This is a genomic window from Promicromonospora sp. NPDC023987 (genome assembly GCF_040639055.1).
Classification (GTDB): Bacteria; Actinomycetota; Actinomycetes; order Actinomycetales; family Cellulomonadaceae; genus Promicromonospora.
Genome location: NZ_JBEZZF010000042.1, coordinates 1 through 52,098 on the forward strand (window position 1 = coordinate 1; position 52,098 = coordinate 52,098).

Here is a 52,098-nt window from a genome sequence, read left to right on the forward strand (position 1 = left end):
AACTATTCCCCCCCCCCCCCATGTACCTATCACCCCCCTTTGTGGGGGGACCGGGGCGGGGGCCCCCCGTGGGTGCCCGCGCTCGTCGAGACCGGTCTCGACAAGCTCGGCCACCGCAGGCGGACCGCCGTCGGGCGTCGTGCTGCAGCCCTCTCGGGCCGGGAGTGCGTCAGGCCTTCGCGGGCTCCGACGACTCCGGTGCGGAGCCCTCGGCGTCCTCGGTCGCCTCGGCGTCCTCCGCGTCAGCGACCTCCTGAGCCTGCGCCATGGCGTCGTTCAGCGCAGCCTGGGCGTCGTCGGCCTCTTCCGAGCCGATGAACTCGCTCAGGTCGACGACGTTGCCGTCGGAGTCCTTGACCTCGATCTGGCGCAGCGCGACCGCCAGCGCCTTCGAGCGTGCGACCTCACCGACCATCGCGGGGATCTGGCCACCCTGCTCGAGGGTCTGGATGAACTCGCTCGGCTCCATGCCGTACTGCTGCGACGCGCTCACCAGGTACTCGACCAGCTCACCCTGGCTCACCTGCACCTTGAGCTTCTCGGCGAGGGTGTCGAGCAGGATCTGGTTCTTGATCGCCTTGGTGGCGTCCTCGGTGACCTCTGCGCGGTGCTCGTCGTCCTCCAGGCGGCTCTCGGACTCGAGGTGACGGTGCACCTCGGCCTGGACCACACCGGCCGGCACGGGGACCTCGACGGTCTCGAGCAGCTTCTCCATGAGCGCGTCACGGGCGGTGACGGCCTGGTTGGAGGTCTTGATGCCGGCGACCTGCGTGGTGAGGTCGGCCTTGAGCTCCTCGATCGTGTCGAACTCCGAGGCGAGCTGGGCGAAGTCGTCGTCCACCTCGGGCAGGTCACGCTGCTTGACCGAGGTGGCGGTGACGGTCACGTCCGCCTCCTTGCCCTCGTGGTCGCCGCCGGCCAGCGGCGCCTTGAACGTGGTGGTCTCGCCTGCGGACAGGCCGGTCAGTGCCTCGTCCAGGCCCTCGAGCATGTTGCCCGAGCCGATCTGGTACGAGACGCCGGACACGGAGTCGACCTCCTCGTCGCCGATGAGGGCCTTGAGGTCGATGACGATGTAGTCGCCCTCGACGGCGGGGCGGTCCACGCCCACCAGGGTGCCGAAGCGCTCCCGCAGAGCGTCCATGCGCTCCGCGACGTCATCGTCGGTGACCTCGGTGGAGTCGACGGTCAGGTCGACGTCGGACAGCTCGGGCAGCTCGATCTCCGGCCGCACCTCGACCTCGGCCGTGAACTTCAGCTGGCCCTCGCCGGCCTTGGCCGGGACGTCGGTGACGTCGATCTCGGGCTGGGCGAGCGGACGCAGGTCGGTCTCGCCGAGCGCGTCACGGTAGAAACCGGAGAGGCCGTCGTTCACGGCGTGCTCGATCACGGCGCCCCAGCCGACCCGCTGGTCGATGATGCGCGGGGGCACCTTGCCCTTGCGGAACCCGGGGATGTTCACCTGCTCCGCGATGTGCTCGTAGGCGTGATCGATGCTCGGCTTGAGCTCGTCGTAGTCCACCTCGACGGTCAGCTTGACCTTGGTGGGCTCCAAGGTCTCGACGGCGCTCTTCACTTCGATGGTCTCCAGAATGTCGGGGGTGCGCGCACGCCGGCGTACTGCGTCCCGGGGTGGCGCGGGGATGCTCAACTCTGTTGCGGCTGCTCGCGCGAGGCGATGTGCGCCAGGCGCACGGGCAACCCGTCAATGGTACGCCCCACGACCACAGGCTCCGAATGCAAGCCGGTGGCGTGCCGCACACGCACCAGCCTCCCATGCCCGGCCGTGTCGCACCTGGCGTCAGCGGCCCATCCCGGCGGTGAGACCTGCCACGATCTGCCGGGTCGCGACCAGGAAGAGCAGCACCAGCGGCAGCGTGGCGATGACCAGGCCGGCGAACAGCGTGGACCAGGACGTCTGGTACTCCCCGAAGAACGTCGTCAGGCCGACCGGCAGCGTGTACAGGTCGCGGTCCCGAACGAGGATCAGCGGGTAGAAGAAGTCGTTCCAGATGGGCACGAAGCGGAAGACCACCACCGTGGCGACCGCCGGGCGCACGAGCGGCAGCAGGACCGACCAGAAGGTGCGCAGCGGTCCGGCGCCGTCGATCCGGGCGGCGTCCTCCAGCTCGACCGGGAGCTGGCGCAGGAACGTGGCCAGCACGAACACCGAGAACGGGATCGACACCGCCGAGTAGACCAGGATCAGGCCCGTGCGGGTCGAGGCCAGCCCGATCGTGTCCAGCAGGTAGAAGATCGGCACGATCATGAGGAACACGGGCATCATCAGGCCCGACACGAAGACCTGCTCGATCACGCCCATGAGCCGCGAGCGGGACCGCGCGAGCGCGTACGCCGCCAGGAGCGACACCGCGGTGGACAGGGCGACCGACGCCGTGGTGACGAGCACCGAGTTGAGGAAGTACGTGGAGAACGACGCCTCGACCCACGCCTCACGGTAGGCCTCGAACGACGGGCTCTGCGGCAGCCCGAGCGGCTCGGCCACCAGCTCCTGGTCCGACCGGAACGAGTTCCACACCATGATCAGCAGCGGCACCAGCGCGACCACGGCGTAGCCCCACAGCACGACGTTCACGCCCGCCCGTCTCACGTCAGCCTCCGCTCGACGCCGCGGAACCACCGGGTGAAGAGCACCGACACCCCGACGATCACGACGAACAGCACGATCGCCACGGCGGACGAGACGCCGATCGCGTTGGAGGCCCCCGAGCTGAAGGCCGTGCGGTAGAAGAGGAGCGACATGACGTCGGTCGCGCCGGCCGGGCTGCCGTTGGACCCGCCCAGGGCGTACGGGATCGGGAACGCCTCCATGGAGAAGATGAACGTCAGCACGCTCACCGTGCCGATCACCGGCAGCAGCATGGGCAGGGTGACGTGCCAGAACCGCTGGCGGGAGGTGGCACCGTCGAGCATCGCGGCCTCCTCCATCGTGGGGTCCAGCGACCCGAGCGCGGCGCCGTAGATCAGGAGCGGGAACCCGACCCACTGCCACGCGGTCACCAGGACCACCACCCACAGGGCGGTGTCGGGGTCGCCCAGCCAGGGCTGGGCCATGGACTCCAGGCCGACGGCGCGCAGCACCGCGTTCACCGGACCGAACAGGGGCGACAGGAGCAGCGACCACAGGTAGCCGACGACGAGCGGCGAGACCAGGTACGGCATCGTGTACAGCACCTGGAACAGGCGGCGCAGCCGGTCCCGCTTGTGCAGCGCGTACGCCAGCAGCAGGCCCACCGAGTTCTGCACGACCATCGCGCCGGCGAACAGGAGCGCGTTGTGCGCGAACGCCCGCGGCAGCTGGCTGCGGTACGGCTCGGTGGCGAACAGGGTGACGAAGTTGTCCAGCCCCACGAACGCGTCCTGCGCGGTCCCGCGCCAGGAGAACAACGAGTAGGTCAGCGCCGTCGCCATCGGGTAGAGCACGAAGACGGCGAACAGCGCGGCGGCGGGCAGCAGGAAGAGCAGTGCGACGGGCGTGGGCAGCGCCGCCGTACGACGGCGGGTCACTCGCCCGGCGTCCACCAGGCCGACAGGCCGTCCTGGATGATCTGTGCCGCGCCCTCAGCGTCGGTGTCGCCGAGGAACAGCTTCTGCCCCGCCTCGCCCATGAGGTCGGTGCCGACGGGGTCGCCGTAGCGGTAGTCCACGAGCAGCAGGTAGGGCGCGGGGCTCTCCTGGTACATGTCCCACATCTCCTGCTGGAGCGGGTCGGAGAACTCGACGCCGGGGATCGGCGAGAACTGCTTGAGCTCGTCGGCGACCAGCTGCCCGAACTCCGGCGTGGCCAGCCAGTTCAGCAGCGTCTCCGCCTGCTCGGGGTGCTCGGTGGTGGCCGAGAGGCCCCAGCTGCCGTCGGCGTACCCGGCGGTGACGGGGTGGTCGAGCGCCGAACCCGGCGGCGGGGGCACCTGGAACACCCCGAGGTCGAGGTCCGGGTTCGCCTCCTGGAAGAACGCCTGCTCGTACGAGCCGCCTGCGAACATCGCCGCCTGCTCGGAGGTGAACAGCACCTGCGCGTCCGTGTACGCCACGCCGGTCACGTCGTCGGGCATGTACTTCTGCAGGTCCTTGAGCGTCTGGAGGGAGTCGACGTACACGGGATCGGTGAAGTCGGTCTCGCCGTCGCGCAGGGCCTGCTGGAAGTCGGCGCCGCCGTACTGGGCGGCGGTCAGGGCGTCGTGCACGGTGGGCACGAACCACCCGTCGCGCGCACCGACGGCCAGCGGCGTCATGTCCGCCTCCAGGAGCGTGTCGTTCAGCGCGATGAAGTCGTCCCAGGTCTCGGGCTCCTCCAGGCCGTGCTCCTCGAAGATCGCCGTGTTGTAGTAGACCTGGATCGTCTGGGAGGCCAGCGGCACGCCGTAGACCGCCCCGTCCTCGCGGCCGCGAGCGCCGTCGAGCAGGGCGTCGTCGAAGTCGCCCAGCGCGGGGACGAGGTCCTCCAGCGGTTCCAGGTTGCCGCCCTCGACGAGCGGCTGGAGCAGGCCGTAGGACCGCACCTGGGCGATGTCGGGCCCGTCCGAGCCGGTCAGGCCGGTGCGCAGGATCTGGTCGTACTCGGTGTTGAGGTGGGCCTGGAAGGTCACCGTGATGCACGGGTTGGCCTCCTCGAACACGTCGAAGATCTGCTCGTACGTCTTGACGTCCTCGGTGCGCCAGGACCACACGTCGAGGCCGACCGCCTCGCCGTCGCACCCCTCCCCCGCTGCCGCACCGGGCTCCGGGCTGCCCGAGGACGGCGCACAGGCCGCGAGCGTCAGCGTCACGAGGGCTGCGGTGACTCCTGCGAGGGTCGTTCGGCGGTTCATGCGCCGGACGTTTCCTCGCCGCAGTCGGGGTGTCAAGCATTTGCGCTGAATCGATATGTCGTGTCCTCGCGGCAAAGGGGTGTCATCGTGGTCAGGTCCGTGCCAGAATTCCCCCGCTACCGGCTTGTTCGGCCATCTCTTCCTCTGCATTGACGACGTCGTCAAACCCCTGGAGATCTGCATGTCGCACCGTGCTCGCGTGTTTCTCGCCGCCACCGCCGTGACCGTCACGCTCGCCGCCTGTTCCTCGGGGGGCGGCGGCGACAGCGACGGCAGCCTCGTCGGTGAGGGCACCGGCGCCGACTGCACGATCGGGTCGCCCGTGCCGGTGGGCGCGGCGCTCAGCCTGACGGGCGCCGCCGCCAGCTACGGGGAGTCGCAGCAGAAGGGCCTCGAGCTGGCCGCCGAGCAGCTGAACGCGCAGGGCGGCGTCGAGTACGAGCTGACGGTCGAGGACGACCAGACGGACCCGCGGCAGGGCATCGCCGTGTTCGAGCAGCTCACGGCGGACGACGGTGTGAGCGTGATCATCGGCCCCACCCTCTCCAACGGAGGCTTCCAGGCGCAGCCGATCGCGCAGGAGGAGGGTGTTCCGGTGCTCGCGATCTCGAACACCGCCGACGGGATCACCGAGCAGGGCGACTACATCTTCCGTGACTCGCTGACCGAGGCCCAGGTGATCCCCCAGACGGTCGCGAAGGCCAAGGAGGTCTACGGGGCGGAGAGCGCCGTGGTGATGTACAGCAACGACGACGCCTTCACCGAGGCCGGGTACGAGGTGTTCGCGCAGGCGCTGGACGCCGAGGGCATCGAGGTCGCCGAGACTCTCGAGTTCTCCACGGCCGACACCGACTTCCGTGCCCTGCTCACCGAGGCGAAGGCCGCCGACGCGGACCTGCTGGTGGTCTCCGCTCTCATCGAGGCGGCGATCCCCCTGGTCACGCAGGCACGCGAGCTCGGCATCGACGTGCCGATCGTCGGCGGCAACGGGTTCAACAACCCTCAGCTGATGGCCGACGCCGGGGACGCCGCCGAGGGTGTGGTCGTCGGGGCCGCGTGGAACTCGGCGTCCGACAACCCGGAGAACACGGCGTTCCTCGCCGACTTCGAGGAGAAGTACGGGTCGCAGCCGGACCAGTTCGCTGCCCAGGCCTTCGCGGGGCTCATGCTGATCGACACCGCGGTGCGGTCCTCGTGCTCGGGTGAGCGGGACGCGATCAAGGAGGGTCTCGGCACGATCGACGGCGTACCGTCGGTGCTGGGCGAGCTGACGATCAACGAGGCGCGGGACGCCGAGCACGAGGCAGTCGTGCAGATCGTCGAAGACGGCACGTTCACCGTGCTCGACTGAGCGCACCACCATGCAACAGCTGCTCAACGGGCTCTTCATCGGCTCGATCTACGCGCTCTTCGCTGTCGGGTTCGCGCTCGTGTTCGGCATCCTCGACCGCCTCAACCTGGCTCATCCGGCGGTGTTCGCGGCGTCGGCCTTCATCGGCATCGAGCTCGTCACCGTGGGCGGGCTGCCGTTCTGGGCGGCCCTGCCCGCCGTCGCCGTGGTGGGCGCCCTCCTGGGGCTGATCGTGGAACGGGTCGCGTTCCGGCCGCTCAAGGGCCGGGCCGACGCGCACTTCGCCGGCCTGATCTCCTCCATCGCCGTGGCGGGCATGCTGATCGCGCTGCTGCAGTGGCGGTACGGCGCCGAGACCCGCCGCTTTCCCGTCGACACGTTCCCGGCCACCCGGTTCGACGTGCTCGGCGCCCAGGTCACGCTGCTGCAGGTCGTCATCGTCGGTATCTGTCTCACGCTCGTGGTGGGGCTGACCTGGCTGGTCGCGCGCAGCAGGCTCGGCCGGGGCATGCGCGCCGTCGCGGAGAACCCGACGGCGGCGCGCGTGCTCGGCGTGAACGTGGACCGGGTCACCGCGACGACGTTCGCGATCTCGGCGGCGCTGGGGGCCGTAGCTGGTGCCCTGTTCGCGATGAACGTGAACTCGGCGCAGCTCGGCATGGGGTCCGCGATCGAGCTCAAGGGGCTCGCGGTCATCGTGGTGGGCGGCATGGGCTCGCTGCCCGGCGCCCTCGTCGGCGGGATCCTGCTCGGCGTGGCCGAGGTGTTCGCCGTGCAGTACCTGGGCTCCGCGTGGCGCGACCTGATCGCGTTCGCGCTGCTGTTCGGGATCCTGCTGCTGCGGCCGCAGGGCCTGTTCGGCGGACGTCGGGCTCGGCAGGTCTGATGCTCACCGAGTCGACGGTCACGTTCATCGCGCTCGGCGCGATCTTCGCCTTCTCCTTCTACGCCGTGCTGAACGCCGGCCAGCTCAGCCTGGGCCAGGCCGGCTTCGCGTCGGTCGCCGCGTACACCTCGGTGCTCCTGGCACCGGACCCCGACGTCGTGGGCGAGCTGGCTGCCCTGCTGATCGCCCTGGTCATCGGCATGACGGCGGGCACGGTGGCCGCCGTCGTGCTGGGGCTGCCGACCATGCACCTGCGGGGCGTGTTCCTCGCCATCGCCACGCTCGGGTTCGCCGAGGCGGTGCGCATCTTCCTGCTCAACGCGGAATGGACGGGCGGCGCGCAGGGCCTGTCCGTGCCCAAGATCGTCACGCCCGCGATCGCGTGGGTCGTGCTGGCCGTGGTCGCCTACTGGTTCTGGCGGTCGGGTCCCACCCGGTACGGACGGGCGCTGGAGGCCATCCGCGAGGACGAGCTCGCGGCGGGCGCCATGGGGATCGACGTCGGCAGGCACCGCCTCGGGGCGTTCGCGACGGCCGGTGCCGTGGCCGGGCTCTACGGCGTGCTGTGGGCGTACACCGTGCGCCTGGTCGCGCCGGCCGACTTCGGGTTCGCCGCCGCAATCGACGGTCTGGTCACCGCGATGGTGGGCGGCACGACGATGTTCGTCGGGCCCGTGGTGGGTAGCGCGTTCCTCACCGTCATCCCCGAGGTCCAGCGCGCCCTGGGCGTCGAGGCCGGCTGGATCCGGCCGTTCGTCGCCGGCCTGCTGCTGCTCGTCGTCATCCTGTTCCTGCCCGGCGGGCTCGCCGGCTGGATCCCGCGGCGGATCCGGGTGCCCGGCCTCGGCGCCGCCGACGACGCCGCCGACGACGCAGGCAGCGGCGACGACGTCGACAGCGCTGACGACGGAGGCGGCGCCGACCTGCGTACGCGCGAGCACGCACCGCGTGGCGACGTCGTGGCGCGGTTGACCGGGCTGAGCAAGGACTACGGCGGCGTGCACGCGGTGCGCGGCGTCGACCTCGAGCTCCGCAGCGGCGAGCTGCTCGGGCTGATCGGCCCCAACGGCGCGGGCAAGACGACCCTCGTGAACATGCTCAGCGGGCTCGTGCAGCCGTCGTCGGGCGAGGCGAGCGTGCTGGGCGTGGCCGCGGGACGCGCTCCGGTGCACCGCGTGGCCGCCGCCGGCGTGAGCCGCACGTTCCAGCACTCCAAGCTCTTCGACCGGCTCACCGCGCTGGAGAACGTGCTGGTCGGCGGGCACCTCGTGACGAGGCCGACGCTGCTGCGGCGGATGCTCTGGCTGCCGTCCGCACGGCGCGACGAACGGGCAGCGCTCGCCCATGCCGCCCGGTGCCTGCGCCGGGTCGGCATGCTGGAGGCTGCCGCCACCCGTGCCGGCGCGCTCTCGTACGGGGACCAGCGACGGCTCGAGATCGCCCGGGCGCTCGCCGCCGACCCGAGCCTGCTCATCCTGGACGAGCCGGCCGCCGGCATGAACCAGGTCGAGGCGGCTGAGCTCGCCCACCTCATCCGCTCGCTGGCCGACGACGGCCTCGCCGTGCTGCTCATCGAGCACAACGTCGGCCTGGTGCGGCAGATCTGCGACCGCGTGGTGGTGCTCGACTTCGGCGAGATCATCGCGTCGGGTGCTCCTTCGGTCGTCGCGGCCGATCCCCGGGTGGTCGAGGCATATCTCGGGACGGAGGCCTGACATGACCGAACCCGTGCTCGAGGTCGAGCACCTCTCCGTGCGGTACGGGCGCGTCGAGGCGGTGCGCGACGTGTCGTTCACCGTGCCGGAGGGGTCGCTGATCGCGCTCGTCGGCGCGAACGGCGCCGGCAAGTCGACGATCATCAACGCGGTGTCCGGCATCGTGCGCCCGCACGGCGGCCGGGTCCGCTTCCGCGGGGTCGACATCACCCGCGCGCCCGCCCACCGGCTCGTGGCGCGCGGCCTGGTCCAGGTGCCAGAGGGGCGGCAGATCCTCGCCACCCTGACCGTGGCCGAGAACCTCGCGATGGGCGGTTGGCACCGGGGCAGGGCCGCGGCTGGCACGATCGACGAGATGTACCAGCGGTTCGGGGTGCTGGCCGAGCGCCGGGACCTGCCCGCCGGCACGCTCTCCGGCGGCGAGCAGCAGATGCTCGCCATCGCGCGCGCCCTCGTGGCCGAGCCGCGCCTGCTGCTCCTGGACGAGCCCTCGATGGGCCTGGCGCCGCTCGTGGTGAACGAGGTGTTCGACGTCGTGGCGCAGATCCGGGAGACCGGAACCACCGTGGTGCTCGTGGAGCAGAACGCCCGCCGCGCCCTGCGCGCCGCCGATCACGGCTACGTGCTGCGCACGGGCGAGGTGGTCCGCTCGGGTCCGGCGGCCGAGCTCCTGGCCGACGACGACGTGGTGCGCGCGTACCTTGGCACTACCGGGTGATGCTTCGCGCCTTCAGTCCAGCGGTGGGCCGAACAGCACCTCGTGCTCCCGGAACGCCAGCTCGCCGTCGCTCGTCTCGATGACCGCCGCGAGCAGATCCGTGGTTGCCGTCGTCGCGTGGGTCTCGTCCGGTTGCCAGATCGCGGCCTGGCCCGGCTGGATCTCCCATCGCTCGTCGGCGTCCCCGGCCACTCCCTTCGAGGTGACCAGCCCCTCACCAGCGAGGACGGCGAACACCTGGAGCGACGTCGCCGGATGCTCTCCCAGCACACCGCCCGCCACGATCCGGGCGATGTGCACCGTGGTACGCCCGGCGTCGAGCACCTGCGGCAGGAAGTCCATGTCGACGCCGTCGCTGCCGAACTGCGAGATCTCCCGGGCTGGGAGCTGGATGATGCGCATCGGACGATCATCCTGCAGCCCCTGGGGCATGGGGTACTTATTCGGTGGGTGCCGGGTGGGCTGATTTTCGTTCGCCTCAGCCTCGAACTTATCGCCTCAGCTGAACTGTTCAGCTGAGGAGAACTGAAATCCTCAGCTGAGGTGAATCAGGCAGGGCCAGGGTGAACGAAGATCAGCCCGCCCGGCACCCACCCGCCCGGTCCACCTTGCCGACCGGTCACACCCCGTAGCCCCGCGCCCCCGCACCTAGCCAGTTGGACGGACGACGCCGAGCCGCAAGTTCTCTGTCTCAAGGGCCAACCCGTGGCGCCGAACCGCACGCTACGAGTCACCGACCGCGCCGAGCCGCAAGGAACACGTGCGCCGGACCGGGTCCGGACTCATAACCTTCGGCTGGCCCCCGCGAGGACACACAGGTTGCGGTTCGGCACCTTCGGACGCCCCCGAGCACCCACAGGTTGCGGTTCGGCACCCCCGGACGCCCGCGAGGACCCACAGGTTGCGGTTCGGCACGCGAACCGCAACCTTGAGCACGGCCCGAGCAAGCTCCCTCCGCGTCACATCTAGAAGTCGTCGGGCGTCCGGATCCGGTCCCGGATCCACGTCCCGGCCTCCTTGAGCCGGTCCGTCCCGAACGAGCCGCTCGAGCAGGTCCCCTCCGTGAACACCGCGCCGGACCGATGGTCGTCCGAGAAGTTCCAGTTCACCCAGCTGATCTTCTTCGACTCCGCCAGGTCGAGGTACCGCTGCGACATGGCGAAGTCGTTCGCACCCTCACCGGCGTAGTCCTGGGTGCCGAACTCCGTGATGAACATGGGTATCTGGTCCGCGGCGCGAGAGAGCGCGTCCAGGTACAGCTCCCTGTGCGACGCGGCATAGAAGTGGAACGTGTACATCACGTTCGAGGCGTCGACCGGGTTGTTCACGATCTCGGACTCGTCCGACTCGTCCGAGACACCCAGCGAGGACCATCCGGGCGTACCCAGCAGGACGACGGCGTCCGGGTCCTGCGCCCGGACGACCGGGAGGATCTGCTCGTGGTAGCTCTTGATCTCCGGCCACGGCACCGAACCGGGAATCTCGCCGCTGTTGGGCTCGTTCGCGACCTCGTAGATGATGTTGTTCTTGCCGCTGTTCCGCTCGGCGATGTCGGTGAAGAACGTCTTGGCGCGCTCCAGGTTGTAGTTGGGGTCGCCCGGGTCGAGCATGTGCCAGTCGACGATGGCGTACATGCCGCGCGCCGTGAGCATGTCGATGTACTCGTTCACCAGGGCCGTGAACCGCGCCGGGTCGGTCTCGTAGCCGCCCTCCTGCACGTAGGTGGAGATGCGCATGACGTCCGCGTTCCAGTCGTACGCGAGGGTGTCGAGCGAGGCGTCGGTGATGCACTGGGAGTACCATTGGGTACCGTGCGTGCTCATCCCGCGCAGCTGGATCTGGTTGCCGTGCTCGTTGCACAGGTTGACGCCACAGACGCTGAGCTGACCGTTGGCCGCGACCGGCGTGCCCGCTTCCGGCTCCGGCTCCGGCTCCGGCTCCGGGTCCGGGTCAGGTGTCGGCCCGCCGTCGCACGTGCCGTCGTGCGTCCAGAGCGTGGGCGTCGACGCCGGGTTCCAGCCCGCACCAGGGTGCGCGGTGTGCGCCATGGTCGCGGTGTAGCCGCTTCCCTCGTAGGTCACCTGGTCACCGGCTCGGTAGCTCGTGCCCTCGGCCCAGGCAGGTGCGGAACAGGCGGCGGTGACGGCGGTGGCCGTCCAGATCGGGACGAGCGCCGTTCCTATCGCCAGCATCGCGGCCGTGAGAAGGGCGACGATGATCGGTGCGCGGCGTAGGACCATGATGAGACCACCTCTGTTCGCGGACGGAGCCGTGGCAGGCTGTGGCGGTTTCACCCACCTGCCGGCCGCATGGACGCTAGCAAGGCGGGTGGTCCGGCGGCATCGGGGATTCCCACACCGTGCCGGTACACCCATCGCGGGGGCGCACCGATCAGCCCGAGGAAGGGTGCCGCGGAATGACATAGTGTCGGCCCGTCCCCTCCGGACCATCCAGATCCGGTTCCCGCACCCGAGGTGGGCCCATGACTGTTCCTCTCACCCTGCGCACGCCCTCGCGTGGCGCCGACCAGCCGCAGGCCCCGGACCGTCCGGTCCTGGACGCGGCCCTCGACCGGCTGGAGGACGCCGGCGGCAGCACCCCCGACCGGGCCGACGCCGAGGTGCTCCTGCACGCGCGCGGCGCGGACCTGGACCGGCTCCTCGCGGTCGCCGGTGCGATGCGCGACACGGGGCTGACGGCGGCCGGCCGGCCGGGCGTCATCACGTACTCGCGCAAGGTGTTCGTGCCGCTGACGCACCTGTGCCAGGACCGGTGCCACTACTGCATCTTCGTGCAGTCGCCCGGCAAGCTCGCCAAGGCGGGCATCTCGCCGTACATGGAGGCCGACGCCGTCCTGGAGGTCGCCCGGCAGGGCGCCGAGCTGGGCTGCAAGGAGGCTCTGCTCACCCTCGGCGACCGCCCGGAGAACCGCTGGCCGGTGGCCCGGCAGTGGCTCGACGACCACGGCTACGCCTCGACCCTCGACTACGTCGGCCACATGGCCCGCCTGATCCTGGACGAGACGGGCCTGCTGCCGCACCTCAACCCCGGCGTCATGTCGTGGGCCGAGCTGCAACGGCTCAAGCCGGTCGGCCCCTCGATGGGGATGATGCTGGAGACCACGTCGTCCCGGCTGTGGACGGAGAAGGGGCAGGCGCACTTCGGCTCCCCCGACAAGGACCCGGCCCTGCGGCTGCGCGTGATCGAGGACGCCGGCCGCTCCCGCATCCCGTTCACCACGGGCATCCTGCTCGGCATCGGCGAGAACTACGCCGAGCGCGTGGACTCGGTCCTGGCGCTGCGGGACGCGCACGCCCGGCACGGCCACGTGCAGGAGGTCATCGTGCAGAACTTCCGCGCGAAGTCCGCCACGGCCATGATGGGCGCCGTCGACCTGGACACCCAGGAGTACGCGGCCGCCGTCGCCGTCACGCGCGTGCTGCTCGGCCCGGGGATGCGGGTGCAGGCACCGCCCAACCTGACCGACGCCGCCGAGCTCCAGCTCCTGGTCCGCGCCGGCATCGACGACTGGGGCGGCGTCAGCCCGCTCACCCCCGACCACGTCAACCCCGAGCGGCCCTGGCCGCAGATCGAGGACCTGGCGCGGCTCACCGGCGAGGGCGGGTACACGCTGCGCGAGCGTCTCACCGCGCACCCGCACTACCTCCGCGAGGCCCGGGACGGCGCGGACTGGCTCGACGACCGCCTCCGCGCCCGCGTCCTCTCCCTCGCGGACGACTACGGTCTGGCCCGCCACGACGCCCTCCCCGCCAGCTCGTTGAGTGCTGGGTATTTGCGCCTTTCGAGCCCGGAAGAGCGCAAATACCCAGCACTCAACGGGGCGGGGCGGGGGCTGGCACGGCTGGTCGGGGACGTCGCTGCCGATCCTGCGGGGGCGGACGACAGTGCCTGGGTCGAACTGCTCGGGGCCGACGGCGCCGACCTCGAAGAGCTCACAGCCCTCGCGGACCAGGTGCGCCGCGAGCGGGTCGGCGACACCGTCACGTACGCGGTGAACCGGAACATCGACGCGTCACTGGGTCTCCCGCCCGAGCGGGTCGCGGAGCTCGCGGCGGAGGCCGTGTCGCTCGGCGCCACGGAGGTGTGCGCGCAGGGGATGCCGCCGGCGGCGTCGGGCGCGGACGGCTACCTCGGCTTGGTCCGGGCCGTACGACGGGGCGGCCCCGGCCTGCACCTGCACGCCTTCCGCCCGGCCGAGCTGGCCGACGGCGCCGCCCGCGCCGGCCTGCCCCTGGCCGGCTGGCTCGCGGAGCTGCGCGAGGCCGGCCTCGACACCGTGCCGGGCACGGGCGCGCGCATCCTGGACGACCGGGTCCGCGCCCTGCTCACTGGCGGGACCGACATCCCGGCCGAGCAGTGGGTCGAGCTCGTCACCGCCGCCCACACGGCAGGTCTGCGGTCCACCGCGACGATCGTGTACGGGCACGTCGAGTCGGCGCGCGACCAGGTACGGCACCTCCGCACCCTGGCCGGCGTGCAGGACGCGACCGGCGGGTTCACGGAGCTCATCCCGATGCCGTGGCTGCCGACGGAGTCGCCGGTCACGGTCCCCGGCGCCCGCGTCGCGACCCTGCGCGAGAGCCGCGCCCTGCACGCGGTGGCGCGGCTGCTGCTCGCCGGGCGGATCGACCACGTCCAGGCGGCGTGGACGAAGCTCGGCATGCGCGGCGCGCAGCTCGTGCTCGCGGGCGGCGCGGACGACCTGGGCGGCGTGCTGCTCGACGGCGTTCTGGACCCGGATGCCGGACCCGAGCAGGGCCGGGAGCTCACGGTCGCGGACGTGACGCGGCTCGCCGCCGAGCTGGGCCGGCCCGTGCGGCAGCGCACGACCACGTACGAGCAGGTGGGGTGACGGGCACGGACCAGCGGACGGGCACGGCCGCGCCCACGGACGTGGACGTCGCGGTCGTGGGCGCCGGGCTCGCCGGGGTCGGCCTCGGTGCCCGGCTCCGGCGCGCCGGGCGCACCGGCTTCGCGGTCCTGGAGCGGGCCGACGACGTCGGCGGGACCTGGCGCGACAACGTGTACCCGGGCGTCGCGTGCGACATCCCGAGCGCCCTGTACTCCTACTCCTTCCTGCCCCAGCCGGCCTGGTCGCGGGTGTTCGCGCCGGGCGCCGAGATCCACCGGTACGTCCAGGACGTCGCACGGAGCGAGGGGCTGGCCCCGCACCTGCGCCTCGGCACCGCACTCACGGGCGCTCGCTGGCACGACGACGAGGCGGCGTGGCACCTGACGACGTCCCGTGGCCCGCTGACCGCCCGGGCGCTGGTGACAGCCGTCGGCCGGCTCAGCGAGCCGCGCGTTCCCGACCTCCCGGGCCTCGGCACCTTCCCTGGCCGCGTGTTCCACTCCGCCCGGTGGGACCGGGACCTGCCCGCCGGGCTGCGGGTCGGCGTGGTCGGCACGGGCGCCAGCGCCGTACAGCTCGTGCCGGAGCTCGCGCGCCGGGCGGCCTCCGTCGTCGTGCTGCAGCGCACGCCGCCCTGGGTGCTGCCGCGCGGTGACCGGGCGTACGCGCCCGGCGAGCCCCGGCCGGACCGGGCGGCGCTCGCGGCGGAGGCCGACCAGCTGTTCGCCGCGCGCCTGGCCGGCTCCGCGGCGGAGGCCGAGCTGCGCGAGCGCGCGGAGACGCACCTGCGCGCCCAGGTGCCCGACCCGGCGCTGCGCGCGGTGCTCACGCCGGACTACGCGGTGGGCTGCAAGCGGGCGCTGTTCAGCGACGACTGGTACCCGGCCCTGCAGCAGCCGCACGTCACGCTGGAGCCGAGCGCGCCGGTCGCGGTCGAGGGCTCCACGCTGGTCGCGGCGTCCGGGGCGCGGCACGAGGTGGACGTGCTGGTGCTGGCCACGGGGTTCGAGACCACGCGGCCGCCGTTCGCGCACCTGGTGGCGGGCCGCGACGGGCAGACGCTCGCCGAGCACTGGGCCGACGGCATGACCAGCCATGCCTCGACGGTCGTGCACGGGTTCCCGAACCTGTTCGTGCTGGACGGCCCCAACGCCGGCCTCGGCCACCACTCGGCCCTCGAGGTGATCGAGGCGCAGATCGGCTACGTGCTCGGCGCGCTCGACCACCTGGACCAGGTCGGTGGCCCGTTGGAGGTCTCGGCGGCGGCCGAGGCCGCGTACACGCGGGAGATCGACCGGCGGGCCGCCGACACCGTGTGGCTGCGCGGCGGGTGCCGCAGCTGGTACGTCGACGAGCGCTCGGGGCGGCTCACCCTGCTCTGGCCGGCCCGCGCGGCGGAATTCCGCGACCGCTTCGCCCGGTTCGACCCGACCCCGTTCGCCCGCGCTGCGGGGCTGGTTCGGGTGGTCGGTAAAAGGTCAGGTGATCGGCAGCCCGAGTTGCCGATCACCTGACGTTCTGCCGACCACCCGCCCCCACGGCCTGTCAGCCCGGGGCCAGGCCGTTCTGGTACGCCCAGACGACCGTCTGGAGGCGGTCGCGCGTGCCCACCTTGGCCATCGCCCGGCCGAGGTGGGACTTCACGGTGCTCGTCTCGACGACGAGCTCCTCCGCGATCTCCGCGTTCGACAGCCCGCGGGCGAGCTGCCGCACGATCTCGGCCTCGCGCGCCGTGAGCTCCGCCGCCGCGTCGACGGCAGGGGCGGGCGGAGCCTTGCGCCGGGCGAACTCGGTGATCACCCGGTGGGTCACCGCCTGGTCGATGAGGCCGTGCCCGTCGGCGAGCCGCCGGACAGCGTCGATCAGCTCCTCCGGCTCGCAGTCCTTGAGGATGAACCCGCCGGCCCCGGCCTCCAGCGCACCGAAGACGTACTCGTCGAGGTCGAACGTGGTCACGACCAGCACGGCGGGCGTCGTCGTGCCCGCTCCAGCGCCGCCGGCCACGATCTCGCGCGTCGCGGCCAGGCCGTCCCCGCCGGGCATGCGCACGTCCATGCAGACGACGTCGGGGCCGTGCCGGCGGGCGAGCTCGACCGCCGTCGGACCGTTCGAGGCCTCCGCGACCACCTCGATGTCGTCGGCCTGCTCCAGGAGGAACCGGAAGCCAGCCCGGACCACCGCCTGGTCGTCGACGAGCATGACCCTGATCATCCCTGTCCCCCTTCGGCGAGCACGGACGTGCCCGCAGTACCCTGCGACACCGTACTCGCGGGCTCGTGGTGGAGCGGCAGCGTCAGCAGGACCCGCCAGCCGCCGGACGGCGCGGCACCGGTCGTGAGCGTCGCGCCGACCAGCTGCGCCCGCTCCCCCATCCCGACCAGCCCCATACCCCGGCGCGCCGAGTCCGTCGGGGTCCCACCGGCGGCGTGCGCGTTGACCACCTCGAGCGAGACCATGCGCTCCCCGAAGCGCACCGTGATCCGCACGGCGGCGCCGGGAGCGTGCTGGCGGGCGTTGGACAGCGACTCCTGGGCCACGCGGTAGAACGCGGCGTCCGCGATCGGTGCGAGGTCGCGCCGCGTGCCCTCCCGGGCCAGGTCGACGGTGGTGCCGAGCGCACGCGCCGTCCGGACGAGCCCGTCGAGCGCGCCGAGGCCCGGTGGCGGGGCATCGTGCGCGTCGCCGTGCCCCTCGGGGTCCTGGCGCTCGCGGAGCACCCCGACGATCAGGCGGAGGCTGTCGAGCGTCTCCTTGCCCTGACCCCGGATCCACGCGGTGCCCTTCTTGGCGGCCGCCGGGTCGCTGTCGATCTGCCGTTCGACAGCGGCCGCCTGCACGACCAGGCCGGACAGGTGGTGCGCTGCGACGTCGTGCAGCTCACGGGCCATCCGGGACCGTTCCGCGACGATGGCCGCCTCGGTGGTCGCCCGCTGGGTCCGGATCAGGTCGGCGGCTCGCAGCCGGAGCAGGTCGACGTAGCTACGGCGGGTCGCCACCGCGCCTCCGACGAGTGCCCCGACGACGTACGCCAGCATGCCCTGGAGGAGGTTGAGGGTGACGGGTAGCAGAGGGCTGACCCCCGCCGCCGCGCTGACCAGGAGCGCCGTGAACACTCCTACCGACACCGCCGCGCCGGTGATCGCGACGGCGCGGCGGGGCGGGAGGAGCGTGCCGACGGTGTAGGCGGCGATGAACTGCGGTATCCCGCCGTTCGACATGTCGGGCGGCGCCGCCGCGATGATGACGACCTGGCACGCGACGACGAGACCCAGACAGAGGACCGGCCGGACCCGGCGCAGGACGAGCGGCAGCGCCTGGGCGCACGAGGCGATCGTGAGCACGACACCCTGCACCGAGCCGATCTCGACGCCCTCCATCCTGAGCACGAGCTCGAAGAGCACTGCCATCATGCCGGCCGTCACGAGCATGACCAGAGCGGCCAGCAGGCCGTCCTGCGCGATCCGCCCGGTCACGCCGAGCCGGGCGAGCATCGAGCTGAGCCGGCTCGTGCGCGGCGGGATGGGTACGTCGTCGAACACCGTGGGGCCGTCCGTCGTGGGCATCGTCAGTACGATACAGACGGCGCGAGCAGGCGGAACTCGAACGCGAACCAGGCGATTCCGGCCAGGGCGAGCACCACGAGCACCAGACCGAGCACCCGGCGCCAGCCGTGCTTGTGCCGGACGGCGCCGACGAGCTGCAGCACCGCGGGGACCAGTCCGAGCACACCGATCCCCTGCAGCACCTGGAGCTGGCGCAGCGAGAACTCGGAGACGTCCTCCAGGCTCATCACGGTCATGACGGTGACGGCCCAGCCGGCCAGGGCCAGCACCGCGGAGACCACACCGACCTTCGCGAGGATCCGGGTCACGCGCCCGGTGCCCTCGGGGCGAGACCGGTGCCGTACGCGCCGGACGATCGCACCGACCGGCCAGGCGATGGCCGTCACGAGCAGGATCAGGGCCGACATCCCGAGCACCGGGACCACCACGGAGGGAACTCGCTCGGGCTGGGACGGGAGCAGGGCGAAGGCACCCTCGTACCCGATGGCCTCGACCTCGCCGTCGGCGACGCGCATGGCGATGGTGCGCTGGCCGCCGACCTCACGCCAGACCCAGGGCTCCACCTCCTCGTACAGGGCGGGCGACGCGCTGGCGGGTCCGGGGGTGAGCAGCAGGCGGCCGTCGTCCCGCGCGGTGACCTGAGTGGTGCTGAAGGCGTCGAGCGCCGCGAGGAACGTGCTGTGCATGCTGCGCGAGGCGACGTAGCTGCCCGCGGCGATCGCCGCGTGCTCCTTGGTCGTCGCTTCGTCGACGGTGCTGGCCGCCGGGGCGGAGCCCGCGGGGAAGTAGCGGTCCGTGAAGCCCTCCAGCACGGCCCTGCGCAGCTCGAGCGTGGCGTAGCCGGTGTGCCCGGTGCTGTTGAACGAGACGAAGATGCCCGCGCGCTCGTCCGGGTAGATCTGGAGGTGCGAGTGGAAGTAGTTGGTGTCCCCGCCGTGACCGACGATCCGGTGGCCGTTGCGGCTCTCGTCGAAGAACCCGAGCGCCATCCGGGGGGCCGCAGCCAGGTTGCCGAGGGACCGCTCGTCGAGCGCCGGAGCGTGCATGAGCTCGAGCGTCTCGGGCTCCAGGAGCGACCCCGCGCCCGGCTCGCCCAGCTGGGCCAGCATGAAGCGTGCCATGTCAGGTGCTGAGGCGGTCAGTGCTCCGGCAGGCGGTGTCCCGACGATCTCGAACGGCCCCGGGCCCTCCGCCGACGTGTTGTATCCCTGGGAGATCTGCTCGCTCAGCGCGTCGGGCAGTGGCTGCTCGAAGGTCGACGACGTCATCCCGGTCGGCTCGAAGATGTTGCGCTCGACGTACTCCTCGAACGGCACGCCGCTGATGCGCTCGACGATGTAGCCGGCCAGGGCGTTGCCGTAGTTCGAGTAGGCGGGGACCGTGCCCGGCTCGTAGATCTGCTCCGGGGGCTCTTCGACGAGGGCGTCACGAAGTACCGGCGAGACGCCGCCCGAGCCGATGAGCCCGCCGATCCGCTCCTCGAAGCCCGCTGTGTGGGTCAGCAGGTGCCGCAGCGTGATCGGCTCGTCGAAGTTCCGCGGCACCTCGAAGTCGAGGTACTCGCCGATGTCGGTGTCCAGGTCGACGTCGCCGCTCTCGACGAGCTGCATCGCGGCGGTGGCGGTGAACAGCTTCGACACCGATCCCGGCCGGAACAGCGTGGTCTCCGGATCGACCGGCACGGGCTCGCCGCCCGTCGTGCCGGTGTCGGAGTGTCCGTAGCCGCGGGTGGTGACCACCTTGCCGTCGTCGACGACGGTGACGACGCCGCCGGCGATGCCTGCGCTCTCGAGCGCGGCGGGCAGCATGCCGTCGAGCCAGGCGTCGACGTCGGTCCGGTTCAGGGTGTGCTCACCGGCCGGGGCGGAGATGGGCGGGGGCGGCGTCGGCCCGGCGGCGTCCGACTCGGCGGCGGCCGCGCTCGGGGCGCCGGCCGCGACGGTGAGGGCGAGCAGGCCAAGGGTCGCGAGCGCTGCGCGGCCGCGCCGGCCGTGCTGCCTCGGGTGGCCCGGCGAGCGGCGTTCCGGCCGCTCGGCGGGTGTCTGGTAAAGGGACGAGTACATCGTCGCGCTCCTCGCGCTCGGCAGGTGTTCGGGCTGGTCCGGAGGCTTTCTCCCGGACGACCCAAGCCTGTCGAGAACCCCGCGGCGCCACATCGGGCACGGGTGCCCACTTCACCTACGACCTTTGGCGGAGGCGGCGCGCCCGCCCCTACCCCGGAAGGTGACCATGTATCTGCTGCCAGTCACCGCCGGTTTCTGGCAGCAGGTACATGGTCATCCGTTCAGTGCGCCGCGTAGCCGCCGTCGACCAGGTGATAGCTGCCGGAGATGAAGGACGCCTCGTCACTGAGGAGGAAGAGCGTCAGCGCCGCGACCTCCTTGTCCGTCCCGAGCCGCTTGGCGGCGTGCTCGTTCTCGAGCGCGGCCAGCGCCTCCTCGCTCAGCGAGGACCGCACGAGCGGGGTGTCGATGAAGCCGGGGCCCACGGCGTTGGTGCGCACGCCCTGCTCCGTGTACTCGAGGGCAGCCACCTTGGTCAGCCCGACGAGCGCGTGCTTGCTGGTCACGTACGCCGCGTTCTCGGCGATACCCACGGAGCCCAGCACGGAGGCCATGTTCACGATGGCGCCGCCGCCGGCCGCCACCATGGCGGGGAGCTGGTAGCGCAGGCCGTAGAAGACGCCGTCGAGGTCGACCGCCCGCACCCGGTCCCATGCCTCGATGTCGTAGTCGCCGATCTTGGCGGGCGGCGCGCCGATGCCGGCGTTGTTCACGGCGAGCCGCAGCTCCCCGTACCGCTCGACGGCGAAGTCGACAGCGGCGCGCGACTGGTCGGGGTCGGTGGTGTCCTGCTCGAAGGCCACCGCGGTGCCGTCGGCGCCGGTGATCTCGTCGACCACCTGCTGCGCGCCGTCGAGCTTGATGTCGGTGACCACGACGGAGGCGCCCTCCGCGGCGAGCTGCCGGGAGATCTCCGCACCGATGCCGCTGCCACCGCCCGTGACGATCGCTGCCTTGCCCTGGAACCTGTTCCCCGTCGTCATGCTGCTCACTCCTCGGCGCTCTGGTCCGACGGCGCGGCGCCGTCCCCTCAGTTCTAACCCGCGACGGGCTCGGTCACCTGCGGGCGCTGTCGGACAGGGGAGACGGCGAGCGCCTATCCTCCGGACATGAGCCGGCGGCCACGCGCGAGCCTCGGCAGGGTGCTCGACGATCTCGGAGCCACCCTGCTCGACGTCGTGCGCGAAGGCCCCGACGCGGGGCGCGAGGTGGGCGGCCTGGTGATCCACGACCCGCTCGACGAGGCCGGGTACCCGCCGCACGCCCTCGTCCTCGGGGTAGGCCTGGCCGCACCGGACGACGTCGCGGCGCTGCTGCGCCGCCTGGGCGAGCACGGCGCGACGGCGCTGGTCGTGCGGGAGCCGGTGCCGGCCGCGGCAGCCGTGCTGGACGCCGCCGACGCGAGCGGCGTCGCGCTGCTGGGCCTGAGCCGCGGTGCGACATGGGCCCAGCTCGCGGCGCTGCTGCGGACCGTGCTGGCAGAGGGCGACGTGGGCGTGGACGACGCCGAGTCCCTGGGCGGGCTGCCGTCGGGCGACCTGTTCGCGGTGGCGAACGCCGTCGCCGCGCTGCTGGACGCGCCGGTGACCATCGAGGACCGCAGCTCGCGCGTGCTCGCGTTCTCCGTGCGGCAGGACGAGGCCGACGACTCGCGCGTGGAGACCGTCCTGGGTCGCCGGGTACCCGAGCGCTACGCGCGGATGCTCACCGAGCGGGGAGTGTTCCGCGACCTGTACCGCAGCTCGGACCCGGTCAGGGTCGATCCCCTGCCCATCGGGTACGCGGGCCTGACGATGCCGCGCGTGGCGATCGCGGTGCGCGCGGGCGACGAGGTGCTCGGGTCGATCTGGGCCGCCATGGACGCCCCGCTCGACGACCGGCGCATCGCCTCCCTGCGCGACGCCGCGAAGCTGACGGCGCTGCACCTCCTGCGGGTGCGCGCGGGCTCGGACGTGCGGCGGCGGATCCGCACCGACCTGCTGAGCACCGCGCTGGAGGGCGGCACCGGAGCCCGCGAGGCGCTCGAACGGCTCGGGCTGGGCAGTCAGGCGGTGGTCGCGCTCGGGGTCACGGCCCGGCCCGACGACGACGAGCGGTCCGTCGCGGGCGACGTCGTCGAGGCGAGCGAGCGCGAGCGGCTGTCCGACGCGTTCGCGCTGCACCTGCAGTCGGCGCACCCGGCGTCGGCGGTGGCGCTGATCGGTGACGTCGCCTACGGGCTGCTGCCGTGCGGGCCCGACGGCGAGGAACGGGCCGAGCGCATCGCGCGGGCGTTCGTCGAGAAGGTGGGCCGGCGGACCGCCGCCGTGGCAGCGGTGGGGCCGGTCGCACCGAGCGCGGGTGGTGTGGCCCGGTCCCGGGAGGTGGTCGACCGGGTGCTGCGGGTGCTGCGCGCGGGCGACGCGCGGGATACCGACGGGCCTCGGGTGGCCCGGTTCGCCGACGTCCAGGCGGCGTCGCTGGTCTTGGAGCTGCGCGATGTGGTCGCGGCCCGCGGGGACACGATCGCGGGGCCGCTGGCCAGGCTCGTGGAGTACGACGCCGAGCACGGCGCGGGCCTGGTCGCGACCCTGCGGGCCTGGCTGGACGCCTTCGGGGACGTGACGGCGGCGGCCGCGGCGGAGTTCGTGCACCCCAACACGTTCCGGTACCGGCTGCGCCGGGTGGCCCAGGTCGGTGGGATCGACCTCGACGACCCGGAGGCCCGGTTCGGTGTGCTGCTCCAGCTCCGGGTGATGGGGCCGGGAAGCTAGACGTGCCTCGGAGCCGGTTCAGTCCAGCGGCACCCATTCCGTCGCGGTGGTGAACTCGTCGAGCAGGTCCGGGAGCGGCGTCACGCCGAGGCCCGGGCCTGCCGGCACGGCGATGTGGCCGTCGTCGAGCACGAACGGCTCGGTGATGTCGGTGCGGTAGAACCGGCCGGACCCCGAGATGTCGCCCGGCAGCGTGAACCCGGGCAGGGCAGCGAGCGCCGCGTTGGCCGCACGGCCGAGCCCGGTCTCCAGCATGCCGCCGCACCAGACGGCGACGCCGTGCGCGACGGCGAGGTCGTGGATGCGCCGCGCCTCCAGATACCCGCCGACGCGCCCCGGCTTGATGTTGATGATGGAGCAGGCGCCGAGCGTGATCGCGGCGGCGGCGGTCTGCGCGGAGACTATCGACTCGTCGAGGCACACCGGTGTCGTGATGCGGCGGGCGAGCTCGGCATGGCCCAGCACGTCCTCCTCCTCGAGCGGCTGCTCGATCAGCAGCAGGTCGAAGGGGTCCAGCCGCGCGAGGTGCCGGGCGTCACCGAGGGTGTAGGCGGTGTTGGCGTCGACCTGCAGCAGCACGTCGTCGCCGAACCGCTCCCGCACGGCCCGGACGGGCTCGATGTCCCAGCCGGGCTCGATCTTCAGCTTGATCCGCACGTAGCCCTCGGCGAGGTAGCCGTCGACGGCGTCGAGCAGGGCGGGGACCGAGTCGTGGATGCCCACCGACACGCCGCTCGGCACCCGGTCGACGACGGCGCCCAGCTCGCCGGCGAACGACCGGCCCAGGGCGCGCAGCTCGGCGTCGAGCACTGCCATCTCCAGGGCCGCCTTGGCCATGCGGTGCCCCTTGATCGGCGCCAGGGCATGGCCGACGTCGGACGCGGTGATGCCGACCGTGCCGCCCGGCCGCCGGGCGGACTCCTGGTACCGGCCCAGGGCGGGCATCAGGAACCGGCGCAGCACGGCGGCGGCAGCGTCCACGTACTCCGAGGAGTACAGCGGTTCGGCCATCGCGACGCACTCGCCCCAGCCCTCCGCGCCGTCGGTCACGGCGCGGAGCAGGAGGATGTCGCGCTCGCGCTCCGTGCCGAACGACGTCCGGAACGGTGCCACGAGCGGCATGGTGATCCTGCGCAGCTCGACTCCCTGCAGCTTCACGGGTTGGCTCCTTCGGTCTGGGTACGAGGCTGGGTATCAGTCTGGGTATGGATCAGGTAGCCGTGCGCGCGGTCGTACCCGACGGCGGAACCGGCGGCCAGGTACGGCCCCAGGCTCTCGCGCACCCGCAGCCGCCACTCGTGGGCGGCTGCCGGGTCCGCGACGCGCAGCCGTTCGATGTCGAGGGGCACCGGCACGACGGCGTCCGGCACGGCTCCCCCCGCCCCAGCGGCGTCCGGCACGGCTCCGCCCGGCCTCAAGCCGTCCGGTAACCCCGCCCGGCCGGAACCGCAGGCCGCGGCCACCGCCGGGGCTCGCAGGTCCCACCGGACCAGGACCCGGTCGGTGTCCTCGTCGCCGTTGATGGCGTCGGACATGGGTCCGTAGAAGTTCGTCAGGTACTCGGCGGGCCGGGCCGCGAGCTTGTTGATGTTGAAGTGCGCGTTGCGCGCCACGAGCGGGTCGTACGTCCAGGCGATCTCGTCCACGTCGAGGGCGAGCGCCCACGCGCGCTGGTGCACCTTGAGCGCGAAGCCGACGCCCCGGCCACCGGTCCCCGGAGTCACCCCGGCGATATGGCTGTGCAGCGAGCGCTGCCCCGGCGCCGCGTGGAACGCCACGCACGCGCCGACCAGCGCGCCGTCGCGGAACGCACCGCCCACATAGCTCTGCGTCTTGCTGAACGCCCGCAGCAGCTCCGTCGAGACCGACGGCTTGCCCCAGATCGTCGTGAACAGGTCGCCGACGGCGGCCAGCTCGGTCAGGCCCGACACCTCGCGGACCGTGACCTCGGCTGCCCGGGCCGCCGCCTCGGCGTCCCGGGCCGCCTGCGCGGTGAACGGGTCGCTCACCGTGCGACCTCCGGCACGGCCCCCGGCGCAGCTCCCGGCGCAGCCTCCGGAACGGCTCCAGGCACGCCCCCCGGCACAGCCTCCGGAACGGCCTCCGAGACCGCCTCCGGCGCCGCCACCTCAGGGACCGGCTCCGGGACGGCCGCCTTCGGCGTGGCCCGGGCGCCGAAGTGGAGGTACTCCTCGCCCGTCGCCAGGGAGTAGAACGTGACCGGCGCCCACGTCTGCATCCCCTCGGGGCGCACGACGTAGAGCCCCTCGGAGACCGGGACCAGCGGGTACTCCTCGACCGGCTCCTCCTGCAGCTCGGCGAGGGGGCCGAGCAGCTCGGTGCGCAGCCGCGGGCCGGCGGCGCCGTCCAGCACGTCCATCCGCACCGACTCCCGCCGGTAGGTACCGAGGTACGGCGTGATGTCCGTCGTGACGGGCGCCTCCGGGGGCGCGAGCGACCGCGGCATCTCGACGTCCGCCAGCTCGGCGAAGATCTCCCGGTAGAGCTCCTCGTACAGGTCGCGCGTGTTGCCGCCGTTGGTGAGCAGCGTGACGGCGAGTCCCTCCTCCGGCAGCATCCGCAGGAACGCCGCCTGCCCGATCGTGTTGCCGTCGTGCCCGATCAGCCGGCGGCCGTCCCACCCGAAGCGGATCCAGCCAAGGCCCCAGGAGTCCCCGAGCGAGTACTTGTCGGGCAGGTCGGCGTGCAGCTCCGCCATGTCCACCGTGCTCTGCGCCGACAGCAGGCGGGTGCCGTCCGCCGCCACGCCGCCGGTCAGGTGCAGGCGCGCGAACGCGAGGACGTCGGCGACCGGCGCAGTGATGAGCCCCGCCGGTCCCATCGGTCGCGGCAGGCCCCATACGGGCGCGACGTGCTGGGCACCGCCCAGCTCCACGTGCCCGACGGCGGCGCCGTGCAGCAGCGCCTCCTCCGGCAGCGTGACCGTGCGCGGCAGGCCGAGCGGGCCGAACAGCTTCTCCCGCATCGCGGTGTCCCACGTCTTGCCGGTGACCTGCTCGATGATCCGGCCCAGCACCGAGAACCCGGAGTTGCAGTAGGACCAGGTGACGCCCAGCGGGTGGTTCTGCGGCGCGTCGGCGAGGAGCGCCACGTACTTCTCGATGGCGTCGTCGCCGCGGCCCGTGTCCGTGAAGATGTCGCCGTCGATGCCGCTGGTGTGCGTGAGCAGGTGCCGAACGGTCACGCGGGCCGTCACCTCAGGGTTCGACAGCGCGAAGTCCGGCAGGATCATGGCCACGGGCGTGTCCAGGGTGAACGCGCCCTCGTCCACCAGGATCATCACCACGGTCGCGGTCCAGACCTTGCTGATGGAGCCGATCTGGAAGATCGAGTCCACGCCGGCTGGCTGCCCCGTGGCCAGGTTCAGCACGCCGGTCGCCGCCTGGACCAGATCGTCCGGACGCCCGCCCCCGCCCACCCGGAGGATGCCGAGCTGCGCACCGGGCACGTCGTGCTTCTCGGCGAGGGCGGTCAGGCGCCGCTCCCAGTGCGCGACGTCGATCGCCGGGCGCGCGCGGTCGCCGTCGAGCACGTGCTGGTCGAGCCAGGCGACGATCCGCCGGCCGAAGTCCAGGCGGTGCGACGGGCGTCCGGCGAGCGGGAAGATGTGGCTGCCGCCCGGGTAGAGCACGAGCCGCGTGGGCACGCCGCGCTCGCGCAGGGCGGTGTGCCACTGCTGCGCCTGGCCCACCGGGCAGCGCAGATCGTCACCGCCGTGCAGCACGAGGGTCGGGGTGGACACCTGGTCCACCCGCGTGAACGGCGACATCTCGGCCAGGCGGGCGGCGCCGGCGCCCCAGGGGAACGCCCCGAGCTCGTGCTCGCTCATGAAGTGCGCCTCGTCCGACGTGCCGCCCATGCTGGACAGGTCGGCCACCACGCCGCCCGCCACCGCCGCGGCGAACCGGTCGTCGTGGGCGGTGAGGTAGCAGGTCATGAACCCGCCGTAGCTGTATCCGCCGACGGCGAGCCGGTGCGGGTCCGCGAACCCCTCGGCCACCAGGGCGTCGACCGGCTCCAGGAAGTCCTTGGCGTCGACGGTGCCCCAGCCGCCGAACACGGCGTCGTAGAACCCGGCGCCGTACCCGTCGCTCCCACGCGGGTTGACGAGCAGCACACCCCAGCCGCGGGCCACCAGGTCGTGGTGGTACAGGTGCAGCTCGTCGGCGGCGCCGTTCCAGGCGTTGTGCGGGCCGCCGTGGATGTCCACGTACAGCGGGCGGGGGCCCGCGTCGCCCGCGGCGTCGTCCTCCGAGGCGTGGCAGAGCCATGCCTGTACCCGGGTGCCGTCCGAGATCTCGAACCAGCGCTCCTCGCGCACGTACCCGACGGCGTCACCGAGCGAGGCGCCGAGGCTCGTCACGCTGGTCTCGCGGTCGCCCTCCCCGAGGGCGACGGTCACCACCTCGCCGAACGAGTCGGGTGTGGTGAGCACGACGGCGGCCGTGCCACCCGCGACGGAGAGCCCGGAGACCACCCGGCCCGCGCCGCCCAGCACGAGCCGCGGGGCCGCACCGCCCGCGAGCGGCACCGAGTACAGGTGGGTGCAGCCGTGGTCCCGCACGCAGAACAGCACGTCGTCGCCCACCACCACCGGCGCTGCGCCCGGGTAGGCGGGCGCGCCCGCCATGACGTTGCGGTCCAGCGGGGCGGCCAGGTCGACGGGCTCGGCCGCGGCCCTGCCGCCGTCGTCGAGCGGCACCCGCAGCAGGCCCGCGTGCCCACGCGGGGCGCCCGGATAGCCCACCACCAGGAGGTGCTTCCCGTCCGGGGTGAACGAGACGCTGCCGGCCAGGCCGTCGGCGAGCGCGACCAGGACGGCCACTGCCTTGTGGTCGGTGACGTCCACCGTGTGCACGGCGGAGACGGGGTCCAGGTCGGACGCGCCGTCGGGGCGCGCCGTGAACGCGAGAGTCCCGCCGTCCGGGTGCCAGCCCACGGCGCCCACGTGCGCGTCGCCCGAGCTGACCTGCCGGACCGCGCCCTTCCCGGAGGCCGTACCCGTCCCGGAGGTCGAGCCTGTCGAGACCTCCACCACGTGCGCCTGCATCCGCAGGGTGGGCACCAGCCCGGCTCCGTCGACGGCGTACCCGAGCCCGTCCGTGACCAGCGGCCGGGCCGCGTCGGACCCCGCCGGGTCGACCGGCGCGACGAACGCGATCCGTGCGCCGTCCGGGCTCCACACGGGCGAGCCGGCGCCGAGCGGCAGGTCGGTCACGGCGGTCGCCTCGCCGCCCGCCACGGGCAGGGTCCAGAGTTGGGCCGGGCCGTCGGTGCCCGCGCGCAGGAAGGCGAGCGTGCCGCCGTCGGGCGACCAGGCGGGTGACGTGTCCGCACGGCCGTGCGTGAGCCGGCGCGGCTCGGCGCCACCCGCTCCCGCGAGCCAGATGCTGTGCACGGCGGTGTCCGCCTCCGTGTCCAGGGTGCGCACCACGTAGGCGAGCGCGCCGTCCGGCGCGAGCGCCGGCTGGGACGGGACGGCGATCGAGGGCAGGTCCTCGAGGGTCAGGTGACGGGTCACGTCGGTCTCCTTGTGGTCCGGGTGGAATCGATGGTGCCCCCGGTCAGGGGGCCGGTCAGCGGGCTCGGTACGGCCGCCAGCAGGCTGCGCGTGTAGTCGTGCCGAGGATCGCCGAGCACCTGGGCGGTCTCGCCCCGCTCGACGATCCGGCCGCGGTGCAGCACCGCCACTCGGGTGGCGACGTACCGCACGACGGCGAGGTCGTGGGAGATGAAGAGGATGGACAGGCCGAGGTCGCGCTGGAGCTCGCGGACCAGGTTGAGCACCGCTCCCTGGATGGAGACGTCGAGGGCGGACGTGATCTCGTCCGCGACCACGACGCTCGGTCGCGCCGCCAGGGCGCGGGCGATGGCCACCCGCTGCCGCTGACCGCCGGAGAGCTGCCCTGGGTAGGCGCCCGCCCGGTCGGGATCGAGGTGCACCAGCGTGAGCAGGCGCTCCACCTCGGCCCTCGCCGACGCGCGGGCCGCCGCCGACGTCCGGCCGCGTTCGCGGGGGACGGCCTCCGCGACGCTCTCCCCGACGGTCATCCGCGGGTCCAGCGAGGACGCCGGGTCCTGGAAGACCAGCTGGACCGGGCTCGGGCCGGCGGTCCGGCGGCGTCCGCCCACCGGCTCGCCGTCGAGCAGGACCTGGCCGCCGTGCACGGGAGCCAGGCCGACGGCGGCGCGCGCGAGGGTCGACTTGCCCGAGCCGGACTCGCCGACCAGGCCGACGATCTCGCCGGGCGGCACGACCAGGCTCACGCCGTCCACCGCGGTCGTGGTTCGGCGGCCGGCGCCGTAGCGCACCGTCACGTCGTCGAAGCGCAGCTCGCTCATGCGGTCGCCTCCTCGGGGACGGCGGCCGGCAGGTCCTCGCCGGGGCGCCAGCAGGCCACGCCGTCGACCAGCTCGGGCTCCTCGGTGCGGCACCGGGCGTCGGCCAGGGGGCAGCGCGGCGCGAACGGGCACCCGGCCGGCAGGTCGGCGGGGTCCACGGGCCGTCCGGGGATCACGGCGAGGGGTCGGTCCAGGTCGGTCCCCAGGTGGGGGACGGCGGCGACGAGCGCCCGGGTGTAGGGATGCCGGGCGCCCGTCGCGAGCTCGGCGGCCGGCAGGTCCTCGACGACGCGTCCGGCGTACATCACCAGGACGCGGTCGCACACGTCGGCCACCACCGACACGTCGTGGCTGATCAGCAGCAGCGCGACCGCGTCGCGCTCGCGCACCTCGGCCAGCAGGTCGAGCACCTGGCGCTGCACGGTGACGTCCAGGGCGGTGGTGGGCTCGTCGGCGACGATCAGGGCCGGGCTGCCCATCAGCCCCAGCCCGATCATGGCCCGCTGCCGCATGCCGCCGGAGAACTCGTGCGGGTACTGCCCGGCGCGCCGCTCCGGTTCCCCGATCCGCACGGACCGCAGCCGGTCGACGGCGCGGTCCCGCGCCTGCCGGCGGGTCAGCCCGAGGTGGTGGCGGGCGCCCTCGGCGAGCTGGCCGCCCATCCGGCGTACCGGGTTGAACGACGACATGGGGTCCTGGAAGACCATCGCCAGCTCGGTGCCGAGCAGGGTGCGGTGGTCGCCGCTGAGCAGGTCCCGGCCCTGGAACGACAGGCGCCGCGCGGTCACCGTCGTAGGCGGTTCGAGCAGGTCGGCGACGGCGAGCGCGGTGAGCGTCTTGCCCGACCCGGACTCCCCCACCACGCCGACCGCCTCGCCGCGCGCCACCCGGAACGTCACGCCGCGCACCGGCCACGCCGCACCGGCCGCGGTGGGCACGGTGACGACCAGGTCCGCGACGTCGAGCACCAGGTCGGGCCCGGCGTCGTGCTCGACCTCGGCGGACGGCGTGGCGTGCGGCCCGGGTGCCGCGCCGCCGTCGGCCCGCCGCCGCGTGCGCAGGGCGCCGCCGGCCAGGAGGGAGACGCCGCTGATCGAGTCGATGCTGAACGCGCGCGCCACGGCCTCGCCCGTGAGGTTGAACGCGAGACCCGCGACGACCACGGCGAACCCGGGCAGGAGCGCGGCGAGCGGGTCGAGGTAGATGCGGTCGAGGCCGTCCTGCATGAGCCGGCCCCAGTCGTAGGCGGGGGCCTGGACCCCGAGACCGAGGAAGGACAGGCCCGCGAACGAGAGCAGGGCGCCGCCGGCCCCGATGGTCGCGTTGACCACGAGCGGCCCGCCGACGTTGGGCAGCACGTGCCGCAGCAGGATCCGCAGGCGCCCGACGCCCGCGAGCCGTGCGGCGGCGAGATAGTCGCGGTCGGCGACCCCCGCGACGAGGGTCTGGCACAGGCGGGCGAAGGCCGGCGCGCCGGCGAACCCGATGGCGAGCACCGACCCGACCTGCCCGACGCCGAAGATCACGGCGAAGGAGAGGGCGAGCAGCAGGCCGGGGAAGGCGACCGCGATGTTCACCCCGGCCGTGACGAGGCGGCCCGCCCGGGGTCCGAGCAGCAGGGATGCGGTGCCGAGGAGCAGGCCGATGGTGACCGCGAGCGCCGTGGCGGCGAGTGCGAGCACCACCGACAGGCGGGTGGCCACCAGCGTGCGGAGGAGCAGGTCGCGGCCCAGGTTGTCGGTGCCTGCCCAGTGGTCGGCGGACGGTCCCTGGAGCATGGCGGCGGTGTCGACGGCCTCGGCGGCGCCGCCCCACAGGAGCGGGGCCAGCAGGGCGGTCGCCAGGACGAGCGCGAGCAGGCCGGTGCCGGTCACGCCGAGCGGGGTGCGCAGGGTGGCCGGCAGGCGGGGCCGCGATCGGTGGATCGGCGCGGGCAGACTGGCGGGCATCAGCTCTCCCCGATGGTCGAGCGGGGGTCGAGGACGGCGAGCGCCACGTCGACCAGGGTGTTCACGATGAGCACGCCGACGCCGTAGACCAGCACCGTGCCCTGGACCAGGGGGTAGTCCTTGGCGAGGATGGACTCGACGATGGTGCTGCCCAGGCCGGGCCAGGCGAAGACGCTCTCGACCAGGACGGTGCCCGCCACGAGCTGGCCGAGCAGCAGGCCGCCCAGCGTGAGGCTCGCGGTGACGGCGTTCGGCAGCGCGTGGCCCAGGTGGACCGCCGAAGGGGGCAGGCGCTTGGCGCGGGCGGTGCGGACGTAGTCGGTCTCGAGCACCGCGAGCATCTCGACGCGCACGATGCGGGCCAGGACGGCGGCGGGTCCGACGGCGAGGGCCAGGACGGGCAGGACGAACGAGGCCGCGCCGTCCTGCCCCGCGATGGGCAGCCAGCCCAGCGTGACGCCGAAGACCCACACGAGCGCGACGGCGAGCAGGAAGTCAGGGATGGTCGCGAGGAACACGCTGGTGCTCGCGAAGCCGAGCTCGGTGCGCGGCGCCCTGCCGCGCCGGGTGGCGACGGCCACCGCCACCCCGACCGGGACGGCGACGAGCACGGCGACGAGGAAGGCGAGCAGGGCGAGGGTGGCCGTGGCGGGCAGGCGCTGCGCGATGGTGTCGGCGACGGGCAGCTGGGAGCCGAACGAGGTGCCGAGGTCACCGGTCAGGAGGTCGCGCAGGTAGGTGGCGTACTGCACCCACAGCGGCTGGTCCAGGCCGAGCGACTCGCGGCGCGCCGCCACGAGCTCCGCCGACGCGGTGGGGCCGAGGGAGGCGCGCACGGGGTCGCCGGGCACCAGGTGGATCATCAGGAAGGCGGCGGTGACGAGCACCCACAGGGACACCAGCAGCCGCCCCGACCGGCGCACGGCGAAGCGCAGCCAGCGGTGCTGGGCGGCCCCGGCCCCGGTCCCGGCCCCGGCAGGCCGGGCGGGCCGGGCAGCCCCCGCGGGCCGGGCGGTGGTCGGCGTCTGGGTCGTCATCGGCAGCTCGCCGTCAGCTCAGCACGCGGATGCTGGTGGGCACGATGGACCCGGTGCTGAGGAACTCCGCGCCGTTGCCGTAGATCTTGACGAGGCTGTTGGCGAAGGGCGTGACGGCGGTGGCCTCGACGAGCGCGGTCTCCCCCGCCAGCCAGGTGTCGCAGCCGTCGGCTCCCACCATGGTCGTCGCCTCGCCGACGGCGTCCGCGTAGTCCGCGTTGTCGATGGCCGCGAAGTTGGTGCCGCCGTCCGCGACCGTCGGTCCGGACAGGAAGCCGACGAGCTGGTCCGGGCTGCTGACGTTGATGGGCTCCCAGGCCACGTCCCACGCGCCGGTGCCGAACAGGATCTCGGACAGCTCGGTGGTGTTCTTGCCCGTCACCTCGACGTCGACGCCCAGGTCGGTCCACGCGGCCGTCGCCAGCTCCGCGGCGGACGCGCCGCCCGTGCCAAGCGCCGTGTCGTGCAGGAACGCGATGGTCAGCGGCTTGCCGTCCTTGGCCCGCACGCCGTCGTCGCCCAGGGTCCAGCCGGCCTCGTCGAGGGCGGCGGCCGCAGCCTCCGGGTCGTGCTCTGGCAGGGCCGCGGTGATCGAGTCGCCGGTGCACGCGGCCGGGCTCACCGTCGCGAGCGAGGTCGGAGAGCTCCCCTTGCCCGACGTGAGCACCTGCCGCAGCTCGGTCAGGTCGAGGGCCTGGGCCAGGGCGGCGCGTACGGCCGGATCGGCCGTGACGTGGCCCTCGGCGTGGTTGTACCACTGCTCCCCGAGCAGCCCGGCGGACTCGGTGGAGTAGAGGCCGGCCGCCTCGAGCCGCTCGGTGTCTGGGCCGATCACCTGCGCGGCGTTGACCTCGCCCGAGAGCAGCAGGTTGGCCGACGTCGTCTCGTTGGCGACGATCCGCACATCCACCGTGGCGGGCGTGCCCGGCTCCGTCGTGGTGGCGCCGTCCGGGCCCCACGCGTAGTCCTCGCGGACCGAGTAGGTGTAGTGGTCGTCGGGTGCGGCCTCGTCGAGCACGAACGGCCCGGTGCCCGCCGTGGCCGCGGCGAGCGTGTCGCGGTCCGCCAGGCCGGAGTCGCAGACCATGGCCAGGCCGGCGAGTCCCTCCAGCAGGAACGGCGCGGGACCTGCGAGCTCGAGGGTGAGCGTGTCGCCGTCGGCCGACGCCGTGACGCCCGCCGGGAGGAAGGCACCGAGGTACGGGCTCTCGTTGGCCGGGTCGGCCACGTACTCGATGTTCGCCGCCGCGGTCCCTGCCGTGAACTCGGAACCGTCGGCGCAGGTGACGTCGTCGCGCAGGGTGAACGTCGCGGTCGTGCCGTCCACCGTCCACTCGGTGGCCAGCGACGGGACCACCTCGGTGGACTCAGGGTCCACGGCGACGATCGTGTCGTACGCGAGCCGGCTCATGCCGATCACCGAGCTCACGGCGGACGCGTGCGGGTCGAGGTTGCCCGGGTCGGTCGCCAGGGCGAGCGTGAACGTCCCGGCGGAGGCGTACCCGCCGTCGGACGCGGCGTCGTCGCCGCCTCCGGAGCAGGCGGCGAGGGCGGTCGAGGTCAGGGTGAGCGCGAGCAGCAGCGCCACGGGGCGCACGGCCCGTCCGGGCGGGGCGGTCAGACGGTTCACGGGGTCCCTCTCGTCGGGTCGGCTCTGCGGCGTCGGTGCCGTCGGTGCCGTCGGTGCCGGATCAGCTCGGTGCCAGGTCAGCTCGGTGCCAGGTCACTCGGTGCCGGATCAGCCCACCGCCCGCGCGACCGCGCGGCCGTAGTGGATGAACGCGGCCCTGCCGGTGCCGTCGTCGCCCAGGAAGGCGTAGACGGTGTGCACGCCGTTCGGCGCGTCGACGGCGATCAGGGCGTCGTCCGCGTACCGCACCAGCTCCGTGCGGAACGGCTGCTCGCCGATCTCGGCGAGCACGTCCTTCGGGGTGCGGTCCAGCCACGCCCGACCGGCGTCGTCCTGGCTGATCACCAGGTCATAGATGGTGTCGGAGTACGTGCCGGCGCAGCGGGCGTGGTCGACCGCGCCGGGCTCGGCGGGCGGGACCGGCCGGTCCGCGAGGGTGACGCCGGCGAGCTCGCTCGTGAGGTGCTGCACCACGTCCCGGTAGAGCCCGAAGACGTCTCCGCCGTTGGTCAGCAGGGCCACCGCGACGTTCGCGCCGGGCACCACCCGCAGGAACGCCGCCTGCCCGATCGTCCCGCCGTCGTGCGAGACGACGGTGCCGCCCGCGGCCCGGGAGATGGTCCAGCCCAGGCCCCACGCATCGCCCATCGAACCGATGTCCGGCACCGTCACCTGCTCCGCCTGCATGGCGGCCACGCTCTGCTCGCTCAGCACCCGCGTGCCGCCCGGCGCAAGTCCCCCGGCCAGGTGCATCCCCGCGAAGGTGACCAGGTCACGCGGGCGCATGGCGAGCATCGACCCCGCCGCCGCGTTGGACCGTGCCAGCGCCCAGACGGGCGCCGCCGTCCAGTTGCCGTCCGGGCCCTGGACGTGACCCACCGCCGCCCGGTGCAGGATCGCCTCGTACGGGCTGGGCGCCACGTGCGTCAGGCCCAGCGGCTCGGCCAGGAGCTCGGTCAGCGCCCGGTCGTACGGCACCTTGTGCACCACCTCGACCAGGCGCCCCAGCAACGCGAAGCCCGCGTTGTTGTAGGAGAACATCGCGCCCGGCGCGAAGAGCTGCGGCAGGCCGTGCAGCTCCGCCAAGTACTTGCCGATCGCGTCGTCGCCGCGGCCCGTGTCCGTGAACACGTCGCCCTCGAACCCGGCCGTGTGGCACAGCAGCTGGCGGGTGGTGATGGCGGCGCTCGCGGCGTCGTCCGCCACCCGGAACTCCGGGAGGTACGTGCGCAGCGGGAGGTCGAGGTCGAGCGTGCCGTCGTCCACCGCCCGCATCAGCAGGGACGTGGTCCACAGCTTGGTGACGGACCCGATCTGGAACACGGAGTCCGTGGTCGCCCCGACCCCGGTCGTCGTGCTGAGCACGCCCGCCGCCGCATCGACGACCTCGCCGTCGACCAGCACCGCGACACCCGCGCCCGGGACCTGATGGCGGGCGACCAAGTCGGCAAAGTGATCGTCAAGCCAGGTCGAGACCGAGTCGAGAGATGTCATGCCGTCAGGCTATGGAAAGCCCCGCACGTGGTGTTCGTCCTGCCGGACAAGGAGGCGAGGGGCCAGTTGTGCGGGCCGACGAACCGCGGTTGGCCGCCGAAAACGGGATAGACGAGTGACGTATCTCATGCGGACAATCCGGTCAAGTGGAACCGGTGCAGCCCAGGAAGCCGTGATGCGATTGTGACTTCGGTGGCGATCAGGGTTACGGTCGCTCCCGGTTCGCGGGAAAGCCGCGACCACTCGAGGTGGACGCCGAGCCCTGTCACCGCCGCGAGATCTGCTCCGAAACAGATGACAGGGACGGGGGAACCACGAATGCGGGCACCATCGGTGCCCTTGGGGTGAAGCCGCACAGCACGACGCGGCCGGGTCATTCTCCGATCCGAATCCGACAGCTCACCTCGTAGGCGCAGGGAGAACCGCTGTGACTACACGCACGCCCGGGCGCCATCGTGCTGCCCACCCGCCCATCACCCCGCTGACGCCGATCTCGCGCGCCGCCGCACGCGGCATCTCCGCGACCGCCCGACGTGGCGCGGTCGTCGCCGCCGGATCAGGCCTCGTCGTCTCGCTGCTCGGGGTCCCGGCGAACGCCGCCCCGATGAAGGAACCCGGCACGACCACGGCAGAGCTCGAGACCGTCCGGGACGCGGTGCAGGACGCCGCGCAGAAGTCGACCGGCGCAGAGGTCACCACCGCCGCGCTGACCACGGCGTCGGTGGACACCGCCCCCGCCGTGCGGGTCGCCGCCGACAGCGAGTTCACGCTCGAGACCGGCACCATCAAGGTGACGCCGGCCCCCGAGCCGGAGCCCGTGCCCGAGCCTGAGCCTGAGCCCGAGCCGGTCGTCGAGAAGGCCGCCGAGCCCGTGAAGGACGTCGTCGAGAAGGCCGCCCCGGCCGCCGCCAACGACATCGTCTCCATCGCCCGGCAGTACATCGGCGTGCCGTACGTCTGGGCGGGTTCGACGCCCGCAGGCTTCGACTGCTCCGGGTTCACGGCGTACGTCTACGCCCAGATCGGCGTCACGCTGCCGCACTCCTCCACTGAGCAGCGCTACGCGGGCACCGAGGTCTCGGCTGCCGAGGCGCAGCCGGGCGACCTCATCTGGAGCCCCGGCCACATCTCCATCTACGCGGGTGGCGACAAGCAGATCGAGGCGCCGGTTCCCGGCCAGACGGTCCACGAGTCGCAGATCTGGCAGGACAACCCGGTCTTCATCCGCGTCGGCTGAACCGACCCGGACAGCGGCTGAGCCGGAGGCTCCGCCGTCAGCTCCACCACGAAGGGCCCGCACCGACACGGTGCGGGTCCTTCGTGCTTTGTCCCACACTCTCGCCGCCGGGCCCACGCCAGTGGCAGGATCGCCATCATGAGCGCCCCCGGTAGCGTCGAGACCAACGCCCTGAACACCATCGACGAGTCCGAGCGACGCGGCTCGCCACGCGACCTCTTCTGGCCGTGGTTCGGGGCCAACGTGTCGGTGCTGGGCCTCGGCTACGGCTCCTACCTGCTCGGGTTCGGCGTCTCGTTCTGGCAGGCGACGGTGATCGGTGCCGTCGGCATCGTGGTGTCGTTCCTGTTCTGCGGGTTCATCTCGCTGGCCGGCAAGCGCGGATCGGCACCCACCATGGTGCTGTCCCGTGCCGCGTTCGGCGTGCGCGGCAACAAGCTGCCCTCCCTGCTGTCCTGGATCCTCACCGTGGGCTGGGAGACCGTGCTGGTGGCGCTGGCCACGCTCGCCACCTCGACGGTCCTCGGGGCCCTCGGCTGGGGCGGTGGCACCGTCACGAAGGTCGTGGCCCTCGTGGTCGTGGCGAGCATCGTGGTGGCCGCCGGCGTCTTCGGGTTCGACCTCGTGATGCGGCTGCAGGTGATCATCACGGTGCTCACGGCAGTGCTCACCGTCGTCTACATCGTCCTCGTGGCCGACCACGTCGACTGGGCGACGGTCGCCGCGATCCCCGCGGGCGGCGCCCCGCAGGTGATCGGCGGGCTCGTGTTCATGATGACCGGGTTCGGCCTGGGCTGGGTCAACATGGCCGCCGACTACTCGCGCTACCTGCCCCGCTCCGCCTCCGGCCCCCGGATCGTCGGGTGGACCACCCTCGGCGCGTCCCTTGCCCCCGTGGTGCTGCTCGTCTTCGGCCTGCTGCTCGCCGGCTCCGACCCCACCCTGAACGAGGCGATCGGCGCGGACCCCATCGGTGCCCTGTCCACGCTCCTGCCCACGTGGTTCCTCATCCCGTTCGCCGTGGTGGCGCTGGCCGGCCTGATCGGCGGCGCGGCGCTCGACATCTACTCGTCCGGCCTGGCCCTGCTGTCCCTGGGGCTGCCCGCGCCGCGCTGGGTGGCGGCCGCGATCGACGGCGGGCTCATGATCGTCGGCGCGGTCTACGTCGTCTTCGTCGCCGACTCGTTCATCGGCCCCTTCCAGGGCTTCCTCATCACGCTCGGCGTGCCGGTCGCCGCCTGGTGCGGCGTGCTGCTCGCCGACATCCTGCTGCGCCGCCGCGACTACACCGACGCCGACCTGTACGACGCCGCCGGCCGCTACGGGTCGGTGAACTGGCCCGCCGTGCTCCTGGTGCTGGCCGGCACCGCCGTCGGCTGGGGACTGGTGACCAACACCTACGCGCCATGGCTCGCCTGGCAGGGCTACCTGCTCGGGCCGCTCGGCGGGATCGACGGCAGCTGGGCCTTCGCCAACCTCGGCGTGCTGGTCGCGCTGGCCATCGGATTCGTCGGGACCCTGGTTCTCAGCGCCCGTGCGGTGCACCGCCAGGAAGAGCGATGACGGCGCCCGAAGCCGCCGTGGCGCCGCCCGGGCCGGACGCCGCCCTGGTCGTGATCGACATGCAGGACGTCTTCGCCCGCCCGCCCAGCCCCTGGGCCTCCCCCGACTACCCGACCGCGCTCGCCGGGACCCGCCGCCTCCTCCCCGCGTTCGTCGGCCGCACCGTCCTCACGCGGTACGTCGCCCCCACCGTGCCCGACGGCGCCTGGCGCGCCTACTTCGACCAGTGGCCGTTCGCGCTCGTGCCCGAGGACGACCCGCTCTACGAGATCACCGACCTGGCCGACGTCGTCGTCTCCGGGGCGCCCGTCGTCACCCGCACCACGTTCGGCAAGTGGGGACCCGAGCTGGACGCCGCCACCCGGGGCGCCGGCGAGCTCGTGCTGGCCGGCGTGGCCACCGACTGCTGCGTCGTCTCGACGGCGCTCGCCGCGGCCGACGCGGGCCGCCGGGTGCTGGTCGTCGCGGACGCCTGCGCGGGCTCGACGCCGGAGAACCACGAACAGGCCCTGGCGGTCATGCGCCTCTACGCGCCCCTCATCGAGGTGACGACCGTCGCCGACGTGCTCAGTTCCGAGTCTTGAATCCCGAGAGCCTCCTGGGCACGATGGGGTAGACTTCGATTGTTGCGTTTAATTCGACTGTTTCGAATGGAGAAGCATGTCTTCCGTGACCCCCTTCGTGCCGGATCCGTCCGATGCCGATCTCGCACGATCGGCGCTGCGTGACCTCACGAACGCGCTCGACAAGGAAGGACCGGTGCACCTCCGGTTCGCAGAGGGTGCCGACGTCGTGGTCCCACGATCGGCACTGACCGCGCTTACCCAGATCCTGTCGACCTTTGCCCAGGGCGAGGGTGTAACAGTACTGCCGGCCCAGGCGGAACTGACTACCCAGCAGGCCGCGGACGCGATGAACGTGTCTCGCCCCTACCTGATCGGGTTGCTGGAAGCCGGCAAGATCGCCTATCGGACCGTGGGCACGCACCGGCGCGTGGCGGCAGCAGCGCTCGTGGAGTACATGCGCGCGGACGAGGCCGAGCGGGAAGCGGCCGCAGATGCGCTGGCCGCGGAGACGCACGAGCTCGGCTTCGCCTGATGCCGGTCGTCCTCTACGACGCGAACGTCCTGTACCCGTCCACACTCCGCGACGTACTGATCCGGATCGGCATCGCCAGACTTGCCACGCCGCGATGGACGAACCAGATCCTGGACGAGGTCTTTCGCAACCTCACGGCGAACAGGCCCGACCTGGACCCCCAGCGGTTGAGCCGCACCCGCACGCTGATGAACCGGGCGATCCACGACGTCCTGGTGACCGGGTACGAGCACCGTATCGGCGACCTGGTCCTCCCCGATCCCGGCGACCGCCACGTGCTTGCCGCGGCGATCGAGTCCGGTGCGCAAGTGAACGTCACCAAGAATCTCAAGGACTTCCCGGTAGGTGCGCTCGAACCGCACGGGATCGCCGCACGGCACCCTGACACTTTTCTCCGGGAGCTTCACGGGACAAAGCCGGACGTTCTGACGGAAGTCTTCCGCAAGATCGCTGCGGCCTGGCCCCCTGGTTCGACGGTCTCGGATGTGCTCAAGAGCCTTGACGTCGAAGCTCCGACCACAGTCGCAGCGGTCCAAGCCGCGGAGCCGCACGTGTGACGGACCGCATCGACCGGCGATGACCGACCAGCGATGACCATGTAGCTGCTGCCAAGATCGACGTCATCCTGGCAGCAGCTACATGGTCATCACTCCGCCTCGACCGGTTCCACGACGATTCCCGCGTCCCGGTACCGGCGCAGCAGCTCGTCGTCCTGCTCGTCCGTGACCAGGGTCCAGCCCGCCGGCAGCGGCGCCCACGCGGGTACAGCGCCCCGGTCGAGCTTGGTGGAGTCGGCCAGCACGACCGTCCGGCGGGCACGCCGGGCGGCCACCTCCTTGACCTGGGCCTCCAGCGCGGTGGCCTCCCCCACGCCGTCCAGGGGGTCGACGGCGTCGACGCCGAGGAACGCGACGTCGACCATGAACCGTTCGAGGGCCACCGTGGTCAGCGGCCCGACCAGGCCGTGGCTCTTGGTCGTCACGCTGCCGCCGATCACCACCACGTCGAGCCCGGGCGAGCCGGCGAGCAGCAGTGCGACCTCGAGCCCTCGGGTCAGGACCGTCAGCCCCGACCGGCCGCGGAGGTGCTCGGCGAGCTGCCCCGTCGTCGACCCCGCGTCCACGAAGATCGTCGCGTCGTCGGGCACGAGCTCGGCGGCCCGCCGGCCGATCGCGACCTTGGCCGGCATCTGCACCCGCATCCGCTCGGCCAGCGCCCGCTCGTGGAAGCTCGACTCCGGGCTGGCACCGCCGTAGGTCCGGGTGACGAGGCCCTCGGCACCCAGCCGGGCGAGGTCGCGGCGCACCGTCGACTCGGAGATCGCGAGCGCCTCCGCCAGGTCCTCCACCCGGGTGGTGCCGCTCCGGATGAGCGACAGCAGCTCGTCGTGGCGGGCCCTGGTGCTGCGTCGCAACGACTCCGACCCCGGCGCCGGCCCTCCCCCCGGCCCCGCCGGTGCGCTCACGCGGCGTCCGGCCGGTACGCGGCGCGGATGCCGTCGACGAACGGCGCGTACTCGACCGCCGCGAGGTAGGCGGACCGCATGGTCCCGGCGTCGGCGACGCCCTTGCCCGCGATGTCGAAGGCGGTGCCGTGGTCCACCGACGTGCGCAGGATCGGCAGCCCGACGGTGACCGAGATGGTCCCGTCGAAGTCGAACGTCTTGGCCGCGATGTGGCCCTGGTCGTGGTACTGCGACAGGACGCCGTCGTAGCGGCCGGTGAGCCCGTGGTGGAACACGGAGTCGGCGGGGATGGGGCCCGCCACGTCCAGGCCGAGTGCCTGCGCGTCGGTCACCGCGGGCGCGAGGTGGACGATCTCCTCGTCGCCGAAGGCGCCGTTCTCCCCGCCGTGCGGGTTGATCGCCGCCACGGCGAGCCGCGGCGCCGGGACGCCGAAGATCTCCAGGGCCTGCGCGGCCCGCCGGATCGAGCCGAGCTGGGTCTCACGCGTGATCTTGTCGAGCGCCTTGCGCAGCGACAGGTGCCGGGTCGCGAAGAAGATCCGCAGGTGGTGCCCAGGCTGGTGGGTGTTGCGCACCACGAACATGGTGTCCTGCTTCGTGACCCCGGTGAGCGCGCCCAGCATCTCGGTGTGCCCGAGGTGCTCGCTGCCGGCCGCCCAGATGGCCTCCTTGTTGATGGGTCCGGTGACCACGCCCGCGACGGCGCCGTCGAGCGCGGCCTGCGTGGCAGTCTCGATGGCGACGACGGCGGCCCGGCCGGCGCGCGCGTCGACCTCGCCCCAGGCGGGCAGGTCGGTGCCGAGCACCCCGACGTCGAACACGTCGACGACGCCGGCGCCCGCCGGTTCGGTGTCCCACGAGCTGACGGACCGCAGCTCGACGTCGAGACCGAGCGCGGCCCTGGCCCGTTCGAGCGCCCCGAGGTCACCGACGGCGATGCCGTGGTGCGCGGTGTCGCCGGCGTGCTGCGCCAGGGTGGCGAGCGTGATCTCGGGGCCGATGCCGACGGGGTCACCGACGGCGAGGGCGAGGACGGGTCGTGTCATGGCGTTCTCTCCTAGCGTGTTCATCAGATCCTGCTCTGCGGGACGGCGGTCCGCACCCAGCGGGCTCGCTGGGCAGCGGCCCGAGCGAGGTGGTCGAGACATCGCACGGCGGCGTCGGGACCGCCGACGAGCCCGCCCTTGGTCGCGATCGGCAGCCCGTCCCACGGGCCCCCGACCACCTCACCTGCCACGGCCAGCGGCACCACCTCGTCCTCGACGGCGATCCCGCGACCGCCGAGGGCAGCGAGCACCGCCGCCGTGATGTCTCCCCCGGTCGTGTACAGCCCGTTGACGACGCGCGACTCGAGCGCGCGCCGGGCGATCCGCCCGAGCGCGGTGGCCAGCGCTGCCGACTCGGCAGGGCTGAGCCGCACGACGTCGTCGTCGGCGAGCGCCGTGGCGAGCAGCACCGTCGTTCCGGTGCCTGCGCCCTCCAGCGCGTCGACGACCCGGCGTGCCGTGGCGTCGACGTCGGGCACCGGGCCGCCCACCGGGCGCACCACGACCACGTTGCGCTCGGCGGTCAGGCGCTGCAGCTGCGTTCGCGTGAGCTCCGTCGCCGAACCGGAGACGGCGAGCAGCGGCGCCCCGGAGGCGGGGCCGGCGGGTAGCAGGGCTCCGGCGAGGGCGAGCGAGCCGGGGCCGGGGTCGACGCCGACCCACAGCAGGTCCGGGTCAGTGGCGGCCACCGCGGCGGCGGCCCGTGCCACGCGGTCCAGGTGGGCGGTGGTGAGCGCGTCGCCGATGACGACGTCGGCGCTCGCGGCGTCGCGCACCGCTGCCTCCAGCCGCTCCTCGCTGCCGGTGACCACCGACAGCGGGACCAGCGCCGTCGTCAGGCCGGTGCCCCGCCGCAGGGCGTCGGCGACGGACGACGAGCGCACCGGTGAGCGGACGTCGCGCGCGAGCTCCGTCTCCTCCAGCCGCACGCCCTCGAGGAGCTGGTTGCCCTCGACGGTGTGCCGGCCGGCCGCGGGGTGCGCGGGCAGGCAGAGGCCGACGACCCGCCGGCCGGACAGCTCGCGCGTCGCGGCGAGCACGGCCTCGGTGGCGGGGCCGACGTTGCCGCGCAGGGTCGTGTCGATCCGGGAGCTGACCAGTTGCACCGGCCAGCCGGCACGCACCACCCGGGCGGCGACGTCGGCCGCCTCGCCCGGGGACGCGTGCCGGGTGTCCGTGGTCGCGACGAGCACGTCGAACCGGCTGTGGAACTCGGCGATGGCCTCCCAGTGCTCGGACCGGCTGACCGTCACGGCCCGCCGGCCGCCGCGGGCGAACCCCGCTGCGGCGGCGTTGGCGCCGGTCAGGTCGTCGGCGACGACGAGGATGTCCGCCATCCTCAGCCCACGACCAGGCTCAGGACGAAGAGCAGGGGGATCGAGCCCAGCCACACGGCGGTCGTGATGCCCGACCAGCCCTTGAGGGCGGCGGTGCCCTCCAGGCCGGTGAACCGCGTGACCACCCAGAAGTAGGAGTCGTTGAAGTAGCTGAACACCATGGATCCGGCGGTGCAGGCCATGGCGGCAAGCAGCGGGTCGATGCCGAGCGGCTCCAGGAGGGGCGCCGTGACGGAGGCCGCCGTGATCATCGCGACCGTGCCCGAGCCCTGGGCGATGCGCACCAGCGAGGCGATGAGGAACGGCACGAGGAAGGCGGGCAGGCTCAGGGACGCGATGGCCTCGGCCAGCGCGTCGCCGACGCCCGAGTCGCGCAGCACCAGGCCGAACCCGCCGCCCGCGCCGGTGATGAGCAGGATGAGCCCTGCCGAGGCAGCGGCCTCCGAGAGCCATGTGTGCACCGTGGTGCGCGGCGTCCAGCGCGGCAGCAGCACGTAGACCGCGAGCAGGATACCGATGACCAGGGCGATCACGGGGTTGCCGACGAACGCGAACGGGACCGTCCACGACGACACCTCGTAGTCGCCGCTCAGGACGCCCTGCTGGTTGCGGTCGATGGCCGCCGTGACCGTGTTCGCGACGATGAGCAGCAGGGGGACCAGGAGCGGCAGCGACCCGAGGAACGCGCCGACGTGGTGGGCCGGCTGCCCCGCCGGCGGCTCGCCGAGGGCGGACGGCGTGGTGGCGTCGCCTCCCGACTGCTCGTCGCCGGACTGCTGGTCGAGCGACCCGGTACCCCCGGATCCGCCGGACGGGGCAGACCTGCCGGGGCCGCCGGCGAGCGCCGCCGTCCGGCCGTAGACGGCCTCGCGGATGGCGGGCACCACCCGGTCCTCGAGCTGCGGCCCGACCCAGCGGGCGTACAGGACGACGACGGGCAGCAGGATCACGGTGAACACCAGACCGGTGATGATGACCAGCCCGAGGTCGGCGCCGAGCAGGCCGGAGACGGCGAGCGGCCCCGGCGTCGGCGGGACCATGTGGTGCGTGAGCGTCATGCCGCAGCCGAGCGCGAGCGCCAGGGCGACGTAGCCACCGCGCTTGACCCGGGCGATCGAACGCGCGAGCGGGTTCATGATGACGTAGCCCGAGTCGCAGAACACGGGGATGGACACGAGCGCGCCGACGCTGCCCATCGCCCACTCCTCGCGGCCCTTGCCGAAGGCTCGGAGGAACGCGCGGGCGAGGCTGTCGGCGGCGCCGGAGACCTCGAGGATCTTGCCGATCCCGACGCCGAGGCCGATCACGAGGCCGATCGAGGCGAGGGTGTTGCCGAAGCCGGTGGTGATCGAGGTGATGGTGTCGAGCAGCGGCTGCCCGGCGACGGCCCCCGTGACGACGGAGGCGAGGATGAGAGCGACGAACGCGTCAAGGCGGGTGCGCAGCACCACCACGATGATCGTGGCGATGCCGAGCAGGAGCGCGAGCAAGAGCTGGAGATCCACGACAGTCCTTCCTTGGACCGAGGACGGCGTCGTCGTTGACGCCGTCGGGTGATCGAACAACGCGAGTCTGCTCCACCTTGCTGCGCAAATCAAGCAGACTAGTTGCGCAGACAGCGCAGGAACGGCGTTTGGGCGATGATGTTCCTGCCCCGGCGCCGCGGGAGCACATCCGGACAAAGGAGTCAGACGTGACAGTGACCAGGATCCGCGCCGAGTGGGAGCGCCTCGACGAGCGGTTCGCCCCCGTCCGAGGGGACACGTTCGCCGAGGTGCTCTACGACGGCGGCAGTTGGCTCGAGGGGCCCGTGTACTCCCCCGCCTGGCGCACGGTGCTGTTCAGCGACATCCCGAACGACCGGGTCCTCGCCTGGGACGAGGCCACGGGCGGTGTCGGCGTCTGGCGCAGCCCTGGCGGCTACGCCAACGGCCGCACCGTCGACCGCGCGGGGCGGATGCTCCAGTGCGAGCACGGCAGCCGGTCGGTGACGCGCACCGAGCCCGACGGGACCGTCACCGTCCTTGCCGACCGCTGGCAGGGCAAGCGGTTCAACAGCCCCAACGACCTGGTCGAGCGCAGCGACGGCAGCGTCTGGTTCACCGACCCGGCCTACGGCATCGACAGCGACTACGAGGGCCACCACGCCGTGCCCGAGATCGACGGGTGCCACGTCTACCGCTGGGACCCGGACGGCTCGGTCACCCGGGTGGCCGACGACTTCGGTCGCCCCAACGGCCTGGCCTTCTCCGCGGACGAGCGCACCCTCTACGTCACCGACACCGAGACCGGGCGCAAGCACGTGCGCCGCTTCGACGTGGCGCCCGACCTGGCCCTGTCCGGCGGCGAGGTGCTCGCCACGTGCGACGCCGGCGGGTTCGACGGCGTACGGGTCGACGACGCTGGCCGTCTCTGGGCCGCCGCGCACGACGGCCTGCACTGCCTCGACCCGGACGGCACGCTGCTCGGCAAGCTGCTCCTGCCCGAGGTCTGCTCGAACCTCACCTTCGGCGGGCCGAAGCGGAACGTCCTGTTCGTGACGGCGACGAACCTGCTGCTGTCGATCCGGCTCAGCGTGACGGGATTCCGCTGGCCGTAGGCCCGGCAGGTCCGTCTGCCCGTTGGTCCGTCGCGTGCCGGGCGGTCGTCGACGACGGACGTGCGGCCTACCCAGCGATTCCGCCCGAAAAGCCGCGAGGTTCGGGCCCGATCCCTGGGTAGCCGCACTGGGCGGGTCAGCCCCAGAACACCATCTCCGGGTAGGCGGCCGTCGGGCCGTCCAGGAGCGGCGCGCCCTCGCCGCGCAGGTGGCGGTCCAGGAACGCACCCACGTAGGCCCTGGTGAGCTCGACGCCGCGGGCACCGCTGACCGTCCCGCTGACCGGCAGGCCGAGCTGTTCCAGGAACATCATCTGGTCGGTGAACGACGAGTGGTTCGCGTAGCGCATCTGCAGCCACAGCTTCGGACCGTCGAGCCGGGCGAAGTTGTCGGCCCAGTTCGGGGCGTCGCCCTCATCACCGCCGAGGTGGTGGTTGCCCTTGCCCAGCATGAGGAACGGGTCGTCCTCGCCCGACTCCGGGAAGTCCACCTGGAACGTGCCGTCCAGGTTGATCCCCGCGTCCACCCGCGGGTCGTCGACCATGATGGCTGCCGCCGTCGAACCACCGATCGAGTGACCGGCGACGGCGATGTGGCGCGCGTCGACCTTCGGTCCGTGCCGCCAGATCCGGCCGTGCGTCAGCTCGTCCAGCACGAAGGAGAGGTCCAGGGAGCGCCCACGCGTGAGCCACGCGCCGAGCTCCCGGCTCGACTCCAGCTCGCAGAGCAGGCATCCCGCGACCGTGCCGTCCGGGAACTCGATGCCTCGGGCCTCGTACGTGTGGTCGACTCCGGCCACCACGTAGCCGCGGGACGCGAGGTCCTCCGCGAGGGACGTCAGCGACTCGCGGCTCATGCTCGCTCCGGGTGACAGCACCACGAGCGGCCGCTTGCCCGGCAGGGCACGTGCCCGGTCGGCGGAGTTCGTCTCCACGGTGGTCAGCAGACCGGGATCCGCGGGGATTCCCGAGGCCTCGACGATCGCCGCGGAGACGGCCTCCGTCGTGTACGGCGCGGGCTCGCCGCCCGGCACCGCCGGGTACCAGACGGAGACCATGAGCTGGCGTCGTTCCTCGGGCCGCCACGGGTCCGCACGCTCGTCGTCGACGAGGTGGAGCGGTGTCAGACCGACGGGGTACGGACCGGTCGGCTCGGGCAGGGCGAGAGTCGGTACGTCGTCGCCCGACGGCGAGGCGGCCGACGGCGGAGCAGCCGCTGCGCTCGGCGCGGTGACCGCCGTACCTGCCACGAGTGCTGCGGCGATGAGAGCTGACGGAATCACGTGTCCTGGCGTCTTCATCCCTGGTTTATCTCACGGCCGGCACGGCGATCCAAGGGGCCTCGGCCGGTTCCAGGGGGCAAGCCAGGGTCCCCCTGAGCGGGCTCGCCGAAGACCTCGGGGTTGTCGCTGACCGGCCCGGCCCGGGATCCGTTGCCGCACCCGACCGCTCCGGGGAAAGGGCTCGTTCACCCCCTGCTCATGCCCATAGCCTGGGCCGATGGCGCACTCCTATCTCTTCGCCCTGACCGACGGGGGCGGCACGGTCCCACCCGAGCTCGGCGCGGCGCGACGGCTCGTCGAGCGAGGACACGACGTGACAGTCCTGGGCGAGGACTCCATGGCCCCGGAGGTCGTCGCTACCGGCGCCGCGTTCGCACCCTGGCGGGCCGCCCCGAACCGGTCCGACCGAGGCCCGGCGGGCACGGACTACCGGGACTGGGAGATCAGGGGCCCGCTCGCTCAGGCCCGCGGGATGGCCGACCACATGCTGGTCGGCCCCGCGACGGGCCAGGCGCTCGACGTCACGGCGACCGCCCGACGTGTGCGGCCCGATCTGGTCGTCACGTCGTTCGTCGCACTGGGCGCGATGATCGCCGCCGAGGCGGAGGGTATCCCGTTCGACGTGCTGCTGCCCAACATCTACACCATGCCCGCCCACGGGATGCCGCCCATGGGCATGGGGCTGCGACCGGCCGCGGGACCCCTCGGCCGGCTCCGGGACCAGCTGATGAACGGCGCCAGCACGCGCCTCATCGACAAGTACGTGCTCCCACGGCTCAACGCCGTGCGTCATGAGTACGGGCTGACGCCGGTCGAGCACACCTGGGAGCAGGTGCACCGGGCCCGGCGTCTCCTGCTCCTGACCAGCCAGGAGTTCGACTTCCCGGCCGAGCTCCCCTCGAACGCGCGATACGTCGGCCCCGTGCTCGACGACCCGGCCTGGGCCGTCGACACCGTGTGGTCCGCGCCGCCCGGCGACGCTCCCCTGGTCCTCGTCGCGCTCTCGTCGACCTTCCAGGACCAGGCCGCGTGCCTGCAGCGCATCGCCGACGCCCTCGGCAGCCTCCCGGTCCGCGGGCTGGTCACGACCGGACCGGCGCTCTCGCCGGCCGACCTGCGCGCACCGTCGAACGTGACCGTCGTCGGCTCCGCGCCGCACCGCGACGTGATGCGCCAGGCCGCTCTCGTCGTCACCCACGGCGGGCACGGCACCCTGATCAAGGCATTCTCCGCCGGCCTCCCCGCCGTCGTGCTGCACCACGGCCGCGACCAGGCGGACAACGCCGTGCGCGTGACCGCCCGGGGCGCGGGCGTCGCTGTGCGCCGTACGGCGCCGTCCTCGACGATCGCGCGCGCCGTACGACAGGTCGTGGAGGATCCGGCCTATGCGCAGGCGGCCGAGGCGCTCGGCGCGGCAGCACGACGGGACGCGCAGAGCGGGCTCCTCGTCACGGAGCTGGAGCGGCTCACCAGGTGATCGTCGGGGCCCACCGAGCGGTCGCGCGCGGTGGATCCCGCCGCTCAGAACGGCTGCCGGGGGCCGCCGCGCAGCGCTTCCGCCAGGGTCGGGCCCTGACCGATCTTCCCGTCGACGATGTCCTGGACATGCGACCGGAAGTGCGGGCACGCGGCGATGTCATGGGCGCGGCACTCGAGGGCGTGGCGCGTCATGTCGCGGGACAGCTCCATATCGGCCATGCGCTGCTCCAGGTCCGCGATGTGCGCCTCGAGGATCACGTGCCGGTCGTAGGCAGCACCGTCGAGCAGCACCCGGATCTGTTCCAGGCTCATGCCTGCCGCCTTGCTGCGCATGATCGTCGCGACCCGGAAGGCGTCGTCGGCGTCGTACCGGCGGCGGCCGGCGCCGTCCCGGGCGGGGCTGAGCAGACCCATGTCCTCCCAGTGGCGCAGCACGTGGGTCTCCAGGCCGAACCGCGCGGCGAGGTCGCCGACCGACCAGATCTGGCGTTCTCCGGATGCGAGGGTTGACTTCATGTTGACATGAAGTCACAGGCTGGGCGTCGTCCGCAAGTCGCCTCACCTCACCAGGACCGGATCCCGATGCCCACGCTCCCCCGCGCCATCTCGCGCCGCCTCCCCCGACGCCGGACGGCGGCGCTGACCACCGCGCTCGCCCTGCTCGTGACCGGTCTCGCCGCCTGCGCCCCGCAGGAGTCCGGCGGCCGGCCGGCCGACGCCCCGCCGGCCGCGACGCAGGACACCGCCACGCGGAGCACCGCCGCCCACGCCGCCGCCACGCGGGACGACCCCGAGTTCGAGGAGACGTTCCGGCACGAGTTCGCCTCGGTGGACGGCGTCCGGATGCACTACGTGACCGGCGGGAGCGGCACGCCCGTGGTCCTGCTCCACGGCTGGCCGCAGACGTGGTTCGGCTGGTGGTCGATCATGCCGGAGCTCGCCGAACGGCACACCGTCTACGCCGTCGACCTGCCCGGGCTGGGTGACAGCACCGGCACCCCCACCGGGTACGACAAGGCCACCCTCGCGCGGTACGTGCACGCTCTCGTCGCGGACCAGCTCGGGGTGCGCGACGCCCACGTGGTCGGGCACGACCTGGGCGCCGCGGTGGCGTACCAGTACGCCGCCCAGTTTCCGGCAGACACCGCGAGCCTCGGGTACCTCGACCTGCCGCTGCCCGGTCCCGCCCTGGACGCGCCCACCTACCGCACGATGAGCTGGCACATCGCCTTCCACTCCCAGCCGGAGGTTCCCGAGGCGCTCGTCGACGACGACGTCCGCGAGTACCTGGCGATGTTCTACCCGCAGGTCGCGTTCGAGGGTGCGGCGTTCGGCGGCACCTCGGTCCGCTCCCCGTTCACCGAGGCCGAGATCGACGAGTACGCGCGGACCTACAGCCGTCCCGACGCCCTCACTGGCGGCTTCGAGCTCTACCGCTCGCTCGACCAGGACGTCCGCGACACCACGGCGGCCGACCCGGTGGACACGCCCACGCTGCTCCTGACCGCGCAGGGGCAGCTCGACCCGGTCCGGGCCACCACGGCCGGGCGCCTGACCAATGTCGTGCGGGCAGCCGACGTGCCGGGCGCCGGCCACTGGCTCGTCGAGGAGAACCCCGAGTTCGTCACCGCTGAGCTGCTGCGCTTCCTCGAGGAATGACGTGACGGACACTCGGGTAGACCGGAACAGGAACGACGAATACCACGGTCTGGGGACGCTCTCCAATCTCCGCTCCGGGGAGTGCTGAACGCTCTTTCCGTATGCTAAGGGCGTTGGGATCGGGTGGAACACCGCATTGCCCTGGCCATTCCGGGCATATCTCGCGAAGGTTCCTAATAGTCCTTATTGGCCCGTATCCCCCGTCCGCACAGTTCGCACCGGACTGCGCGTTCCGGCATTTTTTCGCGAGCGAGCGATGCGTAGAACGGGAGGGCCGCATGAGCGCCACCGGTGGCCTGCGGGTCGACGACTGGGTCGTGCATCGTCCGAACGTCGTGCGTTCGGTCGCTGCCCGCGTCCCCGGCATCGACGCCGAGGAAGCTGCCAGCCGCGCCCTGGAAAAAATGGTCCGGCTCGTGTCCACCGGCACCACCATCGACGACCCCGCACCCTACTGGCGACGCGCGGCAGTCAACGAAGCCATCAGCATGACCCGCGAGGCCGGGCGTACTCGCCCCGTCGAGGACGACACCCTGGACGGCCTGACACCCCCGGTCGCCGGCGCCGAGCTGGACGCCGAACGCCAGGCCGACGTCAGCATGCTGCGCTCCGCACTGTCCGACCTGGGCGACGACGACCGGCAGCTCCTGCTGGAACGCCACGTGCACGACAAAGCCGTGTCCGATATCGCGGGCGACCGCGGTGTGCGCCCCCACGCCGTCACCATGCGGCTGCGCCGCGCCGAAGAACGCCTCGCCGGAGCGTTCGCCGCCGCCCACGCCCAGAACGTCAACGAACCCGAGTGCCGCACCACCCGCGCCGCCATGCACGACTACCTCAAGGGGCGTCTGCTACCCCGTCGCCAACGGCGCCTCGAGGTCCACATGGACGGCTGCGCCGAGTGCACCCGCGCGTTCATCGACGTACGCGAAGTGTCCTGGATGCTGCGTGACCTCGGACAGCACCTCATCGCCGGCGGACTCGTCACCAGCACGGCCGGCATCGGCGCCGGAGCCGGAGCAGGGGCAGGTGCCGGGGCGGGTACGAGGGCCGGAGCCGGGGCCGGGGCCGGGTCGGGGGCCAAGGGCACCGGGAAGCGACCACGCACGCCCAGCAAGAAGGAGACCGCCGTCGCGGCCGGAGTCCTGGCCGCCCTGACCATCGGCGGCGGCGCGTTCGCCGTGATCGCCAACCAGACCACCGAACCACCCGTACAAGCCATCCAGGACGCCGGGGCCGTCGCCGAGCCACCCGGTGCGCCGGAACCTCCGGACCCGCCCGAGCCGGCACCGCGGGACGAGCCGCCGTCGATCCCGCCGGCCGAGCCGCGGCCACGGCCCGCGATTAGGCCCGACGAAGACGCTGCCCCTGCGCCGGATGCAGTGGCCCCACCCGAGCGCGAGGCACCTGCGCCGGAGCCAGAGCCGGAGATCGTTCCCGCCGCGCCGGAGCCTCGTCCCGCCCCGGAACCGGCCGCCGACCCCCCAGCCGTGCGCGAACCCGCCACCACACCAGCGTCCCCTGCCCCTGCTCCCAAGCCTGAACCCGAGCCAGAACCCAAGCCGGAGCCGGAGCCCGAACCAGAGCCGCCGGCCGAGACCACCCGGCCGCCCGCCGTCGACTCGGGCGGTCCGCCCGGCAACCCGGACAATCCCAACGGGAAGGGTCCGGCGAAGGACAAGGGCCAGGGTCCCGGCAACCACAACGGCCAGGGGCCAGGCAGCAACAACGGGAAGGGTGCCGGCAGCGACAACGGGCGTGGGCCGGACCGCGACAAGCAGCACACGAGCTGGTTCTCCGTACCCGGCATCGCCGGCGTTCCGGGAGTGCTGCTGGGCGGCGTCACGCTGCGACGGCGGCGCCGACGCGACGTAACGACGTAACGACGTAACGAAGTGATCCAGCACCCAGTTCGGCCCTCTGGGCTCTGGGCTCGACTCCGGGCTTGACTCCGCCTCTGCCTCTGGACTCGGGCTCCAGGAGTCGGCAGTCCCCCGCGAGGTCGGCATCTTGCATCGAGATCGGTCCAGGCCTGTACCGATCTCGACACCGTCGTTCAACGCAGCCCCCGGCTGCTCGCCCGTGAGGAGCCCCCGGTCGGTGACCTCA

Annotated in this window: 40 protein-coding genes and 1 riboswitch; of the genes, 16 read left to right on the forward strand and 24 right to left on the reverse strand. The window is 72.7% G+C overall.

From position 1 onward, the window contains the following. Nucleotides 1–169: 169 nt before the first annotated feature. The 4 genes from tig to AB0F40_RS17990 all read right to left on the reverse strand — a co-directional run bounded on the left by tig (nucleotide 170) and on the right by AB0F40_RS17990 (nucleotide 4,829). Complete coding sequence (tig, locus tag AB0F40_RS17975) at nucleotides 170–1,576, reverse strand: trigger factor (protein WP_357470471.1); 1,407 nt, start codon at nucleotides 1,574–1,576, stop codon at nucleotides 170–172. 225 nt (nucleotides 1,577–1,801) lie between these two features. Continuing rightward, entirely contained in the window at nucleotides 1,802–2,611 is an 810-nt protein-coding gene (locus AB0F40_RS17980; RefSeq protein WP_357470365.1) for a carbohydrate ABC transporter permease, read from the reverse strand. Next, nucleotides 2,608–3,528 (reverse strand): sugar ABC transporter permease, encoded by a 921-nt coding sequence (locus tag AB0F40_RS17985; protein WP_357470367.1) that lies wholly within the window; start codon nucleotides 3,526–3,528, stop codon nucleotides 2,608–2,610. Before AB0F40_RS17985 ends, AB0F40_RS17980 begins: the two co-directional genes overlap by 4 nt. Further along, nucleotides 3,525–4,829, reverse strand: a complete 1,305-nt coding sequence (locus AB0F40_RS17990) for an extracellular solute-binding protein (protein ID WP_357470369.1) — start codon at nucleotides 4,827–4,829, stop codon at nucleotides 3,525–3,527. The genes AB0F40_RS17985 and AB0F40_RS17990 overlap by 4 nt, the downstream gene beginning before the upstream one ends. A 181-nt stretch (nucleotides 4,830–5,010) precedes the next feature. Between AB0F40_RS17990 and AB0F40_RS17995 the strand changes: the two genes are divergently transcribed. Genes AB0F40_RS17995 through AB0F40_RS18010 form a run of 4 tightly spaced genes read left to right on the forward strand, consistent with a single transcriptional unit; the run spans nucleotide 5,011 to nucleotide 9,499 of the window. Then, complete coding sequence (locus tag AB0F40_RS17995; protein WP_357470372.1) at nucleotides 5,011–6,180, forward strand: ABC transporter substrate-binding protein; 1,170 nt, start codon at nucleotides 5,011–5,013, stop codon at nucleotides 6,178–6,180. 10 nt (nucleotides 6,181–6,190) lie between these two features. Beyond that, nucleotides 6,191–7,066 (forward strand): branched-chain amino acid ABC transporter permease, encoded by an 876-nt coding sequence (locus AB0F40_RS18000; RefSeq protein ID WP_357470374.1) that lies wholly within the window; start codon nucleotides 6,191–6,193, stop codon nucleotides 7,064–7,066. Beyond that, complete coding sequence (locus tag AB0F40_RS18005) at nucleotides 7,066–8,781, forward strand: branched-chain amino acid ABC transporter ATP-binding protein/permease (RefSeq protein ID WP_357470377.1); 1,716 nt, start codon at nucleotides 7,066–7,068, stop codon at nucleotides 8,779–8,781. Before AB0F40_RS18000 ends, AB0F40_RS18005 begins: the two co-directional genes overlap by 1 nt. Nucleotides 8,782–8,794: 13 nt before the next feature. Continuing rightward, a complete protein-coding gene (locus tag AB0F40_RS18010) occupies nucleotides 8,795–9,499 on the forward strand; it encodes an ABC transporter ATP-binding protein (protein WP_357470474.1) in 705 nt (234 codons plus the stop codon). A gap of 12 nt (nucleotides 9,500–9,511) precedes the next feature. On the opposite strand, the gene AB0F40_RS18015 is transcribed toward AB0F40_RS18010, so the two are convergent. After that, nucleotides 9,512–9,901, reverse strand: coding sequence for a hypothetical protein (locus tag AB0F40_RS18015; RefSeq protein ID WP_357470380.1), 390 nt, complete (start codon nucleotides 9,899–9,901; stop codon nucleotides 9,512–9,514). 563 nt (nucleotides 9,902–10,464) lie between these two features. Next, complete coding sequence (locus AB0F40_RS18020) at nucleotides 10,465–11,739, reverse strand: cellulase family glycosylhydrolase (protein WP_357470382.1); 1,275 nt, start codon at nucleotides 11,737–11,739, stop codon at nucleotides 10,465–10,467. Nucleotides 11,740–11,981: 242 nt separating this feature from the next. On the opposite strand from AB0F40_RS18020, the gene cofG reads away from it, so the two are divergent. Then, entirely contained in the window at nucleotides 11,982–14,372 is a 2,391-nt protein-coding gene (cofG, locus tag AB0F40_RS18025) for a 7,8-didemethyl-8-hydroxy-5-deazariboflavin synthase CofG (RefSeq protein ID WP_357470385.1), read from the forward strand. Beyond that, nucleotides 14,369–15,886, forward strand: coding sequence for an NAD(P)/FAD-dependent oxidoreductase (locus AB0F40_RS18030; RefSeq protein WP_357470388.1), 1,518 nt, complete (start codon nucleotides 14,369–14,371; stop codon nucleotides 15,884–15,886). The genes cofG and AB0F40_RS18030 overlap by 4 nt, the downstream gene beginning before the upstream one ends. Before the next feature lie 31 nt (nucleotides 15,887–15,917). On the opposite strand, the gene AB0F40_RS18035 is transcribed toward AB0F40_RS18030, so the two are convergent. The 4 genes from AB0F40_RS18035 to AB0F40_RS18050 all read right to left on the reverse strand — a co-directional run bounded on the left by AB0F40_RS18035 (nucleotide 15,918) and on the right by AB0F40_RS18050 (nucleotide 20,981). After that, nucleotides 15,918–16,583, reverse strand: coding sequence for a response regulator transcription factor (locus AB0F40_RS18035; protein ID WP_357470391.1), 666 nt, complete (start codon nucleotides 16,581–16,583; stop codon nucleotides 15,918–15,920). Then, nucleotides 16,580–17,935, reverse strand: coding sequence for a histidine kinase (locus AB0F40_RS18040; protein ID WP_357470395.1), 1,356 nt, complete (start codon nucleotides 17,933–17,935; stop codon nucleotides 16,580–16,582). Before AB0F40_RS18040 ends, AB0F40_RS18035 begins: the two co-directional genes overlap by 4 nt. 2 nt (nucleotides 17,936–17,937) lie before the next feature. Continuing rightward, complete coding sequence (locus AB0F40_RS18045) at nucleotides 17,938–19,998, reverse strand: serine hydrolase (protein WP_357470398.1); 2,061 nt, start codon at nucleotides 19,996–19,998, stop codon at nucleotides 17,938–17,940. Nucleotides 19,999–20,219: 221 nt separating this feature from the next. After that, nucleotides 20,220–20,981 carry an SDR family NAD(P)-dependent oxidoreductase gene (locus tag AB0F40_RS18050; protein ID WP_357470400.1) on the reverse strand — a complete coding sequence of 254 codons (762 nt, stop codon included), beginning with the start codon at nucleotides 20,979–20,981 and terminating at the stop codon, nucleotides 20,220–20,222. Nucleotides 20,982–21,107: 126 nt separating this feature from the next. On the opposite strand from AB0F40_RS18050, the gene AB0F40_RS18055 reads away from it, so the two are divergent. After that, nucleotides 21,108–22,751 (forward strand): helix-turn-helix domain-containing protein, encoded by a 1,644-nt coding sequence (locus AB0F40_RS18055; RefSeq protein WP_357470403.1) that lies wholly within the window; start codon nucleotides 21,108–21,110, stop codon nucleotides 22,749–22,751. Between the two features lie 18 nt (nucleotides 22,752–22,769). Here AB0F40_RS18055 and menC read toward each other — a convergent pair whose 3' ends face one another. The 8 genes from menC to AB0F40_RS18095 form a co-directional block, all read right to left on the reverse strand. After that, nucleotides 22,770–23,909, reverse strand: coding sequence for an o-succinylbenzoate synthase (gene menC / locus AB0F40_RS18060; RefSeq protein ID WP_357470406.1), 1,140 nt, complete (start codon nucleotides 23,907–23,909; stop codon nucleotides 22,770–22,772). Beyond that, nucleotides 23,906–24,760, reverse strand: a complete 855-nt coding sequence (locus AB0F40_RS18065) for a GNAT family N-acetyltransferase (RefSeq protein WP_357470408.1) — start codon at nucleotides 24,758–24,760, stop codon at nucleotides 23,906–23,908. Before AB0F40_RS18065 ends, menC begins: the two co-directional genes overlap by 4 nt. Next, nucleotides 24,757–28,293, reverse strand: coding sequence for a serine hydrolase (locus AB0F40_RS18070; RefSeq protein WP_357470411.1), 3,537 nt, complete (start codon nucleotides 28,291–28,293; stop codon nucleotides 24,757–24,759). The genes AB0F40_RS18065 and AB0F40_RS18070 overlap by 4 nt, the downstream gene beginning before the upstream one ends. Beyond that, entirely contained in the window at nucleotides 28,290–29,114 is an 825-nt protein-coding gene (locus AB0F40_RS18075) for an ABC transporter ATP-binding protein (protein WP_357470414.1), read from the reverse strand. Before AB0F40_RS18075 ends, AB0F40_RS18070 begins: the two co-directional genes overlap by 4 nt. Next, nucleotides 29,111–31,063 carry a dipeptide/oligopeptide/nickel ABC transporter permease/ATP-binding protein gene (locus AB0F40_RS18080; RefSeq protein WP_357470417.1) on the reverse strand — a complete coding sequence of 651 codons (1,953 nt, stop codon included), beginning with the start codon at nucleotides 31,061–31,063 and terminating at the stop codon, nucleotides 29,111–29,113. Before AB0F40_RS18080 ends, AB0F40_RS18075 begins: the two co-directional genes overlap by 4 nt. Next, the gene (locus AB0F40_RS18085; RefSeq protein WP_357470420.1) at nucleotides 31,063–32,100 is read right to left on the reverse strand and encodes an ABC transporter permease; all 1,038 of its coding nucleotides are present in this window, start codon (nucleotides 32,098–32,100) and stop codon (nucleotides 31,063–31,065) included. Before AB0F40_RS18085 ends, AB0F40_RS18080 begins: the two co-directional genes overlap by 1 nt. Nucleotides 32,101–32,113: 13 nt before the next feature. Beyond that, complete coding sequence (locus AB0F40_RS18090) at nucleotides 32,114–33,730, reverse strand: ABC transporter substrate-binding protein (RefSeq protein WP_357470422.1); 1,617 nt, start codon at nucleotides 33,728–33,730, stop codon at nucleotides 32,114–32,116. 108 nt (nucleotides 33,731–33,838) lie between these two features. Next, a complete protein-coding gene (locus tag AB0F40_RS18095; RefSeq protein WP_357470425.1) occupies nucleotides 33,839–35,224 on the reverse strand; it encodes a serine hydrolase domain-containing protein in 1,386 nt (461 codons plus the stop codon). 273 nt (nucleotides 35,225–35,497) lie between these two features. Then, nucleotides 35,498–35,649, forward strand: a riboswitch (cyclic di-AMP (ydaO/yuaA leader). Nucleotides 35,650–35,651: 2 nt separating this feature from the next. Here AB0F40_RS18095 and AB0F40_RS18100 point away from each other — a divergent pair. From AB0F40_RS18100 to AB0F40_RS18120, 5 genes are all read left to right on the forward strand, one after another. Continuing rightward, entirely contained in the window at nucleotides 35,652–36,461 is an 810-nt protein-coding gene (locus tag AB0F40_RS18100; protein WP_357470429.1) for an NlpC/P60 family protein, read from the forward strand. A gap of 138 nt (nucleotides 36,462–36,599) precedes the next feature. Next, nucleotides 36,600–38,024 (forward strand): cytosine permease, encoded by a 1,425-nt coding sequence (locus tag AB0F40_RS18105; RefSeq protein WP_357470432.1) that lies wholly within the window; start codon nucleotides 36,600–36,602, stop codon nucleotides 38,022–38,024. Next, entirely contained in the window at nucleotides 38,021–38,608 is a 588-nt protein-coding gene (locus AB0F40_RS18110; protein WP_357470435.1) for a cysteine hydrolase, read from the forward strand. The genes AB0F40_RS18105 and AB0F40_RS18110 overlap by 4 nt, the downstream gene beginning before the upstream one ends. A 76-nt stretch (nucleotides 38,609–38,684) precedes the next feature. Continuing rightward, entirely contained in the window at nucleotides 38,685–39,122 is a 438-nt protein-coding gene (locus AB0F40_RS18115; RefSeq protein ID WP_357470438.1) for an excisionase family DNA-binding protein, read from the forward strand. Further along, nucleotides 39,122–39,679 (forward strand): PIN domain-containing protein, encoded by a 558-nt coding sequence (locus tag AB0F40_RS18120; protein WP_357470441.1) that lies wholly within the window; start codon nucleotides 39,122–39,124, stop codon nucleotides 39,677–39,679. The genes AB0F40_RS18115 and AB0F40_RS18120 overlap by 1 nt, the downstream gene beginning before the upstream one ends. An 89-nt stretch (nucleotides 39,680–39,768) precedes the next feature. Here the strand turns inward: AB0F40_RS18120 and AB0F40_RS18125 are convergent, their stop codons facing one another. Genes AB0F40_RS18125 through AB0F40_RS18140 form a run of 4 tightly spaced genes read right to left on the reverse strand, consistent with a single transcriptional unit; the run spans nucleotide 39,769 to nucleotide 44,475 of the window. Then, on the reverse strand, nucleotides 39,769–40,587 hold the full coding sequence (locus AB0F40_RS18125; RefSeq protein WP_357470444.1) for a DeoR/GlpR family DNA-binding transcription regulator: 819 nt from the start codon (nucleotides 40,585–40,587) through the stop codon (nucleotides 39,769–39,771). Continuing rightward, complete coding sequence (gene pdxA / locus AB0F40_RS18130) at nucleotides 40,584–41,633, reverse strand: 4-hydroxythreonine-4-phosphate dehydrogenase PdxA (RefSeq protein WP_357470447.1); 1,050 nt, start codon at nucleotides 41,631–41,633, stop codon at nucleotides 40,584–40,586. Before pdxA ends, AB0F40_RS18125 begins: the two co-directional genes overlap by 4 nt. A 23-nt stretch (nucleotides 41,634–41,656) precedes the next feature. Further along, nucleotides 41,657–42,970, reverse strand: a complete 1,314-nt coding sequence (locus AB0F40_RS18135) for a four-carbon acid sugar kinase family protein (protein ID WP_357470450.1) — start codon at nucleotides 42,968–42,970, stop codon at nucleotides 41,657–41,659. Between the two features lie 2 nt (nucleotides 42,971–42,972). Beyond that, nucleotides 42,973–44,475 carry a GntP family permease gene (locus AB0F40_RS18140; protein WP_357470453.1) on the reverse strand — a complete coding sequence of 501 codons (1,503 nt, stop codon included), beginning with the start codon at nucleotides 44,473–44,475 and terminating at the stop codon, nucleotides 42,973–42,975. Nucleotides 44,476–44,663: 188 nt separating this feature from the next. On the opposite strand from AB0F40_RS18140, the gene AB0F40_RS18145 reads away from it, so the two are divergent. Next, nucleotides 44,664–45,569 (forward strand): SMP-30/gluconolactonase/LRE family protein, encoded by a 906-nt coding sequence (locus AB0F40_RS18145; RefSeq protein ID WP_357470454.1) that lies wholly within the window; start codon nucleotides 44,664–44,666, stop codon nucleotides 45,567–45,569. 136 nt (nucleotides 45,570–45,705) lie between these two features. Here the strand turns inward: AB0F40_RS18145 and AB0F40_RS18150 are convergent, their stop codons facing one another. Further along, nucleotides 45,706–46,869: a hypothetical protein gene (locus tag AB0F40_RS18150; RefSeq protein WP_357470457.1), complete on the reverse strand. Its 1,164-nt coding sequence runs from the start codon at nucleotides 46,867–46,869 to the stop codon at nucleotides 45,706–45,708. Nucleotides 46,870–47,068: 199 nt separating this feature from the next. Here AB0F40_RS18150 and AB0F40_RS18155 point away from each other — a divergent pair, with 199 nt between their 5' ends. Beyond that, nucleotides 47,069–48,328: a glycosyltransferase gene (locus tag AB0F40_RS18155; protein WP_357470460.1), complete on the forward strand. Its 1,260-nt coding sequence runs from the start codon at nucleotides 47,069–47,071 to the stop codon at nucleotides 48,326–48,328. Between the two features lie 44 nt (nucleotides 48,329–48,372). Here AB0F40_RS18155 and AB0F40_RS18160 read toward each other — a convergent pair whose 3' ends face one another. Beyond that, complete coding sequence (locus AB0F40_RS18160; protein WP_357470463.1) at nucleotides 48,373–48,846, reverse strand: MerR family transcriptional regulator; 474 nt, start codon at nucleotides 48,844–48,846, stop codon at nucleotides 48,373–48,375. A 66-nt stretch (nucleotides 48,847–48,912) separates the two neighbouring features. Between AB0F40_RS18160 and AB0F40_RS18165 the strand changes: the two genes are divergently transcribed. Next, nucleotides 48,913–49,989 carry an alpha/beta hydrolase gene (locus AB0F40_RS18165; protein WP_357470466.1) on the forward strand — a complete coding sequence of 359 codons (1,077 nt, stop codon included), beginning with the start codon at nucleotides 48,913–48,915 and terminating at the stop codon, nucleotides 49,987–49,989. A 278-nt stretch (nucleotides 49,990–50,267) separates the two neighbouring features. Beyond that, nucleotides 50,268–51,872 (forward strand): sigma-70 family RNA polymerase sigma factor, encoded by a 1,605-nt coding sequence (locus tag AB0F40_RS18170; RefSeq protein ID WP_357470469.1) that lies wholly within the window; start codon nucleotides 50,268–50,270, stop codon nucleotides 51,870–51,872. Nucleotides 51,873–52,098 lie beyond the last annotated feature (226 nt).

Bases quoted from the DNA above. Each gene is read 5' to 3' on its own strand.
- AB0F40_RS18015 (WP_357470380.1), bottom strand. From the start codon at position 9,901: ATGCGCATCATCCAGCTCCCAGCCCGGGAGATCTCGCAGTTCGGCAGC.
- AB0F40_RS18005 (WP_357470377.1), top strand. From the start codon at position 7,066: ATGCTCACCGAGTCGACGGTCACGTTCATCGCGCTCGGCGCGATCTTC.
- AB0F40_RS18115 (WP_357470438.1), top strand. From the start codon at position 38,685: ATGTCTTCCGTGACCCCCTTCGTGCCGGATCCGTCCGATGCCGATCTC.
- AB0F40_RS18120 (WP_357470441.1), top strand. From the start codon at position 39,122: ATGCCGGTCGTCCTCTACGACGCGAACGTCCTGTACCCGTCCACACTC.
- AB0F40_RS18165 (WP_357470466.1), top strand. From the start codon at position 48,913: ATGCCCACGCTCCCCCGCGCCATCTCGCGCCGCCTCCCCCGACGCCGG.
- AB0F40_RS18075 (WP_357470414.1), bottom strand. From the start codon at position 29,114: ATGAGCGAGCTGCGCTTCGACGACGTGACGGTGCGCTACGGCGCCGGC.
- cofG (WP_357470385.1), top strand. From the start codon at position 11,982: ATGACTGTTCCTCTCACCCTGCGCACGCCCTCGCGTGGCGCCGACCAG.
- AB0F40_RS18055 (WP_357470403.1), top strand. From the start codon at position 21,108: ATGAGCCGGCGGCCACGCGCGAGCCTCGGCAGGGTGCTCGACGATCTC.
- AB0F40_RS18035 (WP_357470391.1), bottom strand. From the start codon at position 16,583: ATGATCAGGGTCATGCTCGTCGACGACCAGGCGGTGGTCCGGGCTGGC.
- AB0F40_RS18050 (WP_357470400.1), bottom strand. From the start codon at position 20,981: ATGACGACGGGGAACAGGTTCCAGGGCAAGGCAGCGATCGTCACGGGC.
- AB0F40_RS18170 (WP_357470469.1), top strand. From the start codon at position 50,268: ATGAGCGCCACCGGTGGCCTGCGGGTCGACGACTGGGTCGTGCATCGT.
- AB0F40_RS18020 (WP_357470382.1), bottom strand. From the start codon at position 11,739: ATGGTCCTACGCCGCGCACCGATCATCGTCGCCCTTCTCACGGCCGCG.
- AB0F40_RS18045 (WP_357470398.1), bottom strand. From the start codon at position 19,998: ATGTACTCGTCCCTTTACCAGACACCCGCCGAGCGGCCGGAACGCCGC.
- AB0F40_RS18150 (WP_357470457.1), bottom strand. From the start codon at position 46,869: ATGAAGACGCCAGGACACGTGATTCCGTCAGCTCTCATCGCCGCAGCA.
- AB0F40_RS18155 (WP_357470460.1), top strand. From the start codon at position 47,069: ATGGCGCACTCCTATCTCTTCGCCCTGACCGACGGGGGCGGCACGGTC.
- AB0F40_RS18160 (WP_357470463.1), bottom strand. From the start codon at position 48,846: ATGAAGTCAACCCTCGCATCCGGAGAACGCCAGATCTGGTCGGTCGGC.
- AB0F40_RS17995 (WP_357470372.1), top strand. From the start codon at position 5,011: ATGTCGCACCGTGCTCGCGTGTTTCTCGCCGCCACCGCCGTGACCGTC.
- AB0F40_RS18135 (WP_357470450.1), bottom strand. From the start codon at position 42,970: ATGGCGGACATCCTCGTCGTCGCCGACGACCTGACCGGCGCCAACGCC.
- pdxA (WP_357470447.1), bottom strand. From the start codon at position 41,633: ATGACACGACCCGTCCTCGCCCTCGCCGTCGGTGACCCCGTCGGCATC.
- AB0F40_RS18110 (WP_357470435.1), top strand. From the start codon at position 38,021: ATGACGGCGCCCGAAGCCGCCGTGGCGCCGCCCGGGCCGGACGCCGCC.
- AB0F40_RS18040 (WP_357470395.1), bottom strand. From the start codon at position 17,935: ATGCCCACGACGGACGGCCCCACGGTGTTCGACGACGTACCCATCCCG.
- AB0F40_RS18080 (WP_357470417.1), bottom strand. From the start codon at position 31,063: ATGCCCGCCAGTCTGCCCGCGCCGATCCACCGATCGCGGCCCCGCCTG.
- AB0F40_RS18095 (WP_357470425.1), bottom strand. From the start codon at position 35,224: ATGACATCTCTCGACTCGGTCTCGACCTGGCTTGACGATCACTTTGCC.
- AB0F40_RS17990 (WP_357470369.1), bottom strand. From the start codon at position 4,829: ATGAACCGCCGAACGACCCTCGCAGGAGTCACCGCAGCCCTCGTGACG.
- AB0F40_RS18000 (WP_357470374.1), top strand. From the start codon at position 6,191: ATGCAACAGCTGCTCAACGGGCTCTTCATCGGCTCGATCTACGCGCTC.
- AB0F40_RS18085 (WP_357470420.1), bottom strand. From the start codon at position 32,100: ATGACGACCCAGACGCCGACCACCGCCCGGCCCGCGGGGGCTGCCCGG.
- AB0F40_RS18105 (WP_357470432.1), top strand. From the start codon at position 36,600: ATGAGCGCCCCCGGTAGCGTCGAGACCAACGCCCTGAACACCATCGAC.